Source organism: Nocardioides currus, from assembly GCF_003057875.1.
Taxonomy (GTDB): Bacteria; Actinomycetota; Actinomycetes; order Propionibacteriales; family Nocardioidaceae; genus Nocardioides; species Nocardioides currus.
Map to the genome: position 1 here is coordinate 678,929 of NZ_PYXZ01000001.1, position 56,379 is coordinate 735,307.

Consider the following 56,379-nt stretch of genomic DNA (forward strand, 5'->3'; position numbering starts at 1 on the left):
CTGCAGCACGTCCTCGGCGTCGGCGGCCGAGCCGAGCATCTCGTAGGAGACGGTGAAGAGGAGGTTGCGGTGGGCCACGAAGGCGTCGGTGCGTGTCACGTGGCGATCGTCCCAGCCTGCGCGAGGGGCAGCTCGCAGACGTCGCTGAAGCCCTGGCTCGCCAGGCCCATGGCCGAGTTGAACCGCGACCGCTCGTTCTCGATCGCCACCATCATCGTCAGCTCGACCACCGCCGCGTGCCCGAGCCGCTCGTCGAGGCCGGCGACCATCTCGTCGGTGACCGTCGGCGGCGTCACGGTCATCGCCTCGGCGTAGGCCATCACGTCGCGCTCCAGGTCGCTGAACACCTCCGACTCGCGCCACCGCGGCACCTCGCGCACCTTGGCCAGGTCGAGGCCGTCCTCGCGCGCCATGAAGTAGCCGAAGTCCAGGCACCACGAGCAGCCGATCGCGCCGGCGCTCGCCATCACGGCGTAGGTCTTGAGATGGGCGTCGAGGCCGTCCCACTTCGCGACCTTGCGCTCGAAGCCGAAGACGGCGTTCATCACCGGCTTGTTGTGCCACAGGACGTAGGCGTTGTCGGGCACCCGGCCCCACATGCGCTGGGCGACGCGGCGCATCACCGCGCCGTACGCACCGTCGAGGGTGGCCTTCGGGATCCGGAAGCTGCTGGGCATGTCATCTCTCCTTGGTCGGTGTCGACATCAAGACACCGGCCGCGGCGGATCTGTGACAGCTAGCGCTTGGTCGCGTGGAAGTAGCCGACGGCGCCACTCATCTCGAGGCGTACGTCGCTCGCGCCGGCCTCCGCCAGCCACGCCCGCGCCTCGGCGGCGGTGCACATCGGGCCGAGCACCTGCGCGCGCCGTCCCGCGCGGTGGACCAGCTCGAAGCGGCGGTCGAGCCCACGGAAGTGCTCGAGGAACAGGGCGCTGCCGGTGATCGCGGCGCTGGGGCGCAGGACGCGGACCATCTCGCGGATCGCCTGGTGGGGGTCGGGGAAGACGTGCAACCCGGTGAAGGAGACGACGAGGTCGAAGGTGTCGTCGTCGAAGGGCAGGTCGCCGACGTCGGCGACCGTGGTGCTCACCTGGGCGAGCACCCCGCGCCTGCGGGCCGCGTCGAGGGCCCGCTCGAGCATGGTCGGCGAGATGTCGGCGGCCATGTACTCCAGCCGGCCGCCGGGCCGCAGGCCGCGCAGGGCGACGCCGCCGCCGACCGGGACGTCGAGCACGCGGGAGCCGTCGGGCAGGTCGGAGATCTCCCGCGTGGCGGCGTACAACCGGGTCAGGTCGCTGCCCATGCCGATCCGCCACAGGGGGACGCCGACGAGGGGGTGCTCGACCATCAGCGGGTAGAACCGCGCCCAGAGCGGGTCCTCGTCCCAGCTCCCGACGAGCGGCACCCTCATCGGTCGCGGTCCAGGGACCGGACGAAGGCGTCGGTCGCGCGGGCGACCTCGACCAGGATCTCGGCCGTGCGGACGGCGTCCGAGGTCGCCATGCCGTGGTCGGCGTCGGCCACCTCGAGGACGTCGCAGCCGGTTTCGGCGAGCTCGGCGGCGACCCGGGCGTCCCACAGCTCGTCGGCCAGTCCGCCCACCAGCAGCTGCCGGCCCTCGTTGGCGGCGATCGCCCCGGCCTGCTCCGGCACGACCAGCAAGGGGGTGAGCCAGATGCTGTCGATGCCGCGCTCGGCGGCGTACGACGCGGCGTGCGTGCCGAGCGACTTCGCGACCAGCAGCACCGGGTCGGACGACTCCGACGCGAGGGCGGACTCGACCTGCCGGCGCACCCACGGCTCGGGCTCGGCCAGCTCGGCGTCGGTGCGCGCCGCCGCGTCCCACCACACCTGCTGGACCGTGAAGCCGTGCTGCAGCAGCACCTGGCGAGCGAGCTCGAGCAGCGGCGCCGAGGGCGAGTAGGCACGACCGGGCAGCACGAGCGCGAGGCCGCGCGACGGCCCGTCGGGCTCCCAGCGCGTCGGCAGTCCGCCGAACGTCATCGCGCCCTCACCGCAGGATCTCCTCCGAGCGCAGCATCGACTCCGGCACCCCGAACGCGTCGACGAGGTCGATCGCGAGCGGGCGGATCTTGCGGCACAGGCCGTTGACCTCGCGGCTGATCGACTTCGAGCGCGCGACGGTGAGCCGCCCGTGCTCCATGAACCAGGCACGGTCGGCCTCGATCGTGGTGAGCGCGTGCAGGTCGCACAACAGGTTGAGCGCGACCTTCTGGTCCCCGTCGGGCAGCTCGCGGGTCTTGAGGACGAAGGAGTCGAGGACCATCCGCTCGACGTGCGCCCGGGCCGCAGCGATCACGTGGTCCTGGACCTGGGAGAACACCTCGCCGGGGTTCACGCCGCTGTCGATGCCGCGCTTGAGCCGACGCGCCACGCCGCCCAGCATGTGCTCCTCGCGGAAGCGCAGCATGGCGCGCTGGTAGTTGGGGTCGAGGAGACCGGCCTCCTGGTCCCACTGGTCGCCTCCGGGCAGCGCGTCCTTGATGCGCGTGAAGAGCTTGTGGGCGCTGGTCCGCTCGATCACGGTCTCGACGGCGAGGCCGGCGACGAAGCGGACCATCCCGAACTGGTCCATGTCCTCGAACTCGCTGGCGTAGTCGGTGAGCAGGCCCTTGGCGACGAGCTGCAGCAGGACGTGGTTGTCGCCCTCGAAGGTGGTGAAGACGTCGGTGTCGGCCTTGAGCGCGGCGAACCGGTTCTCACTGAGGTAGCCGGCACCGCCGCACGCCTCGCGGCACTCCTGGATGGCGCGGGTCGCGTGCCAGGTGCCGAGCGCCTTGAGGCCGGCCGCCCGCGACTCGAGCTTGCGCCGGGCCGTCTCGTCGGTGCCATCCTCCGTCGGTCCAGGGCCCATGAAGACGTCGTGCAGCGCGCCGGCGACGTACTCCTGGGCGAAGTGCAGCGCGTAGGTGCGCGCGATCAGCGGGAACAGCCGGCGCTGGTGCATGCCGTAGTCGAGAAGCAGCTGCTCGCGGTCGGGGTCGGTCGCCTCGAACTGCCGGCGCACGCCGGCGTAGCGGGTGGCGACGGTGAGCGCGACCTTGGCCGCGTTGATGCCGGCGCCGCCGACGCAGACCCGCCCCTGGACCAGGGTGCCGAGCATCGTGAAGAAGCGCTTGTTGGGGTTCTCGATCGCGCTCTCGTAGACGCCGGCCCCGGTGACGTCGGCGAACTGGTTGAGCAGGTTGGTGCGCGGGATCCGCACACCGTCGAACCACAGGCGCCCGTTGTCGACCCCGTTGAGCCCCATCTTCGGTCCGCAGTCCTCGATCCGCACGCCGGGAAGCACGGCACCGTTGCTGCGGATCGGCACCACGAACGCGTGCACGCCCTCGCTGGCGCCGTCGATCTCGAGCTGGGCGAAGACGACCGCGACCTCCCCGTGGGCGGCGGCGTTGCCGATGTAGTCCTTGCGGCTCGCGTCGTCGGGGGTGGTGACGACGAACTCGTCGGTCTCCGGGTCGTACGTCGCGGTGGTGCCGAGTGCCTGGACGTTGGACCCGTGACCGCTCTCGGTCATCGCGAAGCAGCCCATCAGCCGGCCGCTGACGAGGTCGGCGAGGTAGGCGTCGTGGTGCGGCTCCGTGCCGAGCTGGAGGATGGCCCCACCGAACAGGCCGAACTGCACGCCGACCTTGACCAGCACGCTCAGGTCGCCGAAGGCCAGCGTCTCGAACGCGGCCACCGAGGCCCCGATGTCGCCGCCACCGCCGTACGCCTCGGGGAAGCCCATGCCCGTCTGGCCGGTCGCGGCGATCTCCACGACCACGTCGCGCACCCGCTCGCGGAAGTCGGCGCTGGTCATCGACTCGGCGTCGAGCAGGACCTGACGGTGCTCGGCCAGGTTGTCGCGCACGAGCTGGCGCACCTCGGCGTACCTCCCGTCGAGCAGCGTGGTCATGGCCGCGACGTCGACGACGGGCTGGACGTAGCCACCCTCCACGGCCCGATCGGTCACGTCCTCGACAGCCTCGCTGGTGGTCATGGGCAAAAGGTAGCGTTCTGCGCGTGACCCGTCCCGAGCCCGACGCCGACCTCGGACGCATGCGCTACAACTTCTCGATCGTCGGCGTCCAGAAGAGCGGCACCTCGACCCTCTCGGGCACGATCAGCCAGCACCGCCTCGTGTGCCGCCCGCCCCGCAAGGAGGCGCACTTCTTCAACAACGAGGACTACGACTGGGCCCACCCCGACTACGAGCGTGACTACACCGCTCCGCGCCGGGCCAAGGTCCACACGATGGTCGGCGACTCGACGCCGGTCTACCTGTTCTGGCCGAACGCCCTCGAGCGGATGCGCGCCTACGACCCGGACCTGCCGCTGATCGCCGTCTTCCGCGACCCGATCGAGCGGCTCTTCTCGCACTGGACGATGCTGCGCACGCGCCACCCAGACTGGCCGGACTGGCCGGGGTTCCTCACCGAGTTCCGCCCGACGTCGCTGCCCACCTCGGTGCCGACCGACGTGAAGCCGATGCGCTACAAGCACATGTCGGGCATCGCGCGCGGCTACTACGGCGCCCAGCTGGAGCACGGGTTCTCCGTCTTCCCCCGCGAGCAGTGGCTGCTGCTCGAGTTCCGGCAGATGCTCGCCGACTTCGACCCGTCGGTCGACCGCGCGACCGACCACCTCGGGCTCCCCCGCTTCCGCGAGCACCCGCCGCTGCGCAACCGGTACGCCGGCGCCGAGCTCGTCACCGGCACGGCTCCGACCGGCGAGGACCTCGCGTCGCTCGCCTCGTTGTACGCCGCCGACCTGGCCGTCTTCGACCGGCTCTCGGGCCTCGACACCTCCCAGTGGCCGACCACCCGGATCCTGGCCGGCAGCCTCGACCCCGAGGAGCTGGCGCGGAAGCTCGCGACGAAGGTCGCCCCGCTCAGCTGACGTCGAACTCCAGCTCGCCGACGGGGTTGGCGAACTCGCTGACGCGCAACGAGACCTGCATCCGCCACGTGCCCGCGGACGGGAGCACGACCTCCGCCGTGTAGAGCCCCGCCGACACGGGCTGCAGGGGGACGTTGCCCAGCACCACCCGGTCGGAGGCGAGCCGGACGACCGGCGGGGCGACCCCCTCGGTGGGCGCCCCCGCGGCGTCGCGGAGCCGGAGGGTCAGTGTGGTGGGACCGCGGGTCAGCGGGGTCAGGCTCGCCTCCACCTCGATCTCGCCCAGCGTCGTCGAGCGGGTGCCCGGGTCGCTGTCGGCCGTCGCGGCCGCGGAGGCCGGCTTCGGCTCGCCCTCCGGGCTGCGGTCGACCAGCACACCCGTGACCGCGAGCACCGCCACCAGCACGACGGCCTCGACGGCGGTCGCCCGCGCCACCGGGCGCGTGACGGCAGCCGCCTCATCGCGCCCGCCCGCACGCTGCAGGCGCGGCAGCAGCGACCAGCGGTTCCACGCGGCGATGGCCACGGCCACCAGCACGATCCCGATCTTGACCAGCAGGAGCCGGCCGTACGTCGTGTCCACCAGCCCGCTCCACGAGCCGAGGATCCGCCAGGCCAGCACGGAGCCGGCCGCGACGAGCGCGGCGAGCACGCCGGCGGCGGCGGTGGAGAACCGGGCCAGGACCTCGGCGGCGGAGGCACCGCGGCCGCCCATGCTGGACAGGCCGGGCAGCACCAGCGCGAGGCCGACGAGACCACCGAGCCACACCGCGCCGGCCACGAGGTGCAGGACGTCGGTCGCGACGACCAGGAGCTCGGGACTGGCGGCGCGCGTGTGCCCGGTCAGGGCCGGGGCCGCGACGGCCACCGCGGCGGCAAGTAGGGCGACCGACCGTCGCCCCCCGACGGTTTCCCCGCGTCCGAGCAGGGTGAGTGCGAGCGTGAGCCCGGCGACGACGGCCACGGGCACGGCGTACTCGCTCGTCGGCAGCGACCCCCAGGTGCTCCCGCGGGCGAGCGACCCGGCGCCGGCATCGAGGAGGTACATCGCGGACAGCGGCAGCGCGACGAGCCAGGCGACGGCGGCAGCAACCGCCGCGACCCGGACCACGCGGAGCGGGCGACGACGGACGTCGGCGTCCCGACCGGCCGGCAGGAACAGCATGAGGAACGCGACCAGGCCGCCGGCCAGGAGGAGCCCGACGTATCCCACCCAGCGCGCGAGCGTGAGCGACCACGGCACGTCGGGGGTGTCGGTCTCCTCGGCGGGGGGCGGGGTGAAGTCGGTCGTCGGCGCGCCCACCGAGAAGGTGAGGGACCCACTGATCGGGTGGCCGTCCTCCGACACGACCCGCCACACCACCACGGTGGTGCCCTCCCCCAGCGGCTCGTCGAGCTCGACCCGCAGCTCGGCGCCCGACACGGACGCCGCGACGTCCACCGGCCCGCCCTGCGAGTCGAAGACCTGCACGCCGTCCGGGACGCCGCGCACCCCCTCGTCGAAGGTGAACAGCAGGCGCTCGGGGGCCGACTCCAGCACCGCTCCCTGCGCCGGGTCGGTGCTGATCAGCGTGGCGTGGGCGCTGGCGGGTGCCGCCAGCGCGAGCACCCACGCCGCCGCGAGGACGGCGAGGAGGAGCGGGAGGGTCCGGGGTCGGGCGACGGTCATGTACGGCGACGCTGCCGCACGAGGGCGGCGCCCCCGAGAACGGTGCCGAGCAGTCCGGCGACCAGCGCCGCGACGGTCAGGGGTTCGGCGCCGTCGTGGTCCGCGCCGGTCTCCCCCTCGTCCTCGTCCTCGTGGCTGGTCGCGGCGATCGCTGCGTCGTGGTGCCCGCCCTCGCCCGCCTCGGTGATGACGAAGGAGGGCGCGGGCAGCTCGAGCTCGTCGACGTCCTGGCCGTCCTGCGGGACCTCGATCCACGCCGACTCGCCGTCCTCGCAGGTCTGGATGGTCGGGAAGACCAGCGTGTCGCCCTCGGCCTCGGGCAGCTGGAGCGAGAGCTGGAAGGTGTCGCGGTAGCCGTCGGGCAGCGGCGTGTCCGTCCGGTAGGTGACCGAGGCGACGCGCTCGACGACCTCGTTGCCGTGGGCGTCGGCCACGGGCGGGTCGAGCTGCTCGGTCTCCTTCTCGACTTCCCACAGCGCGGTGCGGGTCGGGCTGACCGCGTTGACGCCCTCGGGGATCGAGATGGTGATCTCCGTGGTCGGCGAGTCCTCGCAGCCGTGCGCGACGCTGAACTCGAGCACGGCGTACGCCCCGGCCGCCGTGGTCGACGGGGTGACGGTGACGTGCGCGCTCGCGGGGGCGGCCAGGGCGACGGCGCCGATCACGAGGCTGGCCGCCCCGAGCCGCAGCACGGTCCGGGTCGGGCGGGGGTGGCGCGTCATCGCCGGGTCCATCGCCGGGTCCATCGCTGGGTCATCGCAGGGTCCTCGTCCGGGTGGCGTTCTCAGTCGACGTCGGCCAGGGCCGCGACGACCCCCGCGCGCGAGTCGTCCTCGCTCGCCAGCACGCCGCCGTTGGCGACGGTGTCGGCGGTGATCTCGGTGAAGACCATGCGGACGTCCTGCTCGCGGGCGCCGAGGATCTCGACGGCGCTGTCGGCCACGGCCCGGGCGAACCTGCGGCGCTGCTCGACGGTGCGCCCGGCCAGGAGCTCGACGGTGATGTTGGGCATGGTGGCCCTCTCTGCTCGGCGGTCGATCCACAAGAGCGACCTTGATTCACTGATGTGAACACGCTACGTGCTCGGCGACGCGCTCCGCAATGGCTGGCGAGCGATGGATTCACATTCACGACTGTGGTTCGACCCGCTGAGGTCTTCGCGGGCCGACCCGGGAGGCTCCGTCGATCCCAGTCATCCGATGACGGCGATCGACCACGACCCTCGGGGAGGGGCGGGGCGGCGTACACGCACGTCCACGCGGACCCGGAGGGGGGCACCTCCGGGTCCGCGTGCGTCTGGTGAGGTCGGCTACCTCCGGACCTTGACGACCACCTTGTCCGTGACGGCGGTGGCCAGGGCACTGCCGGCGTAGCTGAGGGCGACCTTCAGCCTGCCCGGCTTCATGGCCTTCGGGAGCCTGAAGACCACCCGGCCGCCCGAGAGGGTGCCGGTGAGGGTCTTCCCCTTGACCTTCGCGGTCACGGTGCCGGTCACGGGCACCCCGTCGGGGGCCGAGAGCCGGACCACGACCTTGGCCCGCTTGCCGACGCCGACCTTCGCCGGCGCCTTGGCCCGCAGGGTCGGCTCGACCTTCTCGACCACGACCTGCACGGTCGAGGACGTCGCCGCGTGGCCGGCGTCCCCGGCGTAGCGCAGGGTGAGCTCATGCGTCCCGGGCAGCAGTCCCTTGGCGGGCAGGGCGAGGGTCGCCCGACCCGCCGCCACGGGCCCGCCGGCGAGCACGGTGCCGCCCTGGACGACCTCGACCCTGCCGGTCGCCCCGGCGGGCGTGACCGTGACGGACACCGAGCCGGCCTTGCCGTACGTGAACGCGGCCGCCGCTCCGGCGATCGCCGTGGTCGCCGGCTGGTCGGGCTGGGTCTCCGCCGCCTTGACGGTGATCGTGACCGACGTGGGTGCCGAGGCGTCCTCGCCGTCGTCGGCGCGGTAGGTGAACACGTCCTTGCCCGCGAATCCGGCCTCGGGCTTGTAGGTGAAGGAGCCGTTGGCCGCGAGGGTCACCGTGCCGTTGATGGGCTGGGTGGCGTTCGTCGCCGTCAGCGTGCCACCGTCGGCGTCCGTGTCGTTGGCCAGGACGCCCGGCGCCGCGATCGTCAGGGCCGCACCCTGGACGGTGCTGTAGGCGTCAGGCACCCCGACCGGGGCGACGTTGGCCGGCGGCGGGGGCCCCTCGGTGACCGTGATCGTGACGGTCGTGGCCGCGGAGCTGGCCGTCCCGTCGCTCGCGCGGTAGGTGAAGGTGTCAGCACCGGTGAACCCGGTGTCGGGCGTGTAGACGAACGAGCCGTCGGCGGCGACGGTCACCGACCCGTTGCCGGGCTGGGTGGCACCGGTCGCCGTGAGGGGGTCCTCGTCGGCGTCGGTGTCGTTGGCCAGGACGCCGGGGGCCGCCACCGTGAGGACCTGGTCCTCGGCGGTGGTGAAGGAGTCGGCGACGCCCGCCGGAGCGGCGTTGACCGGCGGTCCCTGGAAGAGCTCGCCCACCTGGCTGGCGGACAGCTCGTAGCCGTACATCTGGAACTCGTCGACCGCGCCGTCGAACCTCGGGTCGGGCCAGCTGGTGCCACCGATGAAGTTGGCCGTGGTGGTGCCACCGACGCCGACGTCGCCGATCCCGAGGGTGAAGTCGTTGCGGGTGCCGACGAGCTCGCCGTCGAAGTAGAGCTTGCCCGTCGACCCGCTCATCGTGAACACGACGTGCGTCCACTGGTTGAGCGGCAGGTCGTTGCCCGCGCCGAGGGTGAGGCGTTCCTGGTTGGCATTGCCGGGCGCCTTGAACGTCGCGGCGAAACCGGTGGCGCCGGCCGCCTGGGTCGAGGACTGCAGCAGGAAGAACGTGTCCGTGCTGCTGCCGATCTGGACGAGGGGCACCCAGTTGGGCAGGGCGTCCGGGCGGGCCCACACGGAGACCGAGAACTCCTCGTCCATGCCGTCTGCGATGTTGTTGGGGAGCCGGACCTGGTTGTTGGTGCCCGCGGCGCCGCCCGGGAGGTTGACCCCGCTGCCGAAGCGACCTGGGGTCCACGACGTCGAGCCCTCGAGGGTGGCGGCTCCGACGGAGGGGTCGTTGCCCGAGTTGGCCGCGGTGGTGCCACTGTTCTCGTCGAACGAGTAGCGGACCGGCACCCCCTCGCCCGGCGGCGGACGCTCGACCGTGTGGGTCACCGTCGCCGCCGAGTCGCGGAAGCCGTCGGCCGCGACGAAGCGGACCTCGATCTCGTGCGCACCCGGGGCGAGGGTGAGCGCCGGGAACGAGGCCGCCTCGTCGGCGACCGTCACCGCGGAACCGACGCTGGAGCCGTCGACCCACAGCTGGGCACTGCCCTGGGCCGGTGCGTCGGTCTCGCCGGCGATCACCGCCGAGACGGTCAGCGGTGCCCCGAACGGCGACGGCGAGGCGGGCGTGACCGAGACGGTCGTGGTCGTCCGCAGGGCGGCACCCTCGTCGTACATCGCCTCGACGTCGGCGCCCGAGAGCGCCGAGGTGTAGACGCGCACGTCGTCCATGAGGCCGTCGAACGCCGGGTCGGGGAAGCCGTTGCGACCCAGCCAGTTGTTGGCCGTCGGGCCGACCTCGGTCATGTCGATCGTCAGGTCGGTCTCCTGCGCGACCTGCTCACCGTCGAGGTAGAGCGTGCCGGTCGTGCCGGTCCGCGTGAACACCACGTGGTTCCACCGGTTCTCCGTCACGTCCCGCGTCGGGGTGGCGTAGACCCGCTCCTGGAGCGGCGCCCCCTTGGCCTTGAAGGTCGCGGCGAGGCCGGTGTTGCCGGCCGCCTGGGTCTGCATCTGGATCTGGAAGAAGCTGGCGTCGTCGCCGCCCCCGAGCCCGTCACCGATGTGGAACAGGTTGATCCAGTTGCCCTTCGTGTCCGGGCGGACCCAGAACGAGGTCGTGAAGTCGGTCGCGCCCTGGAGCAGGTTGTCGGGCAGGTCGACCGCGTTGGCGTTGGAGCCGCCGGGCAGGGCGAGCGCCTTGCCGAAGACACCGTTGGCAGACCAGCCGGTCGTGCCGGTCAGGGTCGCGGCGCCGACGGCGCCGGACTGGCCGGTGTTGGCCGCCGTCGTGCCGGAGCCCTCCTCGAACTCGTAGCGCACGGGAACGTCGGAGGCGCCCGGGTCGGCGCCCACGACCACGAGGTCGTCGATCATCATCCCGGCCCCGGAGCCCGGAGCCCGGAGGCGGAGCGCCTGCTGGCGGGCGCCGGCGGTGAAGCTCCCGACGTACGTCCCGAAGGCGTTCTGCGAGGACTGGGCGGTGGTGCGGGTGAGCGTCGTCGTGAGGTCACCGACCGACAGCGCGGTGGTGGCGTCGCCGAGACCGGCCGCCGAGCGCCCGTCGCGGGCGTAGCGCAGCGAGATGCGGTACTCCCGGCCCGGGTCGAGGCCCTTGAGGACCCGCTCGATGTTGCCGGCGTTGCCGAGACCGAGGTGGTAGCCCTGCAGCCCCATCCCGCCCTGGCCGGCGGCGTTGGCGCGCACGAGCTGCACACCGCTGTCCACGGTCCACGGCGACATCCGTCCGTTGCCGGCCGCCACGTCGACGATCGGCGTGGGGTTGCCGCCGCGCCAGTCGGCGGGCAGGCGGGGGTACTCGAACTGGTCCACGACCTGCGGGGTCCGCGAGTCCATCGCGACCTCGGGGTCGATGTCGAGGATCTTCGCGACCGAGGGCGTGCCGTCCGCGTCGAAGGCGAACAGCATGTAGGCGCCGGGGGGCGCGTACGTGCCGTCCTGCGGCGAGGTGACCGTCAGCGTGCCGCCGGCCTGCGTGAACTCGAGGTCCTGGAAGTTCTGGTCGTTGTTGAAGCCGTGGGTGACCGAGCCGTTGCGGACCAGCGTGACCCGCGAGATGTCACCGCTGGCCGCGACGGAGAACGTGCCGTCGTAGCCGATCTTCTTCGGGGCGCTGGTGATGACCGGCCGGACCGCCGGCTGGTTGCCGTCGAAGAGGTAGGACGGCGAGTAGTACTCGACGTCGGTGTAGTTCCACGGGCCGGGGGCGCCGCCACCGCCCATCATCACGCGACCGTCGGGCAGGAGCAGGGCCGTGGAGTGGTAGAGGCGACCGTGCTCGTAGGGGACCGCCACCTCGGTCCAGGCACCCGAGTCGGGGTTCCAGATCTCGGCGTTGGTGACGTAGCCGCGCGAGCCGTTGTTCTCGCGTCCGCCACCGGTGACCAGGACGTCGCCGTCGGGCAGGATCGTCGAGGTCGCCCAGTGGCGCTTGTACTTCATCGGCTGGGTCGCGGTGACGACCGGGTTGGCCGTGCCACCCGTGATGTCGACCGTGAAGCCGGCGTTGGCGCCGTCCGGGCCGCCGCCGTTGCCCCACCAGCCGCCGCCGACCTGCAGGATCTTGCCGGGGCGGTACATCGCGGCCGTGGACGTCGCGCCGACCGGGTTGCCGAGCGAGCCCTGGTTGGCGATCGCGGTCGGCAGCGTGCCGCGCGAGGTGATCGCGCCGGTGCCGCCGTTGCCGGCCGGGTCGAGCTCGAACATCTGGGTGCCGGTGATGTTGAAGAGGGTTCCGCTGCCCGGCGCCACGAAGGCGCGGGGGTACCACCAGCGGTTCTCGTCCGGGCCGTTGCCGTTGCCGCCGTCGCCGTACGCCAGGGCGCTGGTCGCGCCCTCGAGCTTCTTCCAGCCCGAGCCCGCGTCCGGGGTGTAGATCTCCGGGGTCAGGACGCCCTGGCCGCCGGGGCCGCCGCTGAGGCTGCCGCCCTGGACGACGATGTCGCCGTTGGGCATCGTCGTGCCGGTCGGGTACCACCGCGGGTAGTTCATGGGCGCCTCGTTCTGGAGGCCGTTGTTCGTGGTGTAGCTCGTGACGCCGATCGCGGCGTCGTTGGGCGCGTTGCCGCCGAGACCGTCGTCACCGCCGACGGTCATCGTGGAGTGGGCGTGCGGGTTCTGCACCTGCATCGAGCAGAACAGGTCGGTGTAGGTCGTGTTGGGGATGATCCCGTCGCGCAGGTTGGTCAGGTTGCGCACCTCGTCGGGGTCCCAGATGTCGACCTCCATCTGGCCGCCCTGGGTGATGGAGCTGTTGCCGGTCCAGTCGTACGGCGTGGTGTCGGTGCCCCAGCCGCCGACGCTGCCGAAGGACTGGACGGTGCCGTCGGAGGTCAGCGCCATGTTGATCGGCATCAGCGGCCACGGGGTGACGCCGCTCCAGGCGCCGGCGTCCTCCTTGACGGGCGGCGAGCAGTCGGCGTCCATCAGCCCGGAGGTGTAGGCGATGCCGTTCTTGAGCTGCGTGCGCATGACGCCCTCGGAGTAGGCGGTGCCCTCGTGGCCCATCCCGGTGTACCAGGAGCGGCCGGAGTCGATCGTCTGGCACCAGGTGATCGGGTGCGAGGTGCCCTGACGGCCGCCGGTCATGTCGGTGACGTACGACGACTCGTCGGCCTCGAGCAGGGTGTGCACGTTGGGCGCGGGGTTGACGACCCAGTCGTACCACTCGTCTCCGCGGGTGAAGCTGGCCGGCAGGCCGGCCGTCAGCGGGCTGCCGGCGTCCTTGACGACCACGCGGCCCTGGCGGATCGCCGGGTTCTCCGGGTGGCCCTCGGACACGGCTCCGACGAGGCGGGCGTAGAACGGGTTGACGTCGTGCTCGCTCTCGCCCACCGACCAGCCGGCGTAGTGCATGCCGAGGTAGCCGCCGCCGCCGCGGACGTAGGCCTCGAGAGCGGCGCGCTGGTCGGCGTTGAAGAGCACGCCGCCGGTCTGCGCGAAGACGAGGGTGTCGACCGTGGCCAGGTTGGCGGTGGTGAACGCGCTCGCCTGGTCGGTCTCCTGGATCTCGACCGTCTCGCCGTACTCCGTGCCGAGGCTCTGGACCAGCTCCTTGACGGCGACCCGGGCCTGCGCCTGCGAGGCGTGGAAGTTCTCCTTGTAGAACAGCAGCACGCGGAGCTTGCCGTCGTCGACCGCCGACACCGGGGCCGGCGCGTTGGCCGCCAGGACGGCGGCCGAGCTGGCCGCGAGCGGCAGCCCGACCAGCAGTGCGACGACGAGCGCGAGCAGCGTGGCCGCCGAGCGACGGAGTCGTACGGCGGGGTGCGTGCGGACTGGCCTGCGGGACACGTTCATGGGCTCACCTTGGGTCGGGCTGGCATGAGGACGAGGGCACGGCGAGGTCGGAGCGCTCTCGGGGGTGGAGTGAACGTATGACCGGCGTCACACCACAGTCAAGAACTCTGTCCAGATTTGTGAACACTTCTTGCCAAACGTCCACATATGCGAATCGCCCACGAAATGCCGAGCACGCACCGGCCCGCCGCCGGGAGCGCAGAAGGGCTCGGCAGGGATCGGTGCGTGTCGGGTCGTCAGGGGTGCGGGTGCGTCAGCGACGTACGCGCGCGCTGCCACCTCCGGCCAGCGCTCGCACCTCCGTCGCCGTCGCCATCGAGGTGTCGCCGGGCGTGGTCATGGCGAGGGCGCCGTGGGCGGCGCCGAGCTCGAGGCAGGTCTGGAGGTCCTCCCCCTCGAGCAGGCCGTAGACGAGGCCCGAGGCGAAGCCGTCACCACCGCCGACCCGGTCGAAGATGCCGAGGTGGTCGCGCGGGGTGGACGAGAGCACGCCCGTCCCGGGCGACCAGGCGATCGCCTGCCAGTCGTTGTCGCTGGCGGTGTGGACCGTGCGCAGGGTGGTGGCGATGACCTTGAACCAGGGCATCTTCTCCGCAACGGTGCCGACCATGGCCTCGAAGCTGTCCATGGGGAGGGAGCTGAGGTGCTCGTCGACGTGGGCGACCTCGAAGCCGAGCGCGGCCGTGAAGTCCTCCTCGTTGCCGATCATCACGTCCACGTGGCCCGCCAGGCGCGTGTTGACGTCACGCGCACGCTCGGTGCCGCCGATCCCGGCCCACAGGCTGGGGCGGTAGTTGAGGTCGAACGAGACGACCGTGCCGTGCTTCTGCGCGGCCGCCATGGCCTCCTCGGCGACGGCCGCGGCCTGCTCGGAGAGCGCGGCGTAGATGCCGCCCGTGTGCAGCCAGCGGACGCCACGGCGGCCGAAGAGGTCGTCCCAGTCGACGTTGCCGGGCGCCAGGTGCGCGATGGCCGTGTTGGCGCGGTCGGAGACGCCGACGGCCCCGCGGACGCCGTACCCGCGCTCGGTGAAGTTGAGGCCGTTGCGGACGGTGCGTCCGATGCCGTCGTACGTCTCCCACCGGATCAGCGAGGTGTCGACGCCGCCCTGCATGACCAGGTTCTCGACGAGGTGGCCGATCTCGTTGTCGGCCAGCGCGGTGACGACGCTCGCGCGTTTGCCGAACACCTTGCGCATGCCGCGGGCGACGTTGTACTCCCCGCCGCCCTCCCACGCCTCGAAGCGGCGGGCGGTGCGGATGCGGCCCTCGCCGGGGTCGAGGCGCAGCATGACCTCGCCCAGCGCGACGATGTCGAACTCGCACTCGGCGGCCGGTCTGGTCTCGATCATGCGGGGGCTCCTTGCAGTGCGTCGTAGAGGGCGGTGGAGGCGGAGCAGCGGGCCGCGACCTCGTCCCAGCGGTCGGCCGCGAGCAGGTCGCCGGCGACCATCCAGCTGCCGCCGACTGCGGCGACGGACGGGTGGGCGAGGTAGGCCGGTGCGCTGTCGAGCGTGATGCCGCCGGTGGGCATGAAGCGCACCTGCGGGAACGCCGCGGCGAGTGCCTTGATCGTGGCCAGTCCGCCGTTGGCCTCCGCCGGGAAGAACTTGACGGTGTCGAGGCCGAGGTCGAGGGCCGCCATGATCTCGCTGGGCGTGCTGATCCCCGGGACGACCGGCACGCCCGCCTCCTGGCAGCGGCGGACGACCGCTGCGCTGAGGCCCGGCGAGACCACGAACTTCGCGCCCGCCTCGATCGCCTCGTCGACCTGGCGGTCGGTGAGGACGGTGCCGGCTCCGACGACGAGGTCGTCGCGCTCGGCGAGGCGGCGCAGCACGGCGGCCGCCCCGGGCGTGCGGAAGGTCGCCTCGGCGACGGGCAGGCCGCCCTGCACGAGGGCCGCGCCGAGGGCGTCGGCCTTGGCCGGGTCGTCCAGGACGACCACCGGCACGATCCGGTGGCCACCCAGGACGTCAGTCGCGTTCACGGTGGGAGTCGACCTTCCTTGGTCGGGGAGGCTCAACGGAGCTCGGCGATGACGGTCTTGAGCTCGGTGTAGTCGTCGAGGCCGAACGAGCCGAGCTCGCGACCCCAGCCCGACTGCTTGAAGCCGCCGCGCGGGAGCGTGACGTCGTCGGCGTGCCACGTGTTGAGCCAGACCGTGCCGGCGCGCAGCTTGGATCCGACACGGTGGGCGGTGCCGAGGTCCTTGGACCAGACGCCGGCGGCGAGGCCGTAGACGGTGTTGTTGGCGGCGGCGACGACCTCGTCCTCGGTGTCGAACGGGATGGCGGTGATGACCGGGCCGAAGATCTCGTCGGTCTGCACGGCCATGTCCTCGGTGACGTCGGTGATGAGCGTCGGGGAGAAGAAGTAGCCGCGGTCGGCGGCCGCGTCCGGGCTCCCGGCCACGAGGGTCGCACCGTCCTCCACCGCGCCCCGGACGTAGCCCATGACCTTCTCGTGCTGTTCCTGGGAGACCAGCGGGCCCATGGTGGTGTCGGCGTCGAAGCCGTTGCCGACCTTGATCGCCTTCGCGGCGGCGGCGACGCCCTCGATGACCTGGTCGTAGACGCCGCGCTGGACGTAGAGGCGCGAGCCGTTGACGCAGCACTGGCCCTCGTTGAAGTAGCCGGCGAGGGCCGCGCCCGCGATGGCCGCCTCGAGGTCGGCGTCGTCGAAGATGATGTTGGGAGCCTTGCCGCCGAGCTCGAGCGAGACCTTCTTGAGGTTCTTCGAGGCGCCGGCCGCGATCTTCTTGCCGACCTCGGTGGAGCCGGTGAAGGCGACCTTGTCGACGTCGGCGTGGTCGACGAGGGCCGCACCCGCGTCGCCGAAGCCGGGCAGCACGTTGACGACACCGGCGGGCACGCCGGCCTCGAGCAGCAGCTGGCCGAGGTAGAGGGCGGTGAGCGGGGTCTGCTCGGCGGGCTTGAGGACGACCGTGTTGCCGGCGGTGATCGAGGGGATCACCTTGAAGGCGGCCATCGTCAGCGGGAAGTTCCAGGGCACGATGCCGGCGACGACGCCGATCGCCTCGCGGCGGGTGTAGGCGTGGAACTCACGACCCGGCACCGACATCGGGATGGTGGTGCCCTCCATCTTGGTGGCCCAGCCGGCGAAGTAGCGGAACAGCTCGGCGGCCACCCCGGCGTCGCCGCGGGCGGACGCCAGGCTCTTGCCGTTGTCGAGCGACTCGAGCTGCGCGAACTCCTCGATGCGCTCGTCGATCATGTCGCCGATGCGCCACAGCAGGTGCGAGCGGTCGCGGGGGGTCATCCTGGACCACGGCGAGCCGGACTCGAAGGCGTTGCGGGCGGCCACGACGGCCCGGTCGGCGTCGACGGCCGAGGCCTGGGCGACCTTGACCAGGACCTCCTCGGTGGCGGGGTCGATGGTGTCGAACGTCTGGCCGTCCTTGGCGTCGACCCACTCGCCGTCGATCAGGAGCTGGCGGGGCGAGGAGAGGAACGAGGAGACGGCGGGCAGGAGCTGGGAGTTCTCGGACATGAGAGGCCTTCCGGGTGCGGTGTGTCTGGTGAGGGGGTGCGTGGGATCGGTGCTCGCTACTTGATGATCAGCACCTTCGAGCGGTCGAGGGTCAGGGCGACGGCGGCGACGATGATCGCGCCGTACAGGATCTGCTCCCACGCCGACGGGACGCCGACGATCGGCAGGCCGACGCGCAGCAGGGTGATGACGAGCGCACCGACGAGCGAACGCCAGATGCTGCCGTGGCCGCCGGTGATGGCCGTGCCGCCGACGACGATCGCGGCGACCGCCGGGAGCAGCAGGTTGTCGGCCATCGTCGGGCTGCCGCTGAAGTTGCGGGAGACGAGCATGACGGCCGCCAGCCCGGCGCAGGCGCCGGAGACGGTGAAGGCCGCGACCTTGACCCGGTCGACCGGCGTGCCGGCCAGGCGGGCCGCCGACTCGGAGAAGCCGGTCGCAGTGATCCAGCTCTGGACCGGGGTGAGCCTCAGGACCAGCGCGATCGCGGCCACCACGAGCACGGCCACGAAGAAGGCCATCGGCACGACCCCGCCGACGTAGAGCGTGAGCCACTTGGTGGCGTCCCGGTCGACGACGCGGATCGGGCCGGCGTCGGAGATCACCAGGGCGACCGAGGAGAAGATGCTCAGCCCGCCCAGCGTGACGATGAACGACGGGATGCGGAGCAGCACGTGGGCCAGGCCCTGCACCGCGCCGATGGCGCCGGCCGCGACGACGACGGCCAGGGCGGTGAGTCCGCCGAGGTCGGGCAGCCACATCGCGAAGAACACCGTCGAGAGCGAGCACAGCGCGGCGATCGACAGGTCGATGCCGCCGCACAGGACGACCAGGGTCGCTCCTGCAGCCAGCACGACCAGCGGCGCCGAGGTGCGGACGGCGGCGGTGAGGCTGCGCTGGGTCAGGAAGTCGGGGTCGGCGATCGTCAGCGCGGCGAGCAGGGCGACGAGCGCGATCAGTGGCATGAAGGACGTCAGCCGCTGGCCCACGGTCGGACCGCCGCTGACGACCGCGGGGTCGGCGGCCGGGGTGGCGAGGACGGGGGTGGACATCTCAGACCATCTCCTTGACGAGGTCGAGGGGGGTCGGCTTGCCGCCTGCCGGGCAGGCGACCTCCTTGGTCGCGCGGCCGTCGCTCATCACCAGGATCCGGTCGGACATGCCGATCGCCTCCTCGAGGCTGTCGGCGAGCAGGACCGTGGCGACGCCGCTGTTGGCGAGCTCGCGCATCAGGCGGTAGACCTCCGACCTGGCCCCGATGTCGAGGCCGCGGGTGGGGTGGTCGAGCAGCAGCAGCCGGATGTCGCCGGCCACGAGCCAGCGCGCCAGCACGACCTTCTGCTGGTTGCCACCGGAGAGTCGCTGGATGGCGGTGCCACGGTGGGGCGTGCGGATGGAGAGCCTCTCGATCCAGCCGTCGACGAGCGTGGCCTGCTTCTTCGGCGCGATCAGCGGGCCGTTGCAGCGCGACTTCTGTTTGGTCAGCGTCATGTTGTCGGCGACCGACATCGGCCCGACCATGCCCTCGATCTTGCGCTCGGCCGGGACGTAGCCGATGCCGGCGGCGCACGCGGCCCGGGTGCCCGACAGCTCGAGCACGGTGCCGTCGAGGCTTACCTCGCCGGCGGTCGTGGGCTCGGCCCCGAACAGCGCGCGGCACACGTCCTCGCGACCCGAACCGTGGACGCCGACGATCCCGACGATCTCCCCGGCGTGCACGTCGAGGTCGACGTCGCGGAAGGTCTTGCCCGACAGCCCGCGGACCTCGAGCATCGGGCGCAGCGGCTCCCCGGAGCGCTGCGACGCGTTGCCGTGGTAGTGGTCGTCGGAGCCCGTCGAGCCGATCATCATCCGGTGCAGGTCACCCGGCACGGCGCCGGCCGCCGCGACCTCGCCGACGGACTCGCCGCCACGGAGCACGGTGACGCGGTCGCACACGTCGAGGACCTCGTCGAGCCGGTGGGAGACGAACACGACGGAGGCGAACTCGCGCAGGCGGCGTACCTGCGTGAAGAGGGTCTCGATCTCCTTCGACTCCAGCACCGAGGTGGGCTCGTCGAGGATGATCACCGGGGCGAACTGCGTGCGCTGCTCGATCCGCAGCACCTTCGCGATCTCGACCATCTGGCGCTCGGCGAAGGTGAGCGTGTCGGTGCGGGCCAGCGGGTCGATGTCGGACCCGATCTTGTCCAGCTGCTGCTGGGCGAGGTTGCGCATCGTCTTCCAGCGGTACATGCCGCGGCGCACGCCGGGCCCCTCGCTGCCGAGGACGATGTTCTCGGCGGCGGTGAGGTTGGGCACCAGCGACTGCTCCTGGAAGACCATGCCGATGCCGTGGTCGGCGGCGTCGACGACGCTCTTCAGCCGGACCTTCTTGCCGCGCACCCAGATCTCACCGGCGTCGGGCCGCACGAGCCCGACCAAGGCCTTGAGGAGGGTGGACTTGCCGGCCCCGTTCTCGCCGGCGAGGCCGAGGACCTCGTTCTGGCGGACCACGAGGTCGACCCCGTCGAGGGCCTTGACCCCGGGGTAGTGCTTGACGAGGCCGCGCACCTCGAGGGCGGGGACCTCGGCCGACAGCGGCGTCACCGTCGGCTCCAGCTCGGCGTCGATCACTTGGTCACCTGGTTCCTTCGACGTTGCGGGACGACCGCGGCGGCGACCGCCGCGACCACGATGAGGCCCTGGACACCGCCCTGCCAGTAGGGGCTGACGCCGACCTGGACGAGGCCGTTGGTGAGCGCGGTGATGAGCAGGACACCGACGGCCGAGTGCAGGATGCCGCCGCGGCCACCGGTCAGCAGGGTGCCGCCGACCACGGCGGCGGTGATGGCGGCGAAGTCGTAGCCCTTCCCGGCCTGGACGAGGCCGGCGCTCAGCTGGCTGGTCACCATGACGCCGGCGAGGCCGTAGAAGGCGCCCGCCAGGGTGAAGACTGCGACCTTGTACGGCGCCACCTTCACACCGGACAGGGCCAGCACCTCCTCGGCGCCGCCGATGGCGAACGCGTAGCGACCCAGGCGGGAGTAGCGCTGGACGAGGTAGCCGAGGAGCACGCAGCCGACGGCGATCCACGTGAGGTAGGCGAACCCGAGGAACCGCTCGACGGCCCAGCCCTTCAGCATGGCGTCGCTGATGTTGGGCTGCACGCCGGCGAACATCAGCGTCGCCACGCCCAGACCGACGGCGGAGACGCCCAGCGTGGTCATGAAGGACGGCACCTTGAGCAGGACCAGCGCGAGTCCGCTGAGGCAGCCGAGGGCCGCAGCGAGTAGGACGGCGACGAGGATCCCGATGAGCCCGAGGTCGTTGTCGTTGCGGTTGTTGGCGACCAGGAGGGCGACCGCGATCGCGGACGCCCCCATGATCCCGGGAGCGGAGAGGTCGATCGACCCCATCATCAGCACGAAGGTGATGCCGCAGGTCACGACGGCGAGGACCGCCGCCGTGTCCATGATGTTCTGCACGTTGCCGATCGTGCGGAAGTCGGAGCTCAGGGCCGAGAAGACCAAGAAGATCACGACCAGGGCGATCGGCGGACCCGCGTCTCGCAGCGACACCCCCCGCCGAGGCTGGGGGCGGCGCGCCGCGACGACCTCGACGTCCTCGACGGGGGATGTCATGGTCACGAAATCGCGCCCTGCGAGCGGCTGAACACGTTGTCGCACTCGAAGTCGGCCTCGTCGGTCTCCGGCGCGCTGAAGTCGGCGACGTTGTCGGAGTTGATGAGGAACTGCTCGGCGAACCAGGCACGGTCCTCGTCGCCGATGTCGTCGACCGACAGCTCGCCGGTGGCCACGCAGTAGCCGATGGCCAGGCCGATGCCGCCCTGCCACGGACCGTCGCTGGAGACGGTGGCGGTCATGGTGCCGTCCTGGATCGCGGTGAGCGCGTCCGGCACGGCGTCGATGCCGACGACCGCGACGTCGTCGCGACCCGCCTGCTCGAGGGCGGCGAGCGCACCGAGGGCCATGTCGTCGTTGGCGGCCCAGATGCCCTTGACGTCGTCACCGTGCTTGGTGAGCAGCGTCTTGGTCACGGCCAGGGCCTCGTCGCGGGAGAAGTTGGCCGTCTGGTCGTCGAGCAGCTCGACGTCCGGGTTGGCGGCCAGCGACTCCTCGAGGCCGGCGAAGCGGTCCTTGGCGGCACCGGTGTCGAGGATGCCCTGCAGGGCGATGATGCCGCCCGAGCCGCCGATCGCCTCGGCCAGCGCGTCGCCGATCTGCTTGCCCGACTCGACGCCGTTGTAGGTGATGTGGCTGACCCAGTGGTCGTAGTCGGTGACGTTGAGGTCGGCCGGCTTGTTCCACTGCGTGACGAGGTAGGCGCCGGCGTCCTGCGCACCCTCGACGATCGGCGGGGTGTCGGAGTCACCGTTGGGCAGGATGTTCATGACGAGGCAGTCGGTGTCGCCGGCGAGGAGCTGGCTGACCTGCTCCTGCTGCTTGGTCGAGTCGGCGTCGTAGGTGAGCCGCTCCTGGGTCAGGCCGACCTGCTCGGCGAACGCGTCGCCACCGTCGAGCCAGGAGGCCTCGTAGGGGTTGGACTCGTTGCGCACCTGGCCGACCAGCTTGACGTCGGCGGGGTCGCAGGCACCGGACGCGGAGGCGTCGCCGCCACCGCCTCCACCGGCCTCCTCGCTGCAGCCCGCAAGGGCCATGGCCGCCAGCGACAGACCGACAAGGGCTGCGGCGGGGCGTGAGGTGAGCTTCATGGTCGATCCTCATTCTCTTCGGTGCCGGGGACCGGCGGGTGGGACTGACGGGATGGGTGGTGCCGCCCGAGTGCGGGTGCTGCTGGTGGTGCTGGTGCTACCTGGTGCGGGGGGGGCTTGGGGTCGGAGGAGGAACAGGTCTCAGCGGGCCATCCAGCCGCCGTCGACCACGAGGACGTGGCCGTTGACGTAGTCGGCGGCGGGCGAGCTGAGGAAGACGGCCGCACCGGCGATGTCCGAGGCGGTGCCCCAGCGTCCGGCCGGGATGCGCTCGAGGATGGAGCGCGAGCGCTCCGGGTCCTCGCGCAGCGCCGTCGTGTTGTCGGTGGCGATGTAGCCGGGCGCGATCGCGTTGACCTGGACGCCCAGCGGGCCCCACTCGTTGGCCAGGGCCTTGGTGATGCCGGCGACGCCGTGCTTGCTGGCGGCGTACGACGCGACGCGGATCCCGCCCTGGAAGGAGAGCAGGCTGGCAATGCTGACGATCTTGCCGTGGCCGCGCTCGGTCATCGGGCGCCCGAGCTGCTGGCACAGGAAGAACAGTCCGGTGAGGTTGACGTCGAGGACCTTGTGCCAGGCGTCGCGGTCGACGGCAACCGAGTCCTCGCGGTCGATGATGCCGGCGTTGTTGACCAGCACGTCGACCTGACGGTCGGCGACCAGTCGCGCGCCGACGCGCTCGACGGCGTCGTGGTCGCTGACGTCGAGGTCGACGACCTCGACGTCGCGACCGAGGTCGGCGACCTGGTCCCGGGTGGTGTCCTGGCTGCCGGGGCGGCCCAGCAGGACCAGGTCGGCACCGGCCTGCGCGAGTCCGATCGCCACCGCCTGGCCGAGGCCGCGGCCGGCCCCGGTCACGACGGCGCAGCGGCCGTGCAGGTCGAACGGCGAGCGCAGCTCGGCCGCCGTCGGTGCGGTCACAGGTCCTCCAGCGCCACCGGCGAGAGATCGGTGTAGGCGTTGTTCTCCCCGCCCATGGCCCAGATGAAGGCGTAGGAGCCGGTGCCGGCGCCCGAGTGGATCGACCACGGCGGGGAGATGACGGCCTCCCGGTTGCGCATGACCAGGTGGCGGGTCGCACCGGGCTGGCCCATGAAGTGGAAGACGCGGTCGTCCTCGTCGAGGTCGACGTACAGGTAGACCTCGGTGCGCCGGTCGTGCAGGTGCGGCGGGAAGGTGTTCCACACCGAGCCGTCGGCGATCACGGTGACGCCGAACTGCAGCACCGACGTCTCGAGCTCCTGGCCCCAGGCGTAGCGGTAGAGGCTGCGCTCGTTGGCGCCCGACGGCGTGCCGAGCGCGACGGGCTCGACCTCGGGGTGGCTCAGGTGCGTCGTGGGGTACGTCGCGTGCGCCGGCGCGGAGACGAAGTAGAACGCCGCGTCGGCGCCCTCGAAGGCGACCTCGCAGCCGCGCCCGACGAAGAGGCCGTCGAGGTGGTGCAGCTCGAACTTCTCGCCGTCGACCAGCACGTGGCCGGCGCCGCCGACGTTGATGACGCCGAGCTCGCGACGCTCCAGGTGGGTGTCGGTGCCGATGACGTCCCAGGCCGGCAGCTCGAGCTGACCCTCGGCCGGGACGGCGCCACCGATGACCAGGCGGTCATCATGCGTGTAGACGCCGTGCACCTGGCCGGGGCGGAACAGCCCGGGCACCAGGAAGTTGTCGCGCAGCTCCGCGCTCGTCGCCGTCTCCACGCTGGAGGGTGAGGCGGAATATCTGACGTCGATCAACGGATCTCCTCGGTATCTGAATCATGTTCCGCTATGTGAACTGCCAGAACCGTACCTGTGACACCTATCACGGTCAAGGGGTCGAAGACAGTCCATATATGTGGACAGTGGCGTACAGTCCACTTCGCGCGCGAAGATGGTCGTGCCACAGCGATCAGGAGGTCTCTCGGATGAGCACGGACAACATGGTGAACGGAACCGCGGCCCTCACCGGCCAGGTCAAGTCCGCCGCACGCGCCCTCGACCTCCTCGACGACATCGCGCAGCACGGGCCCGGCACCCAGCTCCAGCTGGCCCAGCGCCTCGAGATCCCCAAGAGCAGCCTGCACGCGCTGCTGCGCACGATGTGCGCCCGCGGCTGGCTCGACACCGACCAGACCGGCAGCGTCTACCGCCTCGGGATCCACACGCTCACCGTCAGCTCCGCCTACCTCGACGGCGACCCGGTGCTCGCGCAGGCGGCGGCCGTCATGGACGAGATCGCCGCGGCGACCGAGGAGACCGTGCACCTCGGGCGCCTCGAGGGTCCCGACGTCATCTACACCGCCAAGCGCGAGTCGAAGCACCCGCTGCGGATGCACTCGGCCGTCGGCCGTCGGCTGCCGGCGTACGCCACCTCGCTCGGCCGGGCGATGCTCGCCGAGCAGCCGCTCGAGGTGCGCAGCGAGCTGGTCCCCCACCACATCGAGCCGCTCACCACGCAGGCCACCACCGACCGCGATGCCGTGCTCGCCATCATCGACCGGGCGCAGCAGGTCGGCTACGCGATGGAGAGCGAGGAGTCGTGCCTGGGCGTGCGCTGCTTCGGCGTGGCCCTCCCCTTCTCCCGCTCGACCACCGACGCGCTGAGCGTCGCGGTGCCGATCAGCCGCCTCGACCAGGCCCGGGAGGACTTCATCATCGAGACGCTCCTCAGCGTCAAGGCCCGACTGGCCTCGCTGCACGGCAACAGCATGGTGCGCTGAGACCGGTCACGCCTCGTCGCGCGCTCAGGGGCGGGCGAAGAAGTTGGGTGCCGTCCAGGAGTACATCGACTCCTTGACGACCGGACGGCCCGTGCGGGGCGCGTGGATCATCTGGCCGTCACCGACGTAGAGCGCGACGTGGTAGATCGATGACGACTTCGAGCTCGATCCCCAGAAGAGCAGGTCGCCGGGCACCAGCGACGCGGCGCTGATCGGCGTGGACCCGGTGTACTGCGCCACCGAGTAGTGCGGCAGCTTCTTGCCGCCGGCAGCCCAGGCGCCGGCGGTCAGGCCGGAGCAGTCCCAGCTGTCGGGCCCCGCGGCACCCCACCGGTAGGGGTCGCCGATCTGCGCGGTGGCGAAGGCGATCGCGGCCGCCGGGTCGCCGGTCGGTGCCGGCGGCACGGTCGGGACGGGGGTCGGGACCGGCGTCGGGGTCGGCGTGGGTGTCGGGGTCGGCGTGGGGGTCGGCGTGGGCGTGGGGGTCGGCGTGGGTGTCAGGGTCGGCGTGGGCGTCGGGGTCGGCGTCGGCGTCGACGTGGGGGTCGGCGTCGACGTGGGGGTCGGCTTCGGCGTCGCCTTCTGCTTCTCCTTCTCCGCAGCCTCCTGCGCGGCCTTCTCGGCGGCAGCCTTCTCGGCGGCCTCCTGGGCGGCCTTCTCCTGCGCCGCCTTCTCGGCAGCGGCCTTCGCCGCTGCCTCGGCCTCGGCCTTCGCTGCCTCCTCGGCAGCCTTCTGCGCCGCCTTCGCCGCGGCCTCCGCGGCCTTCTTCTCGAGCGCGGACTGGCGCTTCTCGGCCAGCGCGTAGCTGATGCCCTGGAGCTCGGCGAGCTCCTCGATCAGGTCGGTCTTGTCGCGGGCGATCGACTCGGCCTCCGCGCCCGCCTGCTCCTCGGCGGCCGCGGCGGCGTCGCGAGCGGTCGAGGCGTCCGCCTCCAGCGACTCCGCCTTCGCCAGCGCGTCCTGCGCGGCCTGCTCGGCGACCACGGCGATGGTCGAGGTCGCCTCGTAGGAGTCGTACTTGCTGTCGAGGACCTGCTCGGTGGCCCGCATCGTCGCGGTCGTGTCGAGGACGTTCTCGATGCCGTCGGCCTCGACGAGGGCGGCGAAGCCCTGGAGCTCGGGGTTGTACTGGTAGCTGTCGACCAGCGCGTCGGCGTACGCCGCCTTGCTCTGCGCGACGTCGGCGCGCGCGACGGCGGCCGCATCCTCGGCGCCGGCGGCGGCGGCGCGCGCCTCGTCGGCCGCCCACCGGGCCCCGTTGTAGGCCTCCGCGGCCTGCGAGGCCGAGACCGCTGAGGAGCGCAGGCGCTCGTTGGCCACGGCCAGGTCGGCGCGCACGGCCGCGACGTCACGCGCCGCGTCGCTGGCGTCCTCCCGGGCGGCCGCGACGTCCGACTCGGACGGCACGTCCTCGTCGGCAGCGGTGGCGGCGCCACCGACGAACAGGGTCAGGCTCAGCGTCGCCGCCATGATCCAGCGGATCGGCGTTCGACGGAATCTGGGCGCAGGCAGGGCTCGCACGGTGTTTCCCCTTGGCGGTAGACGGCCATGGGTGACTTCCCTTTCACCCATGACACTCGCGGCACGTTAGTGCTCACCCGCCCCAAAGGGAACAACTTTCACAAAATTCACGGGACCCCTCGGCGTGTCGACTTGCGAACTACACCAATGTAGTTCTCGCGGATCGGCGGGTAACGCCACGAAGCACGCACTCCCGCCCTCATCAGTGGGGGCGGGAGTGCGTGTTTGGTGGCGTTACCTGCGGGGCTGCTGAACGTCAGTCGGCGTCGACGGGGACCTGCGAGGTCGTCGAGGTCGGGTGCGACGCCAGTCCCCCACGGTCGAACTTCTGCCCGCTCGCCAACCCACCGAGCCAGAAGGAGACGAGGGCGATGGCGACGCCGGCGACGTCGTCGGCGACGTAGTGCCAGCCGAAGTAGAGGGTGGCCACGACGGTGATCGCGAAGTTGACCCAGAAGACGATGTGGAGCACCCGGCTGCGCAGGGTGTACTGCACCATCAGCGCGACGAGCAGGGTGATCGCGACGTGCAGGCTCGCGAACCCGGCCACCGACTGCACCGCTCCCTCGATGCCGTCCCTGAGCACGCCCTTGCGGGCGTAGAACAAGGAGTCCATCAGCGCTCCCGACCCGGTGTCGGGGAGGTCCTTGTAGAGCCAGGGGTAGCGGAAGCCGGGGCCGAGCGTCGGCAGCGCGTAGTAGGACGCGGTGCCGAGGGTCCAGGCGAGGCACTGCGAGGTGGCGAACCAGTAGCCGAAGGTGATGTTGCGCGACCACACCAGCCAGGCGGCCAGGGCCAGCGGGACCAGGGGCAGGAACCACAGGTAGACCGACGACAGCACGTGCGCGGTCCAGCCGGCGCCGAAGATCGTGTGCAGCACGTTGGCGGGCTCGTGGCCGAAGAACAGCACCCGGTCGATCAGGTGGAGCTCGCGGTCGTACTTCGTGTCGCCCGTGATGAAGGGCAGGAAGGACTTGAGGTTCCGGTAGCTGACGTAGGTGATGTAGAAGCACACCAGGCCCATCACGACCAGCGTCATCCGCTCGCGCGTCCAGTGGGTCTTGACGCGGTCCTTGACGATGTCGGGCATCAGCTTGGGGTTCAGTCGCGAGACCCACAGCGTGCGCGGCAGCATGTCGAGCAGGAAGGCGCCCAGGACCAGCAGCGGCAGTCGCAGCCACGACGGACCGAGGAAGCCCTCGGGGTCGACCAGACGCCGGTCGAGGGTGAACGCGGCGACGACCGCGAGCAGACCGGTGACGAACGCGACTCCAACGAGCAGGGCATAGGCCGGGCGATACACGCGGGTCAGTCTAGGCAGCGCCGTCCAGCCGGTCAGATTCCCCGGATGGGGGCCGTCCGGGTCGGGTCCACCCGCAGGCGCACGTCCTCGCCCGGACCCCAGTGGGTGTCGCGGTCGGCGACGGCGTCGACGAGACCGACGTCACGGACGTCGACGACCAGCCGCAGCAGCTCCGGCGTGGCCCGGGCGGACCGGACGGTCCCCAGCAGCGGACCGTGCTCGTCGGCGACCAGGGCCGAGCGGCGTACGGCGAGGGCCTCGACGCGCCCCGCCCGCGCATCGCCCGCAGCCGCGCGAACGGTGTCGGCCGCGACGCCGGTCAGCACCCGCGCGTAGCCCAGGAACAGCGCGGTCTCGGCGTCGACCGGGGCGGCCCACACGTCGGCGATCGGACCGGCCTGCACCACGCGCCCGGCGCGCATGACCGCCAGCCGGTCGGCGACCTGGAAGGCCTCCTCGTGGTCGTGGGTGACCATCAGCGCCGTGGTGCCGGCGGCGTGCAGGATCTCGCGCAGGTCGACCGCGAGCCGTTCGCGCAGGCCGGCGTCGAGCGCGGAGAGCGGTTCGTCGAGCAGCAGCAGGCGCGGCTCGACGGCGAGCGCGCGGGCGAGCGCGACCCGCTGGCGCTCGCCCCCGCTCAAGGTGGCGGGGAGGCGGTCGGCGTACCCCTCGAGGCCGACCAGCGCCAGCAGCTCGGCGACCCGGGCGTTGCTGGGCCGGCGCCGCAGGCGCAGGGCGTAGCCGACGTTGCGCGCGACCGTCATGTGCCCGAACAGCTGGCCGTCCTGGAACATCAGCGCGAAGCCGCGCTTGTGGGTCGGCAGCCGGCCGACGTCGTCGCCGTCGAAGGTGATGCGGCCCGACCGGACCGGCTCGAGCCCGGCGATCGCGCGCAGCAGCGTGGACTTGCCGCAGCCCGACGGGCCGAGGACCGCGAGCACGGAGCCGTCGGGCACCTCGAGGCTCACGCCGTCGACGGCGACGACACCGTCGTAGGCGACCGAGACGCCCGTCAGCGACAACACGTCAGAACGCTCCCACGCTCGGCACGCGGAGCCGCTCCACCGCGAGCATCACCACGGCCGTGGCCGTCGCCAGCACGACGGAGGCCGCGAGCGCCATGCCGTAGTTGAGCTCGCCGGGGTGGCCGATCAGCCGGAAGATCACGACCGGCACGGTCGGGTGCTCGTCACGGGCGAGGAAGGAGGTCGCACCGAACTCCCCCAGCGACGCCGCGAACGCGAAGCCGCTGGCCGCGAGCAGCGGCTTCCACGCGGCGGGCAGGTCGACGGTGAGCATGGCCCGGAACGGCGAGGCACCGAGCGAGGCGGCCGCCTGCCGCTGGCGGTCGTCGACGCCGGCGAGGACCGGGACGAGGGTGCGTACGACGAGGGGCAGCGCCACGAGGGCCTGCGCGATCGGCACCAGCAGGGGCGAGCTGCGCAGGTCGACCGGCGGCTGGTCGAGGGTGATGAGGAACCCGAACCCGAGCGTGACCGCGCTGACCCCGAGCGGCAGCATGAAGAAGCCGTCGAGCAGGCCGCGCGCACGACGCTCCGTGCGGGTCTGCGAGCGGCGGGTCACGAGGACGGCGACGGACAGGCCCATCAGCAGAGCCATCCACGTCGCGTCGACGGCCGTGCGCAGCGACGTCACCAGGGCGTCCGTGACCGGGGCCAGCAGCGCCTGGTTGCTGCCGACGCCGGTCAGGGCGCGGTAGTTGGCGAGCGACCAGGCGTCGTCGGCGCGGAACGACCCGACCACGAGCGTGGCGATCGGGGCCGCGACCGCGACCAGCACGAGCACGGTCACCGCGATCGCCGGCAGGTCGCCGGAGCGGACGCGCCGCGGGCGGGCGGTCGTGCGTCCTGCCGTCGCGTCCGGCGTGGACCGGAGGCGGGCGGCGAGCCCGAGGAGCACCACCACGACCACGATCTGGAGCACGGACAGCGCGGCCGCGGCCTGGAGGTCGAAGAGCGTCGTGGTGAGGAGGTAGATCTCGGTCTCGATCGTCGCGTAGTGCACCCCGCCGAGGGTGAGCACGATCCCGAACGCCGTCGCGCAGAAGAGGAAGACCACGCTCGCCGCGCCGACGATCGCCGGTCGCAGCGCGGGCAGCGTCACCGTCCACCAGACCTGCGCGGGCGCAGCGCCGAGGGCGGCCGCCGCCTCGGCCGGCCGGGTGTCGAGCGACTCCCACGCGGCGCCGACCGCGCGCACGACGACCGCAACGTTGAAGAAGACCAGCCCGGCGACGATCGCGACCGGGGTGCCGTCGAGGCCGAGGAAGCCGAGTGGTCCGCCCTCGCCGAGCAGCAGGCGGAACGCCACGCCGACGACCACGGTGGGCAGCACGAACGGCACCAGCAGCGCCGCCCGCACGATGCGTCGTCCCGGCAGCGCGAGCCGGTGCAGCACGAACGCGGCCGGCAGGCCGAGCACGACGGCCACCGCGGTGGCCACGGCCGCCGACCACACCGTGAACCACGCGACCCGGGCCACCCGCGGACGCGTCAGGACCTCGAGCACGCCTCCGGGGTCGAACGCACCGTCGGCGAAGAAGCCGCGCGAGACCATGCCGCTCACCGGCAGCACGAAGAAGACCCCGACCACCAGGACCGGGCCGGCGGCGAGGAGCGCGAGGGTCAGCCAGCGGCGCATCGGCTCACCGGGTCACGAGGTCGGTCCACTCCGAGAGCCACTGCTCGCGGTTGGCCGCGATGTCGGCCGGCGACACCGACAGCGGCTCCGTCGGCTGCACGGCGAACTCGGCCCAGTCGGCCGGCACCTCGACGGCGGCGCTGACCGGGAAGACGTACATCGCGGTCGGGAGGGCGGCCTGGACCTCGTCGGAGAGCAGCCAGTCGATCACCTTCTCCGCGCCGGCCGGGTTGGCCGCACCGGAGAGGACCCCGGCGTACTCGACCTGCCGGAAGCAGGTGTCGAGGAGCGCGGCCGTGCTCGACGCACCGTCCTTCACGGTGAAGGCTGGCGAGGAGTCGTAGGACACGACGATCGGGCGCGTCCCCTTGCCGCCGCCCTGGGTGAAGTCGCCGTAGTAGGCGTCCTCCCAGCCGTCGACGACCTTGGTGCCGTTGGCGAGCAGGTCCTGCCAGTAGGAGGGCCACTCGTCGCCGTACTCCGCGATCGTGGCCAGCAGGAAGGCCATGCCGGGGCTGCTGGTGGACGCGCCGGGCGTGACGAAGAGGTCGCGGTAGGTCGGGTCGGCGAGGTCGTCGAGGGTCTGCGGAGGCGTGATGCCCTCGTCGTCGAACCAGGTCGTGTCGACGTTGACGCACACGTTGCCGACGTCGATCGGGGTGAGCTCGCCCGCTCCCTCGTCGAGGGCGTACTGCTCGGCGCCCGTGGGGAGCGTCGGTGCGTACGCCGCGAACACCCCCTCGTCGAGCGGCCGGGAGGCGAAGGTGTTGTCGACGCCGAAGGCGAGGTCGCCGGTCGGGTCGTCCTTGGTCAGCGACAGCTTGGCCGTGAGGGTGCCGGCGTCGCCCGCGGCGCGGGTGACGAGGTCGATGCCGGACTCCTGCTCGAACGAGCGGACGAGCTTCTTGGGCAGGTTGAACGAGTCGTGGGTGACGAGCACGACCTGGCCGCCGACCTCCCGCCCGGAGTCGGACGCCGTGGGCTCGGGGTCGTCGCCCCCGATCGTGCTGCAGCCGGTGAGGGCCAGGAGGAGGGCGGTGGACAACGCGGAAATGCGCAACATGGTGCTGTGACTCCCTATCGCCGGTGCTAACCGGATCAGGTTCGGAGGGTCTGCGGACGGACCGCACTCTCAGCACTGGCGTGCTCCCCTGTCTTCACCGACCAGACTACGCCGCCGTGTAGTGCTCCACGCCGTCGGTCTCGCCCCTGACCAGCACGCCGCGGGCGACCAGCAGCTCGAGGTGGGCCCGGGTCTCGAGGATGGCCAGGGCGGTGTTGAAGACGTCGAGGTCGGCGAGCCGGTGCTCGTGCCGTGTCCACGGCAGCGATCCCGCCACGTCGTACGCCGCGTGCGACCCGTCGCCGATCGCCGCGACGCACAGGTCGAGCCGCACCTCGTGGTGCGCGAGGAGGGCGTCGACCCGGGCGTGCGAGGACGGGGCGACCGGCCCGTGCGCCGGCAGCAGGGTGAGGTCGGGCAGGCCGCGGACCTTGGTCAGCGAGGCCATGAAGTCGCCGAGCGGCAGCTCGGCGAGGGCCGGCTCGAAGCCGATCGACGGCGTGATCGTCGGCAGCACGTGGTCGCCGGCGAACAGCAGCCCACCCGGCCGGTCGGCGAAGACGTAGTGGCCCTGGGTGTGGCCGGGGGTGTGCACCGCGTCGATCGTGCGCGCGCCGACCGCGAGCTCGAGGTCGCCGTCGAGCCAGGTGTCGGGGTCGTCCCACAGCGACAGGTCGGGCGTGTTGGTGCGGGTGAAGTCGGCCCACGCACGCGCGATGTCCGGCGCGCCCACGGCGCGCAGCAGCGCGACGTGGGGATCGTCCTCGAGCCGGTCGCGGCGCCGGATGAGGTCGAGGGTCGCCTTGTCGCCGAGGCCGAGGGAGACGTGCGAGCCGACCTCGCGGCGCACGGTCACCGCCTGCGTGTAGTGGTCGCGGTGCACGTGCGTGACGAGGAACCGGTCGATGTCGCGGACCTCGCGACCGATCTCGCGCAGCGACGACTCGAGCAGGGCGCGGGACACCTCGATCGCCCACCCGCCGTCGATCAGCGTCAGCCCGTCGTCGGTCTCGATCGCGTAGACGTTGACGGCGCGCAGCCCGTCCATGGGCAGCGGCAGCGGGATCCGGTGCACGCCGGGCGCCGCCGGCCACGCGCCGGGCTCCGTCCAGTGGGTGCCGGAGTCGGGCGAGATCGCGTGCGCCGTACCGACCTCCGTCATGCGACGCCGGGGACGACCCGCATGTCGCGGACGGCTCCACCGTCGAGGGCGGCCAGCGCCTCCTGGTAGGCCGCGCTGTCGTGCGCGGCGCGGGCGGCGTCGACGGAGTCGAAGACGATCACGACCGTCCGCGTCACCTCGCCGGCCTCGTAGGTCTGCTCGGGCAGCCCGCGGGCGACGAACGTGCCCCCGGCCGCGCGAAGGGCCGGGCCGGCGAGCTCGGCGTACGCCGCGACCTTCGCCTCATCGGTGATCTCGCGGTAGGTGCTGATCCAGTAGGCGCTCATGTCGCCCATTGTGTCGGTGACAGGCTGGGCGGATGGAGGACCCCCGGACGTTGCTCGAGGCCGAGCGCTCGCGGGTGCTGGCGCGCCTGGCCGCGCTGACCGGCGACTACGACGCCGTGGTCGCCGCGTCGCTCGACACCAACGCCGACGACGAGCACGATCCCGAGGGCGCCACCATCGCCTTCGAGCGGTCTCAGATCGGGTCGCTGGTCCGCCAGGCCCGCGACCACCTGGCCGAGATCGAGGCCGCGCTCGCGCGGCTCGAGGACGGGTCGTACGGCGCGTGCGAGACCTGCGGGCTCCCCATCCCGCCCGGCCGCCTCGAGGCCCGACCGACCGCGCGCCGCTGCGTCACGTGCGCCTCCCGCCCGTGAGCGGCTCAGACCGTCCCGGCCCCGTCGACGGCGCGGGCAAAGGCGGCGTCGGTCTTCTCGGTCAGTGGCACGACCGACGACCAGGTGACGCGCACGCCGTCGGCCTGCGCCATCCGGGTGATGAGGTCCTGGCCGTCGCAGTAGCACCTCCAGGAGAGCCGGTCGCCGAGGGTCGGCCCGAGCGCGGGGACGCCCTGGTCGAGCAGGAGGTCGAGGATGGAGTCGTCACCCTCGGGGCTGTCGCCCTCGACGAGGAACGGCTCCTCGCGGGCGTGGACGTCGTCGAGCGAGCCGTCGGCGGTCGCGACGCTGACCACGACGTCGATCGAGTAGGGGATGTCGCTGTCGTGCATCCGGACGCGGTCGCGCCAGGTGCACCCGCGGTCTCGGTGGCGGCCCGCCCTGAACCCGGACGGAAGGTCCAGCGCCAGCCGCACCGGCCCGTCCGCCGCCTCGACGGCGCACGTCACGCGGGTGGTGCCGCTCGGCACCTTTCCTTCGGCGGGCTGGAGGGTCGTCGGCCCGGAGGGTACGGCGGGAGGCTCGCCGTCGACGGGGGAGTCGGACGAGCACCCGGCCAGCGTGAGGACGAGGAGCCCGGTCGCGGCGAGGCGCAGGCGCACGCTCAGCGCGCCCACTCGCTGTAGGCGCGCACGGACGGGACCACGACGCCGTCCACCCCGAGGCGGGCCAGCCGCCGCCACTGCGCCGGCGAGTCGGCGTATCCCCCGACGACCACGATGCCCTTGCGCCGCAGCCGCTTGACCCGCGACGTCGTGAGCGCGGACGCCGGCACGTTGTAGCCCTCGACCTGGCCGATCGAGGCGCGCACCTTGCGCCAGCCGCTGACGATCAGCTGGGTGTCGAGGTTGGGCGCGAGGCGGTGCACGCGCTGGAGCACGGTGAGGCGCAGCGACGAGATGGCGACCTGGTCGAAGACCGCCGAGCCCTTGAGCAGGTTGACGACCTCGCGCACCTGCGGGATCGACCAGTTGCTGCCCTTGAGCTCGATCATCAGCGAGGCGCCGGTCTGCTCGGCCCAGCCCAGGAGCTCGGCCGCCGTGAGAACCGGCTGGTGCGAGGTGTCCTCGCGACACTTCCTCATCAGGTCGCGCAGCGTCCACGCACCGATCGGGCCGGCGCAGTTGGTGGTGCGCCCGACGCCGCTGTCGTGGAGGACGACGAGCTTGTCGTCCTTGGTGCGCCGCAGGTCGGTCTCGATCGCCGTCGCCCCGTCGGAGAGCGCGCGCCCGAAGGCCGGCAGCGTGTTCTCCCCGAGCGTGCGGCTCGGGGCGCCGCGGTGGGCGGTGACGGTGAAGTCGGGGTCGGCCACCGCCGGCGCGGCCACCAGGGAGGCGGTCAGGACGAGGGCGAGGGCCAGCAGGCGACGTACGAGCACGGACACATGATGCCCCTGCTGCGGCTCATGATGCCTGCCGCGCCGCCTCCGCCGCCTTCGCGACCCACTTCGGCTCGTCGCCGTACCTCTGCGGCTTGATCAGCACTCCCGCCGCACAGTCGGCGATCAGCTGCACCAGCCGGCTCTCGCGGGTCTCCTCGCGCTTCGCGCTGACGACCCAGTTCTCGGCGATCCGGCGGTAGGTCTTGGTCGCGAGCTCCCAGAACGCGGCCGCTGCGGGGTCGGCGAGCAGGCGCGCCCGCTGCTCGTCGGACAGCGGGCGATCGGCCTCGTAGGCGTAGATGCCGCTGCGCTCGGGCCTCCTCTTCTCGTACGCCGCCAGGCCGGCCGGTCGCATCCGGCCCTCGGCGACCAGCCGCTCGACGTGGGCGATGTTGACCGCGCTCCAGATGCTGGTCGGCTTGCGTGGCGTCCAGCGCTGGCGGACGGCGTCCGCGTCGATGCGCTGGGCGACGCTGTCGATCCAGCCGAAGCGCAGCGCCTCGGGGACGGCCTCGTCCCACGTCAGGCCCCGGTCGGCGACGTGCTTCTTGTTCAGGCCCATCCAGAGCTCGGTCGCGGTCTCGTGGTTGGCCTCGAGCCACTCACGGAACTCCTGCGCCGAGGCGAAGAAGGTCGCCGGCCTCTCTGGTGTGCCACCCGGGGTCCCGACCATGTCGGCAACCTAGCGCGGCTTCAGGCGCGGCTGTAGGCCGTGACGCTGGGCGCGTGCCGCAGCTCGACGGCGGCGAGGATGTTGCGGACCGCATCGACGGTGCGGGTGACGTCGGTCGGCTCGAAGCGGTCGGCGTGGCTGAAGAGCGCGTGCTCGCCGAGCGCGGCGACGAGCACCGAGCCGCGCACGAAGTCGAAGCGCACGCCGGACTCGCGCCGTGGCTCGTCCAGCGAGGCGAGGACGGCGAGCGCGCGGAGCCCGACGTCGGGCAGGCCGGCGGGCGCGGCGTGGCCGGCGGACTCGTCGTGCACCGCACCGATCACCCGGGCGTCGTCGGTCATGACCGCGGCCCAGTCGCTGGCGAGGTCGACGGTGACCCGGCGCAGGGACCGGTTGATGGCCTCGGAGACCGTCAGGCCGGGGACGGGGACGGGCGAGGGACGTCGCACGAGCGCGTGGCTCTGCACGTCGACCTCCGCCGCGATGCTCAGGTCGGGCGCGATGCCGTCGACCCGGGCCATCACGGAGACGGTGCTGATCGTGCTGACCCGCTCCAGCGGGCCGACGTCGAGCAGCGCCCCCATCTGGGCACCCATCCGGCAGACGTAGCGCAGGGCCGCGGCGAAGATGCCGGCCGAGCCGTCGTCACCCTCGAGCGTGCCGTCGGCCTGCACGTTGAAGCGCACGCGTCCGAGGACACGTTCCAGCTCTGGAACTTCGGTCACCATGCACTCCGGGGGGAAAGCCTCGACGTCGAGAGGGCGAATGTAGCCGCTCTGTCACCATCTTGTGGCGGTTTCGCGCGGAATCGCCGCGACCGGGGTGGACGAGCCGTCGACGCCGGGCAGTCCCAGGACTTCCGCGTCTGATCGCATGCACGGGTGCGAGCATGAGCGCATGGGAGAGAGCGGTCGCGGCGAGTCGTCGCGGCCCACCGACCTCCGCTTCGGGATCCGCGACCTGGTGCGGCTCAACCCGGTGCCGCCGGGCCAGCACCGCGTCGCGCTGCGGGCCGGGCTCAGCGTCGCCGTACCCCTCCTGGCGGTCGTGCTGCTGGACCGCACCTCGTGGACGATCTACGCCGCCTTCGGTGCGTTCGCGTCGCTCTACGGCCGCAACCACGTCCACCTGCCGCGGGCCGTCATGCAGGCCTCGGCGGGAGTCGCCCTGGTGTCGGCGGTGGGGCTGGGCGCAGTGTTCGCCGCCGTGGACGGGGGTCCCTGGGCGCTCGTCGCGGTCAGCGCGGCGGTGGCGTTCGCCGGCTCGGTGGTCTCGACGGTGCTCGACTGGCACCCGTCCGGGCCGCTCTTCATGATCTTCGCCTTCGGCACCGTCGCGGCCGCCCCCGGTGCGTGGTCCGACGTGCCGACGGCACTCGCCGTGTCGACCGCGAGCGCGGTCTTCGCCCTGGTCGTGGGCAACGTCGGCGCGGTCGCGCGGCGCACCCCGCGGCCGGCGCTCGCCCAGCTCCGCTCCCCCCGCTCCACGGCTCCGGTCCGCTACCTCCTGGCCGTCGGCGTGGCCGGTGTCGTCGCGACGGTGGTCGGCATCGGCCACCCGTGGTGGGCGACGGTCGCGGCGGCGGCGCCGCTGAGTGTCGTGGGCCGCGACCACCAGGCCCTGCGGGCCGGGCACCGCATCGCCGGCACGACGCTGGGCCTGCTCACGGCCGCGCCCCTGCTCCTGCTCGAGCTCGAGCCGGTGCCGCTGGTGCTGGTCGTGGTGGTCCTGCAGGTCGTCACCGAGCTCCTCGTGGCTCGCAACTACGCGTTGGCCCTGCTCTTCATCACGCCGATGGCGCTGCTCATGGGCCAGCTCGGTGCCGCGCAGTCCGCAGGATCCCTGCTGTTCGACCGAGGCGTCGAGACCGCGATCGGCGCGGCCGTGGCGATCGGCCTGCTCGCGATCGAGCACCGCCGGGCCACGCGCTAGACGATCGGGCGTGGGGGCCGCACCCCGACGAGCCAGGCCGCGAGCCCGCCTCCGAGCGCACCGAAGAAGTGGCCCTCCCAGGAGATGCCGGGTTGCCCCGGGAGCACGCCCCAGAGCACGCCGCCGTAGACGAACAGGACGGCGAGCCCGATCAGCACCTGCCCCCAGCTCCGGTTGACCACTCCCCGCGCGGCGAGGTAGACGATCCAGCCGAAGATCAGCGACGACGCCCCGGCGTGGCTCGAGCCCGTGTCGCCCACCAGCCACACGCCCAGCCCGGCGACGACCCAGATCACCGCTGTGGCCGCCACGCCTCGCGCCACCCCCGAGGCGAGCGTCAGGAAGCCGAGGACGAGGACCGGGACGGTGTTGCTGCTCAGGTGCTCGAAACCGAAGTGGAGCATCGGCGCGAGCACCACGCCGAGGAGTCCCTCGTCGCTGCGGGGCCGGACGCCGTACGCGTCGAGCGCGTGACCCGACGCCGTGTCGAGGACCTCGAGCAACCAGAGCACGACCACGAAGCCGCCCGCGACGAGACCTGCGGTCTGCCAGCTCGGCCGCGTCCGGGTGTCCACGGGCACATCGTGCCCGGCTCCCGGTTGCGACGGGCGGCGGAGCTCAGCCCTCGGAGCCCTCCGCGACCCGCCGTTCCGGGTCGAGCCGGGCCAGGATCGCCTCGCCGATCTCCGCGAGCTGGTCGACCTGCGCGGGCGACAGGGCGTCGATCACGTGCTCGCGCACCGTCGCGACGTGCCCCGGCGCGGTGGCCTGCACCTTGGCCCAGCCCGCGGCGGTGAGTCGCGCGTTGGTCGCGCGTGCGTCCTCGGGGCAGGGGAAGCGCTCGATCAGGCCGCGCTCCTCGAGCCGGCGCACGACGTGGGAGAGCCGCGGCAGCGTGGCGTTGGTCTGCGCCGCGAGGTGCGTCATCCGGCGGGTGCGCTCCGGCGCCTCCGAGAGCATCGCCAGCACGAAGTAGTCGAAGTGCGTGAGCTCGGCGTCGCGTCGCAGCTGCGAGTCGAGCACACCCGGCAGCAGCTCCATGACGGCCGCCAGCCGCACCCACGCGACCCGCTCCCGGTCGTCCAGCCACCTCGTGGTCATGTCGCTCCTCAGAAATAGTTGTCTCTACAAGTTTATCGGTGTAGGGTTTTGATTGTAGCAACAACCAAACCATCCAGGAGGAACTCATGGCACACGTCAGCATCGTCGGCACCGGCACCATGGGCCAGGCCATCTCGTCCGTCGTCGCCAAGGGCGGCAACACCGTCGAGCTGATCGGCCACAACGACACGGACAAGGCTCTCACCGGCGACGTCGTCGTGCTCGCCGTCCCCTTCCCCGCGATCGCCGACGTCGTCGCCACCCGCGGTGACGAGCTGGCCGGCAAGGTCGTCGTCGACATCACCAACCCGCTGAACTTCGAGACCTTCGACTCCCTCGTCACCCCCGCCGACAGCTCGGCCACCGCCGGCCTCGCCGCGTCGCTGCCGCAGTCGCGCGTGCTCAAGGCGTTCAACACCACGTTCGCCGCGACCCTCGCGTCCGGCGCCGTGGGCGAGGTCCCCACGACGGTCCTCATCGCCGGTGACGACGCCGACGCCAAGTCGCTGCTCGGCGGCATCGTGACCGCCGGCGGCCTGCGCGCCGTCGACGCGGGCGCCCTGAGCCGGGCGCGCGAGCTCGAGGCGCTCGGCTTCCTGCAGCTCACGCTCGCTGTGGGCGAGAAGGTCTCGTGGACCGGCGGCTTCGCGGTCGTCTCCTGACCGGACGGTCTCCGCGGCGACCGTGTGGTCCGGGTGTCACCGGCTAACACCTGGACCACACGCTCGGGTTCGCACACTCACGCGTTGACCGCGGCCGGGGCGGTCGCGTCGTCGACCGCCCCGGGCCGGGCACCCGACCGCTCGGCGCCGATGCCGGCCGCGACCACGCACCCGATCCCGACCACGGCGACGACGCCCACCTCCTGGTGGAGCACCACGAACCCGATCAGCATGGCGATCGCCGGCTCCAGGCTCATCAACGTCCCGAAGGCCGCGGTGGTGAGCCGTCGCAGCGCGAGCAGCTCGAAGGCGAACGGGACGACGGGCAGCAGGATCGCCAGGCCGAGCCCGAGCAGCAGCAGGCGGGGCGTGAGGTCGGTGAAGACGCCGGTCGGGGCGGCGACCATCGTCGCGACGAGGGCGGCGACCGGCATCGAGATCGCCAGTCCGGCCAGGCCCTCCACCTCGTCGCCCACGCGCTGCGTGAGGAGGATGTACGCCGCCCAGCACACCGCCGCGCCGAGCGCGAAGGCCACGCCGACGCCGTCGGCGCCACCCGCCCAGGGCTGCGTCAGCAGCAGCACCCCGACGGCGGCGAGCACCGCCCACAGCCGCGCCGGCCCGCGGCCTCGCCACGCGGCCACCCCCAGCGGGCCGAGGAACTCCAGCGCGCTCGCCGTACCCAGGGGCAGGCGGTCGATCGCCGACATGAAGAGGATCGTCACGCCGGCGGTCGCGACGCCGAGGGCGACACCGGTGCGGAGCGCGAGGCCGCTGAACTGCGAGGGCCGTGGGCGCACGATGACCAGCAGCAGCACGCCGGCCCAGGCGAGGCGCAGCCACGCCGTGCCCTGCGCGCCGAGGTCGTCGATCAGCCCGACCGACGCGGCGAGGCCGAGCTGGACGCAGAGCATGGAGGCCGTGGCCAGGCCCGCGCCGGTGCGCGCGGAGGTGCGGCAGGTGCTCATGCACTCAGTGAAGACCCGACCGACCGTTTGCGTCCACGCGACTTTGCTGGACGTACCGTCCACATCTGCTTGACAATTGATCGGTGAACACCCACCGCCTACGCGTCCTCCTCGAGCTCTCGCGACAGGGGTCGATGCGGGCCGTGGCCGACGAGCTGGGCATGACGACGTCGAGCGTGTCGCAGCACGTCGCTGCGCTGGCCGCCGAGGTCGGCTCGCCACTGGTCGAGCCGGTCGGACGTCGAGTCCGCCTCACCCCGGCCGGTCGCCGGCTGGCCGAGCACTCGGTCACGATCCTCGCCGCCGTGGACGCGGCCCGGCGTGATCTCGACCCGCACGAGGAGCCGCACGGCGTCGTCCGCGTCGGCGGGTTCGCGACCGCGATCCGCCGATCGCTGCTGCCGGCGGTGGCCGATCTCGCGGGCGAGCACCCCGGCATCGAGGTGCGGCTCAGCGAGTTCGAGCCGCTCGAGGCGCTCGACCTCCTCGGTCGCGACGAGATCGACCTCGCGCTGGTCTACGACTACGACCTGGCGCCGCTCGCGCTGCGCAGCGACATGACCGCCGCTCAGCTCTGGGGCGTCCCGTGGGGGCTCGGGGTCCGCGCGCCGGCGAGACGCGAGCCGTTCGCGGCGTACGCCGATCGCGACTGGATCGTGAACTCGCGCAACACCGCCGACGAGGACGCCGTGCGCACGCTGGCGTCGATGGCCGGCTTCACCCCGCGCATCGTGCACCGCATCGACAGCCTGGACCTGGTCGAGGACCTGGTCCTCGCGGGGCGGGGCATCGGCCTGCTGCCGCGTGACCGGGTCGTACGTCGCGGGGTGCGCGTCCTCCCGATCACGGAACCGGGCGTCGTGCTGCGTGCGCTCGCCGTCACCCGCCGCGGACGCGAGCAGTGGGCGCCGCTCCGGGTGCTGCTGGAGCAGCTCGGAGCGGCGCGTCCCGTCACAGGTTGATCGTGATGTCCGCGTCCTTGCGGAGGTCCTCGACCATCCCCTGGGCGACCTCGTTGACCTTGTCGGACTTCGCCTGCTCCTCGAGCTGCGAGCGGACCTTGGCGAACGGGGGGATCTTCTGCGCCTGCTCGCCCTGCTGGGCCTGCTGCTGCTTCGCCTGCGCGTAGAGCGTGCGGAGGTCCTTCTCGCTCGGCTCGGTCGAGCCGGCCTCGTCGTCGACGAGCTGCTCGATCATCAGCTGCGACTCGACCTGCTGCCGTGCCTCGTCCTCGCTGGTGCCCTGCTGCTCGAGGGCCGCGAGGATCTCGTCGGAGGACTTCATCTGGTTCTGCTTCGCCAGCGAGGTGAGCTCGTCGTCGACGTCGGTGTCGGTGATCTCGATGCCGCGCGCCTCGGCCTCCTGGGCCATCAGCTCGGTGTTGACGAGGTTGTCGGCCGTCTGCTTCTTCAGCGTCTCCTCGTCCGGCTGCTCGCCTCCCATCTGGGCCTGCATGGCCGCCTGCTGGAACTGCGCCTCGTAGACCACGACGAACTCGTCCTTGGTCACCTCCTCGCCGTTCACCTCGGCGACCACGTCCGGGATGTCCGAGAGGTCGGGCTCGGCGGCCTGGTCGGTCTCGTCGGTTTCGTCGCCGGCGGCGTCGGACTCGCTGCTCTGCGAGGTCGGCTCCTTGGCCGCCCCGGCGTTGTCGGCCCCGTCGTCGCCGCCCCCGCAGGCGCCGAGCGCGATCGTGGCGGCGGCCAGCGACAGGCCGAGGACAGTGCGGTTGCGCTTCAAGTGAGTCATCCCGTCCGACCGTACGGGCCGAGCCTGAGCATGGACTGAAGGGAGCCTGAACGCGCTGTTCCGTCCGGTGGGCGACGCGGTCCGTCCGGTGGGCGAGCCCTTCCAGCGCGAAGTAGGTGAATAAGTGAGAACCTTTGCGCGACTCTCGCCGCCCTGCCTACCATTGACTCGCTCGGGCTTCCCTGCCCCGGAAGTTCGAGGCACAGGGCGTGGGGGCGAAGTGTCGGCTCCCCGGTGACGCTTCGCCACCACGGTCCCCTTCCGGACCCCCGGTCGCCCGGGCGTACGTTGGCTCGATGAGCGAGAAGACGATGCGCGACCGGATGCTGGCCGGCGAGCTCTACATCGCCGACGACCCCGTCCTCGGCGAGGAGTCGCGACGCGCGCAGGGCTTGGCGCACCGGATCAACACCATGGACCCCAACGACGGAGCGGGCCGCCGAGCTCTGCTCGAGGAGCTGCTCGGGGCGTACGGCGAGGACAGCGAGATCCGCCCGCCCCTGCAGTGCGACTACGGCTACCAGACCACGATCGGTGCGCGCACGTTCATCAACTGGGGCGTGATCCTCCTCGACGTCGCGACGATCACGATCGGCGACGACGTCCAGATGGGCCCGAACGTCCAGCTCCTGACCGCCACCCACCCGCTCGAGCCCGGTCCCCGACGGGACAAGTGGGAGGCCGCGGAGCCGATCGTGATCGGCGACAACGTGTGGCTCGGCGGCGGCGTGATCGTGTGCCCCGGTGTCACCATCGGCGCCGACACCGTCGTCGGTGCGGGCTCCGTCGTGACGAAGGACCTGCCCCCCGGTGTCGTGGCCGTCGGGTCGCCGGCGCGGGTGATCCGCACGCTCTGACCACTCACGGACGCTGAACGAGGTCACTGCTCGCGGTACGAGGACGTCAGGACGAGCGAGGCGATGCGCCAGCCACGCTCGTCCCGCACCAGGACGTCGCGGTACTCACCGGCCGTCCGCACACGGCGGCCGTCGGCGAGCCACCTGACGGACGTCATGTCGAAGGTCGCCTCGGCGGTGTCCGGCGCGTGCAGGGTGATCGACGTGCACCTGCCCTCATGGGTCGTCCGGCTCGCGCCGATGCGGTGTCGTACGGCATCGATCGCGCAGGCGATGTCGTCGAACGCACCGAGCACCGGGTGTCGCAAGCTCGATCCGGGGGCGAACATCGCTTCCAGGGCCGGCCAGTCCTTGGCGTCGAGGTGTCGGAAGTAGGCGCGCTTCACTGACGCGATCGCGCGGGCGACCTCGCGGTGCCGCAGGGACGCCACGGAGTCGAGGTCGACGTCATCCGGCCACACGCCGGGCGCCCACCATGACGAACACCACCAGCGCCGACTGGTCCGAGCTGTTGTGCCACGCGTGGCGCGTCCCGCGCTGCACCACGCACGACCCCGGCACCAGCTGTTCGGTGATCCCGTTGTCGAGCTCGAGGGTGAGCTCGCCCTCGACGACGAAGGCGTAGTCGACCGTGTCGGTGGCGTGGAACGCACCCTTGGCCGGGTCGGTGGCGTGGGCGTCGAACAAGCCCGGGAACTTGTCCTCGGCATCTCGTCGCATCTCGGCGAACTCCTCCTCCGAGGGGGTGCCGGCCCCGCTGCCGGCCGCCATGTTGGGAGCGAACCGGACGACGATGAACCTCGTGCCGCCCGGGCCGGGAAAGAACGGCTTCTGCACGGGCGCCGAGTCCTGACCCACCGGCGCGACGCCGTCCTGCGTCCCCCAGACCAGCCAGTACTGCGCGCCCGGATAGAGCAGCGCCTCCGTCACGGGCACCTCCCCGGTAGCGGCGTACTCGGACTTCTGGTCCGGTCCCACCCGGGTGATCGCCTGTCGGATCGTGTCGATCATGTCGGTGCCTCTTCTCTCCGTTGCGACCCTCTCGATGGGGTCGAGGTCTGCCCCCGCGCGCGGAATCGGGGCTGGATTCCGCCCACCGGTGTGCGCTAGATGGCCACCACGGTCTTGCCCACGTTGCGGCCCTGGAGCATCCCGATGAACGCCTCGGGCGTGCTCTCGAAGCCGGGCACCACGTGCTCGGTCGGCAGGACGGAGCCGTCCTGCAGCCACTGCGCGGCGCGGGCCCGGAAGTCGTCGTAGCGATGCTGGTAGCGACTGGCCAGGAAGCCCCGGACCACCAGCGACCGGGTGAGCAGTGGGTACCAGTCCGGTCCGCTGCCCACCGCGTCGGCGCGGTTGTACTCCGCGATCTGGCCGCACACCACGATGCGCCCGTACTGGCGCATGAGCGGCCACACGGCATCGCGCACCATGCCGCCCACGTTGTCGAAGTAGACGTCGACGCCGTCGGGGCAGGCGGCGGCCAGCTGCCGTGGCAGGTCCGGCGCCTTGTAGTCCACGCACGCGTCCGCGCCCAGGACCTCCAGGACGTGCCGAGCCTTGTCCGGGCCACCGGCCACCCCCACCACCCGGCACCCCATCGCCCGGGCGAACTGCACGGCCGTCGAACCGACGGCGCCCGCCGCCGCCGACACCACCACGGTGTCGCCCGCGCTGACCTGCCCGATGTCGGTGAGCCCGACGTACGCGGTGAGGCCGCTGACCCCCATCACCCCGAGCCAGGTCGGTGCCGGCGCCAGGTCGAGGTCGACCGGCCGCAGGTTGGAGCCGTCGCTGACGTCGTGCGTCTGCCAACCACCGTTGATCGAGACGACGACGTCGCCGACGGTGAAGTCGTCGTGGCGCGAGTCCACCACCAGACCGACCGCAGCGCCGTAGATGGTGTCGCCGATGGCGAAGGGTGGCAGGTAGCCCTGCACGTCCTCCGACATCCGGATGCGCGCTGCGGGCGCGAGGCCCAGATGGGTGTGCCGCACCACCACGTCGCCGGTACGTGCGGCGGGGACGCCCGACTCGACGACCTCGAAGTCAGCGGCGACCGGCAGACCCTGGGGCCGACGCGCCAGCACGAACCGGCGATGGGTCGTGCTGGACGAGGACACGCTCACTCGATCACCCCCGACTCGCGGAAACGTCCGATGTCGGTCGACGCCAGGCCCAGCACGTCGCCGAGCACCCGGTCGGTGTCGGCGCCGAGCAGGGGCGCGGGAGCGGTCACCGAGTAGCCCGCGCCGTTGCACTTCCACGGGACCGCGAACATGAGCTGGTCGCCCAGGAACGGATGCTCCACCCGTGAGACCAGACCTCGAGACCTCGCCCAATCACTGCTCGTCATGGCCTCGAAGGACAGGACCGGGTGCGCGGCGATGCCCGCCGTCGTGAGCTCCGTCGCGGCGGCACTCGCCGGGCGGGCGGCCAGCCAGGCCTGCAGCGCGGCCTCGAGCTCGGGTCCTGATGCGTCGGCGTGGGCCCCGACGACCTTCGCCAGGCTCTCGCGCTCGTCGTCGGTACGAGCCACCACCGTGACCCAGTCGTCGTCGCCCAGTGAGCGCCAGGTGCCGTGCGGCTCGAAGACCGCGTGGCGGTTGGCACGCACGGCGGGGGTGGCTCCCCTGCCGCGCTCGGCCACGGCGATCCGCTGGATGCTCATGAGTGCCTCGACCTGCGAGAGGTCGATCCACGCGCCGACACCGGTCTGCTGCCGACCGGCGAGGGCGGCGAGGAGCACGGCGAGTGCGTGCCCCGCGCCGTTGGGATCGCCCAGTGCCGGGTTGAACAGTCCGATCAGGTCGTCCTCGTCGTAGCCCACCACCGAGTCGAGCCCGGCCAGGCCGGACATGACCGGCGCATACCCGCCGACGCTGCGCATGGGGCCGGTCTGACCCATCAGCGACATCGACAGCATCACGATCCCGGGGTTGCGCGCGGAGAGTCGCTCGTAGTGCAGGCCCCGTCGCTCCAGGGCGCCCGGTCGCATGTTCTCGACGACCACGTCGCACTCTGCGGCCAGGTCCAGGACCAACGCCGCACCTTCATCCGTCGCGATGTCGAGCGCGATGCTCCTCTTGCCGTGGTTCATCTGGTTGAAGTACGGCGTGACCTCGAGCTCCGGTCCGTCCACCGGGACGCCGTCCCGGTAGGCGCGACCGCGCAACCGCGCGGGATCCGCCCGCTTGCGGTTCTCGATCTTGAGGATCTCGGCCCCGAGGTCGTGGAGGGCGGCAGTCACCATCGGTCCGGACCACACCCATGACAGATCGAGGACGCGCAGCCCGGCCAGGGGCTTGTCCGGTGTCGCGCGGGACCCGTCCCACGGGGCCCGGCGCGACACGACGGCGGTCGACGACGCGACCGGCGGGGACAGCTTCCACGGGCGCCCGACGACGACGCTCTCGCTGTCGCGGGCGATGAAGTCGCGCATCGAGAACTGCTCCTGGGCGAGGGCCTCCTGGATGGACAGGACCGGGGCGACCGGGAAGGCGAACTCCTTGCCGAGCGCGAAGATCTCGTCACGCGTGCGATCCCGGGTCCACGCGACGAGGTGTGGATCTGCCTCGTCCGCGTGGAGGCGGGCCACGACCCGCGAGTCCTCGAACTTCGGGTCCTGCGACCAGTCCGGGTCACCCATCGCCCGGAGCAGCCCGTTCCACTCACGGTTCGTGCGGCACATGATCGACACGTGGCCGTCCCGGCAGGCGAACATCGCCGCTGGGTAGGACCCGCCCGACATGCTCGCCCGTGCGCCGTCGCGTCGCCACGGGCGTTCGTAGGGCAGGAAGTTCGAGCAGATCTGGCCGACGTACATCGCGAGCACGTCCGAGGACGCGACGTCCCAGACCTGCCGCGACTGGCTCGCACGCCGCAGGACGAGGGACAGGGCGGCAGCGCTCGCCGCCTCCGTCCCGGCCATGAAGTCGGGGAGGTCGTAGGGGAGCGCGAGCGGCTCGAGTCCGGGGTGCCCGAGCGACCACGACATCCCCGCGGTCGCAGCCGCGCCGAGTGCCGAGGACGGTGCGCGAGCGCCGTCGGCAACGCGATGGCTCGACACGTCGATGACCGGGCACGCAGGCGCGAGGTCCGCGAGGACGGCGAGCGACGCGCGGGTCGCCGCGCCGTCGAGCGCGTCGTCGTGGAGGGAGTCGGCCACGACGACGTCCGCAGACGCGGTCGCGGCGGCCATCGCGGCCGGGTCGCCCGAGGCGACCTGGACCTTGTCGCCGTGCAGGGACCTCTCGAGCTCGGCCTGCGCGATGGGGTCGCAGTCGACGACCGTGGGGAGGTCGAGCCGGGTGACGCTCGCCCCGAGCTGGGCCAGGAGCCAGCCGGCGTAGGCACCGGACGCCCGGGACGAGAGCTCGAGGACCCGCACTCCGGCCAAGGGTGCGTCGTGCGCGTTGAGGTTCATGTCGGCCTAGTAGCTGCGCGGCAGGTGCAGGGCACGTTCCGCGATGTAGTTGAGGACCATCTGGTTGTTGACGGGGGCCAATCGCTGGAGCCGGGACTCGATCCAGTGCCGCCCGATGTGGTACTCCCGCGCGTAGGCGTAGCCACCGAAGGTCTGCATGGCGTTGTCGGTGCAGAAGAACGCCGCCTCGGTCGAGAGGAACTTGGCGGCGTTGGCGATGACGCCGATGGCCGCCCCGCCGTGCTGCTCGTAGTCCGCCAGGGCTCGTGCCACCACCTCGGAGGCGGCGAGGAGTCGCATGTAGCCCTCGGCGAGCGGGTGCTGGACGGCCTGGTTCTTGCCGATCGGGCGGTCGAAGACCACCCGATCGTTGGCGTACTGGACGGCGGCGTCGATGGCCCAGCGACCCATGCCCAGCGCCTCGGCCGACAGGAGGAGGCGCTCCCCGTTCAGGCTGTGGAGGAGGTGGTAGAAGCCCTGGTCGACCTCGCCGATGACGTCGGCGGCGGCCACGGGGTGGTCGCGGAAGAAGAGCTCGCACGACGGGAGCGCGTTGCGACCGATCTTCGGGATGGGCTTGATGTCGACCGAGTCGCCGGCCAGGTCGGCCATGAACAGGGTCAGGCCCTCGCCGCTGCGTCGTCCCGGCGACTGTGCGCTCGTCCTCGCCAGGAGCAGAACCTTGTCGCCGCGCAGCGCTCCGGTGTTCCACACCTTCGCCCCGTTGACGAGGTAGCTGCCGTCGGCCTGGCGCCGGGCCGTGGTCTCGATCTTGGTCGTGTCGGTGCCGGCGTTGGGCTCGGTGACCCCGAAGGTCACGAAGAGCTGGCCCTCGGCGATCGGCCGGAGGTACTCCTCCTTCTGCTCGGGCGTCCCGAACTCCAGGATCGTCGGGATGCAGAGCAGCGGGACGTGCACGCTGCTGCAGGCGTTCAGCCCGCCGCCCGACGCGGCGACCTCCTCGAGGACGGCGGCCATGTCGGACATCGACCCACCGCCACCGCCGTACTCCTCCGGGACCATGATCCCCAGGAAGCCGGCCTTGGCGAACTCGTCGAAGAACTCCTGCGCGAACTCCTTGTCCAGGTCGTGCTGGTCCCAGTAGTCGAGCGGGTACGCCGAGCACATGGTGCGCGCCGACTCCCTGAGGTCCCGCCGGTCAGCGTGGTAGGGAAAGGCGACTCGGGACATGGACTTCCTCGTTCCTCGGTGCGGGGCTTATCGACCGTCTAGTCGGTTGGGTATTTGAATCGTAGGTGCGCGGCGCACCGTCGTCAACGAGCCTCAGCGCCCCTGCCACACCGGCGGGCGCTTCTCCCGGAACGCTCGCGGACCCTCCTGCGCGTCCTCGCTGGTGTAGGCGCGCAGGTAGAGCCAGTCGGCAGGCTCGGCCGCCGCAAGAGGACCGAGATCGGCCGCCAGCCGGACCAGCCGCTTGCCGGCGGCGACGCTGAGGGGAGCGTTGGCGGCGATGGAGTGGGCGAGGCGCAGGGCCTCCGCCACGATCTCGCCGTCCGCGACCACACGGTTGACCAGTCCGACCTCGTGGGCGCGCTGGGCGGAGATCGGCTCGCCGGTGAGGAGGAGCTCCATCATGATGCGCGCCGGGACCATCGCCGTCAGCGGCGCCGCCCACGGGGCTCCGCGCCCGCGCTTCGCCTCGGTGATGCCGAAGGTGGTGCCCTCCCCCGCGACGCACAGGTCGCAGTCCTGGGCGAGGCGGAACCCGCCGGCGAGGGCCGGCCCGTTGACGGCGGCCACGACGGGCTTGGTCAGCGGCGCACCGCTGCCGAGGAGCTGGTTCCACTCGGCCGGCACGACGTCCATCTTCGTGTTCGCCATCTCGACCAGGTCGCCTCCGGCGCTGAAGCAGGCGCCTTCGCCCGTGAGCACGGCGCACCTCAGGTCGGGGTCGCCCTCGAACTCGTCGAAGGCGTCGCGCAGTCCTTGGCGCATCGGGAAGTTGAGTGCGTTGCGCTTGGCCGGCCGGCGCATGGTGATCAGCGCGACGTGACCGTCGCGCTCCAGCTCGACGTGACCGTCCTGCTCGTGCGTGCTCATGCTGTTCCTTCTTCCGTGATCGGCCTGCTCGGTGTCGGTGCGGGTGCGAAGTCGGCCCGGATCCGCTCGAGCACGCTCGCGTCCTCGATGGTCGGTGGGACCGCCACCGCCTTGCCGTCGACAATGTCCCTCATCGAGCGGCGCAGGATCTTGCCCGACCGCGTCTTCGGCAGCGCGTCGACGACGTCGACCACCCGGAAGGCGGCGACGGCACCGATCTCGTCGCGCACCTTCTGCACCAGCTCGTCGACGATCTCGCCGTGCGGCCGGTCGACGCCCGACTTGAGCACGACGAAGCCGCGCGGGAGCTGCCCCTTGAGGTCGTCGGCGGCTCCCACCACCGCACACTCGGCGACGTCTGGGTGCCGGGCGATCACGGCCTCCATGGCGCCGGTCGAGAGTCGGTGGCCGGCGACGTTGATGACGTCGTCGGTCCGGCCCATCACGAACACGTAGCCGTCCTCGTCGCGGTAGCCGCTGTCGCCGGACATGTAGTAGCCGGGGTGCTCGCTGAGGTAGGAGGCGACGTAGCGGTCGTCGTCGCCCCACAGCGTCGTCAGGGTGCCCGGCGGGAGCGGGAGCCTCACACAGATCGCCCCCTCCTGGCCCGACGCCACCGGACGCCCGCCGGGATCGAGCACCTGGACGTCGAAGCCCGGCACCGGGACGGAGGGCGATCCCGACTTCAGCGGCATCGGCTCGAGGCCGCGCAGGTTGGCGACGATCGGCCACCCCGTCTCCGTCTGCCACCAGTTGTCCACCACGGGGACGCCCAGCACCTCGCCAGCCCACTCGAAGGTCCCGGGGTCGAGGCGCTCACCCGCCTGGAAGAGGGTGCGCAGGCTGGAGAGGTCGTGCTCGCGCACGAGCACGGACTCCGGGTCCGCGCGGCGGATGGCCCGCAGCGCCGTCGGCGCGGTGAAGAGCGCATTGACCCGGTGCTCGGCCACGACGCGGAAGAAGGCACCCGCATCCGGGGTGCCCACCGGCTTGCCCTCGTAGAGCACCGTGGTCAGCCCGGCGATCAGGGGCCCGTAGACGATGTAGGAGTGGCCGACGACCCAGCCGACGTCGGAGGCCGCCCACCACACGTCACCGGGCGACATGCCGTAGACGTGACGCATCGACCAGGCCATGGCCACGGCGTGACCGCCGTTGTCACGGACGATGCCCTTGGGCTTGCCGGTCGTCCCCGAGGTGTAGAGGACGTAGAGCGGGTCCGTGGCCTCCACCTCGACGCAGGAGACGTCGGCGCCGCGGCCGGCCTCGACGGCCTCCTCCCAGAGAACGTCGCGCCCCGCGACCAGGGTGGCCTCGGCCTGGGGCCGCTGGACGACGATCACCGTGTCCGGCGGGTACGACGCCAGGTCGAGAGCGGCGTCGACGATCGGCTTGTACTCGACCACCCGACCCGGCTCGATGCCGCACGACGCGGTGACGAGCACGGCGGGACGCATGTCGTCGACGCGCATGGCCAGCTCCTGGGCTGCGAACCCGCCGAACACGACGCTGTGGATCGCGCCGATCCGGGCACAGGCCAGCATGGCGACGACGACCTCGGGGATCATCGGCAGGTACACGACCACGCGGTCGCCGCGGCGTACCCCCTGGGCGCGCAGGGCTCCGGCGAACTGCTCGACCCGGTCGAGGAGATCGGCATAGCTGATCTCGAGCTTGGCGCCGGTGACCGGCGAGTCGTGGATCAGTGCCGTGACATCACCCCTGCCGCCGGCGACGTGGCGGTCCAGCGCGTTGTGGCAGGTGTTGAGACGTCCTCCCTCGAACCACCGGTAGAACGGCGGACGCGAGTCGTCCAGCACCCGATCGGGCGGGACGGACCACTCGACCAGGTCCGCCTGGTCGGACCAGAACCCGACCGGGTCCTCGATGCTGCGGTCGAACTGGGAGCGGTAGGCGGTCATGGATCCCTCTCGATGACAGCGGCCGAAATAGACGACCGACCGGACGGTTGACATGATCGAGCGACATCCTTACGTTGTCAACGTCCGCACCGGATCGTCGGCGCCCGTCCCCTCGTTCCCGGCGGCACCACCGTCTCCAGGAAGGCACCGTCGTGACCCAGGCCGACACCCACCCGCTGCGCATCGGACAGTTCTCCGCCTACTACGGCGACCGACCCGACGCGATGGCCGAGCTCATCGCGGACGGGGTGGACGTCCTCACGGGTGACTACCTGGCCGAGCTCACGATGCTGGTGCTGAAGAAGAACCAGATGCGCGGTGGCGTGGGCTACGCCTCGGGCTTCGTGGACCAGCTGGTCGGCAACCTCGACGACATCGCGCGCCTCGGCATCAAGGTGGTGACCAACGCGGGCGGCCTCGACTCGCTCGCCTGTGCCGCGGAGGTCGAGCGGGCCTGCCGGGAGCGAGGCCTCGACCTGACGGTGGCGGCGATCACCGGCGACGACATCATCGGCGACGTCGACCGCCTGCTGGAAGAAGGTCAGACGTTCGGTCACCTCACGACCGGCAAGCCGCTCGAGCTGGACGACCGCACGGTGCTGACGGCCAACGCCTACCTCGGCGCGTGGCCCATCGTCGAGGCCCTGGAGTCGGGCGCGGACATCGTCATCTGCCCGCGCGTCACCGACGCATCGCTCGTGATCGCCCCGGCCGCCTGGCACCACGGATGGTCGCCGTCCGACTACGACCAGATCGCGGGCGCGCTGTGGGCCGGCCACGCGATCGAGTGCGGCGGCCAGGTAACCGGCGGCAACTTCTCGCTGTTCCACCGCCACGGCGACCTCGGGCTCCCCGGCGTGCCGATCGCCGAGGTCGCCTCCAACGGGGACAGCGTGATCACCAAGACGGCCGGCAGCGGAGGCCTGGTGGACGTGGACACCGTCACTGCACAGCTGCTGTACGAGGTCGGCGGACCGCGCTACGACAACCCGGACGTGGTGGGCGACCTGTCGAGCGTCCTGGTCAGCCAGGACGGACCGGACCGCGTCCTCCTCAGCGGCGCCAGGGGCTACGCCCCGACCGCGGCCACCAAGCTGTCCCTGTGCTTCGAGGGTGGCTACCGCAACTCGGCCACCGTCGGCATCACGGGCGGCCACGTCGAGGCCAAGGTCGCGTGGCTGCAGCGCGAGGTGGCCAAGGCCGTGGGCAGTCCCGAGTCGTTCGACCAGTTCCGCTGGTCAATCATCGGTCCCGCCGACTCCTCGACCGGATCGTTCGAGGACGCCACGGCCTGGGTCATCGCCACTGCCCGCGACCGGCGCCGGGAGAGGGTCAGCCGGGCGGCGTTCTCCGACCGCATCACCCAGCTGGGCGTCTCGAGCATCCCGGGCTTCTACACCGCGACCCCGCCTCAGCGCGAGCGTCTCGTCGGGATCCAGTGGCCGTGTCTCGTGGACAAGGAGTCCGTCACCGCGCGCGTGCACGTCGCCGGCGCGGAGCACATGGTCGAGTGGGGACCGGTCGCGACGAACGACAGCTTCACGCCGGCCCACGACAGCCAGGCACCCCACGTCGAGGTGGAGGACGCAGACGTGGTCGAGTCGGAGCTCGGGGCCGTGATCGGCACCCGGTCGGGCGACAAGGGCGGCATGGCCAACGTCGGGGCCTGGGTGCACACCGACGAGCAGTACCGCTGGCTGGCGGGCTTCCTGACGGTGGAACGCATCAAGGAGCTCCTGCCCGAGACGGCGGGACTCGACGTGGAGCGCCACCTCCTGCCCAACCTGCGCGGCATGAACTTCCTCCTCCACGACTACCTGGAGATGGGTGTCGCCTCCTGCACCCGCGTCGACGCCCAGGCCAAGGGCGTGGGCGAGTACCTGGGCTCACGGGTGGTGTCGATGCCCCGGGGCGTGCTCGCCGGCCGCTGACCTGGCCCGCCCCGGACCGGGCCAGGTCAGCGCCGGCTCCGGTCAGGCCCGGGCCAGACGCCCGCCGTCGATCGTGACCAGCTCGCCCGTGGTGAACGACGACCGGTCCGAGCAGAGCCAGACGACGGTCTCGGCGATCTCCTCGGCGCGGCCGAAGCGGCGCACGGGGTTGCGGGGGCTGAGCTCGCCGCCGCGACGTGCAAGGGCCTGCTCGAGGAGCGGGGTCTCAATGTGGCCGGGCGCGACCGCGTTTACGCGGACGCCGTCCTCGGCGTACTCGATCGCGGCGCTCTTCGTGAGGCCGGCGACACCGTGCTTGCTCGCCACGTAGGCCGCCGAGCCCGCCAGTGCGCCGCGGGCGGCGATCGAGGCGGTGTTGACGATGGCGCCGCCCCTCTCGACCATGTGGGGGATCTCCGCCCTCATGCAGTGCCAGACGCTCGTCAGGTTCACCGCGAGCGTGCGGTCCCAGGCCTCCTGCCTCATGTCGACGATCCTGGTGTTCGTCGACTCCGTCGCGGCGGTCCCGATGCCTGCGTTGTTGAAGGCACAGTCGAGCTGCCCGAGCTCGGCGACGGCGAGGTCGACCATGGCGCGCACGTCGTCCTCGCGCGAGACGTCCGTCCGCACGGCCAGGGCAACGCCTCCGGCCTCGCGGATCAGCTCGGCCGTCTCGGAGGCGCGCTCGAGGTAGAGGTCCGCCACGAGCACCCGGCCCCCCTCACGAGCGAAGACCAGGCTCGCGGCGCGACCGATCCCCGACCCTCCTCCGGTGACCAGGATCGACTTGTCGCTCATCAGTGCTTCCACGTGCATTCCTTCCGTCGTGTTCGTCGAGGTCGCGTCAGCCCACGTAGGGGCGACTCCTCCGCAGCTCGTGCCGGGCGATCCCGCGGCGGTGCACCGCGTCCGGACCGTCGACGATGCGCAGGACCCGGGCCCAGGCGTAGAAGTAGGCGAGCGGGGTGTCGTCGCTGACCCCCGCGGCACCGAAGACCTCGATCGCCCGGTCGATGACCCGGGTCGCGACCTCCGGCGCCGCCACCTTGATGCCCGAGATCTCCGTCTTCGCTCCCTTGGCGCCGTACTGGTCGATCAGCCAGGCCGTCTGGAGGACGTACAGGCGGGCCTGGTCGATCTCGACGCGCGACCGGGCGATGTGCTCCTGCACCACTCCCTGCTCGGCCAGCGGACGACCGAAGGCGACCCGCGACTGCGCGCGGTCCACCATGAGGGCGAGGGCCCGCTCGGCCATCCCGAGCGCGCGCATCGCGTGGTGGATCCGGCCGGGACCGAGCCGCGCCTGGGCGATCGTGAACCCGTCGCCCTCCTCGCCCAGGAGGTTCTCCGCCGGCACCCGGACGTCGACGAAGCGGAGCTCGGAGTGCCCGTGCTGGTCCTGGTAGCCGAAGATCGGCAGGTGTCGCACGATCTCGAGCCCAGGAGTGTCCCGCGGCACGAGGATCATCGACTGCTGCCGGTGCGTGTCCGCGTCAGGGTCGGTCTTGCCCATCACGATGAAGATCTGGCATCGCTCGTCCGCCACACCGGAGATCCACCACTTCGAGCCGTTGATGACGTAGTCGGTCCCGTCGCGCACGATCGACAGCTCGATGTTGGTCGCGTCGGACGAGGCGACGCCCGGCTCGGTCATGGCGAACGCGGAACGGATGCGGCCGTCGAGGAGCGGCTCGAGCCAACGCTCCTTCTGCGCCTCGGTGGCGAAGAGGTCGAGCGTCTCCATGTTCCCGGTGTCAGGCGCCTGACAGTTGATCGCCTCGGGCGCGATGACCGGCGACCAACCCGAGATCTCCGCGACGGCGGCGTACTCGACGTTGCTCATGCCCGACAGGCGGGGCAGGAAGAGGTTCCACAGCCCCCGGCGCCTGGCCGACTCCTTGAGGTCGTCGAGCACCGCCGGCGTGCTGTGCTCCCCGTTCTCCCTCAGCTGGGAAGCCCACGTCGGCTCGGCCGGGAAGACCTCCTCGCGCATGAAGTCCCACATCGCCTCGCACGTCTCCCGTGCGCGATCGCTCTGGGCGAAGTCCATCGTCACATCCCTTTCCGAAGGTGGTGGAGTCCTGCACGGGCGCACCTGAGCACCTCGCCGCGCAGGTCGCCGAAGTCCTGGCCCGCCATGGCGCCGCCCGCGACGCGTGCGGCGATGCCCTGCGCGATGACCGCGAACTTGAAGTGCGCGAACGCGAGGTAGAGGTCGAGGTCCTCGAGGTCCGTCCCCGACAGGGACGCGTAGTGCTCGGCCACCTCGGAACGGCCCATGAACCCGCCCAGGTCGGTGACGGCGGGGACGAAGGTCGGCTCCTCGCCCGGCTCACGCCAGTAGAAGAGGAGCATCGCCAGGTCGGTGAGCGGATCACCGAGCGTGGCCATCTCCCAGTCGAGCACCGCCACGACACGACCCGGGTCGGACGCAGCCATGACGCAGTTGTCCAGGCGGAAGTCGCCGTGCACCACCCCGACCCCCGGCCTGCGCGGCTCGCGAGCCGCCAGCCCGCGGGCGAGCTCGTCGACCTCGGCGACGACCGAGGTCCGCGATGCCTCCCACTGGCGCGTCCATCGAGCGACCTGTCGGGCCAGGAAGCCCTCGGGCCGTCCGAACGACCCGAGCCCCACCCCACCGGCGTCGACCGAGTGGAGGGTCGCCAGGGTCTCGACGAGCGCGACCGACGCACGCCGACGCTCGTCGGCGTTCTCTGCCCAGCCTGCCGGAAGCGTGTCGCGCACCACCACGCCCTCGGCCTTGGTCATGACGTAGCTCGGCACGCCCAGGAGGTCGCCGTCGAGGTCGGCCAGCACCACGCGTGGCACGGGCACCAGCGTGTCCGCCAGGGCCTGCTGCACGGTCACCTCGCGACGCATGTCGTGCGCGCTCGGCAGCAGGTCGCCCGTCGGGGGGCGCCTCAGCACGAGCTCCCCTGCACCACTGCGCAGCGCGAAGGTCAGGTTCGACTTGCCGCCGGCGATCAGGACGGCCTCGAGGTCGTTCCACCGCGCGTCGCCGGTGGCCTCGACCAGGCGCGGGCCCATCAGGTCGGGTCTCGTCAGGGCCGGGTCGGCCAGGTGCTCAGCCTCCGCCGTCTCAGTCATCGAGGTCGACGTGGTTGAAGTAGCCGGACGTCAGCCCCCCGTCCACGGGCAGGACCGCGCCCGTGACGTACGAGGCGGCCTCCGACAACAAGAACATGGCCACCCTCGCCTGCTCGTCCGGCAGCGACGGCCGGGCCATCGGGATGCGGACGAAGAACGTGTCACGCAGCATCTGTTCGCTGTTGGTGTTGCGCAGCAGCGGGGTGTCGACCACCCCGGGCGCAATCGCGTTCACCCGGACCCCGCGTCGGCCCCAGTCGATCGCGATCGACCGGACCAGCCCCAGGATCGCGTGCTTGGAGGCGGTGTAGTTGGCGCGGTGGGCGTGACCGCCCAGCGAGTTGGTGGAGCCGACCGTGACGATCGAGCCCGACCCCCGCTCGAGCATGCGCGCGCCCACGGCCCGGACGACGTTGAAGGTGCCGGTGACGTTGACGTCCATGACGGACGACCACTGGTCGTCCGTCATGTCCTCGGGCGGCGCCGGTCGGGAGATGCCCGCGCACGTGACCGCCCCGTGGACCGGCCCGAGCAACGACTCGACCTCGGCGACGACCGAGACCACGGCGTCGCGGTCACGGACGTCCACGGCGCGGGCGAG

52 protein-coding genes and 1 riboswitch (2 of these 53 only partly in view) are annotated in these 56,379 nt (G+C 71.9%); of the genes, 8 read left to right on the forward strand and 44 right to left on the reverse strand.

What is annotated here, in order from left to right; genetic code table 11:
• The 5 genes in view from C7S10_RS03280 to C7S10_RS03300 are tightly spaced (at most 59 nt apart) and all read right to left on the reverse strand, a layout consistent with a single transcriptional unit that may run on beyond the window.
• A protein-coding gene (locus C7S10_RS03280; RefSeq protein ID WP_108342938.1) for an RNA polymerase sigma-70 factor crosses the window boundary here: on the reverse strand, positions 1-99 show its 5' end (the start). 765 nt of this gene lie to the left of the window's left edge; the window shows 99 of its 864 coding nt (coding positions 1-99); the start codon lies at positions 97-99; the stop codon falls past the left edge of the window.
• Positions 96-677, reverse strand: coding sequence for a carboxymuconolactone decarboxylase family protein (locus C7S10_RS03285; protein WP_108342939.1), 582 nt, complete (start codon positions 675-677; stop codon positions 96-98). Before C7S10_RS03285 ends, C7S10_RS03280 begins: the two co-directional genes overlap by 4 nt.
• Before the next feature lie 59 nt (positions 678-736).
• Positions 737-1,411 (reverse strand): class I SAM-dependent methyltransferase, encoded by a 675-nt coding sequence (locus tag C7S10_RS03290; protein ID WP_108342940.1) that lies wholly within the window; start codon positions 1,409-1,411, stop codon positions 737-739.
• A complete protein-coding gene (locus C7S10_RS21905) occupies positions 1,408-2,004 on the reverse strand; it encodes an alpha/beta fold hydrolase (RefSeq protein WP_114327777.1) in 597 nt (198 codons plus the stop codon). The genes C7S10_RS03290 and C7S10_RS21905 overlap by 4 nt, the downstream gene beginning before the upstream one ends.
• Positions 2,005-2,011: 7 nt before the next feature.
• The gene (locus C7S10_RS03300) at positions 2,012-4,006 is read right to left on the reverse strand and encodes an acyl-CoA dehydrogenase family protein (RefSeq protein ID WP_108342941.1); all 1,995 of its coding nucleotides are present in this window, start codon (positions 4,004-4,006) and stop codon (positions 2,012-2,014) included.
• Between the two features lie 23 nt (positions 4,007-4,029).
• Here C7S10_RS03300 and C7S10_RS03305 point away from each other — a divergent pair, with 23 nt between their 5' ends.
• Positions 4,030-4,905: a sulfotransferase domain-containing protein gene (locus tag C7S10_RS03305; protein WP_108342942.1), complete on the forward strand. Its 876-nt coding sequence runs from the start codon at positions 4,030-4,032 to the stop codon at positions 4,903-4,905.
• Here C7S10_RS03305 and C7S10_RS03310 read toward each other — a convergent pair.
• The 13 genes from C7S10_RS03310 to kduI form a co-directional block, all read right to left on the reverse strand.
• On the reverse strand, positions 4,898-6,574 hold the full coding sequence (locus tag C7S10_RS03310) for a copper resistance CopC/CopD family protein (protein WP_108342943.1): 1,677 nt from the start codon (positions 6,572-6,574) through the stop codon (positions 4,898-4,900). The two genes, C7S10_RS03305 and C7S10_RS03310, sit on opposite strands and share 8 nt — an antisense overlap.
• Positions 6,571-7,320 (reverse strand): YcnI family copper-binding membrane protein, encoded by a 750-nt coding sequence (locus C7S10_RS03315; RefSeq protein ID WP_108342944.1) that lies wholly within the window; start codon positions 7,318-7,320, stop codon positions 6,571-6,573. The genes C7S10_RS03310 and C7S10_RS03315 overlap by 4 nt, the downstream gene beginning before the upstream one ends.
• A 38-nt stretch (positions 7,321-7,358) precedes the next feature.
• Complete coding sequence (locus C7S10_RS03320; protein WP_108342945.1) at positions 7,359-7,586, reverse strand: tautomerase family protein; 228 nt, start codon at positions 7,584-7,586, stop codon at positions 7,359-7,361.
• Positions 7,587-7,883: 297 nt separating this feature from the next.
• Positions 7,884-13,691, reverse strand: a complete 5,808-nt coding sequence (locus C7S10_RS03325) for a LamG-like jellyroll fold domain-containing protein (protein WP_108342946.1) — start codon at positions 13,689-13,691, stop codon at positions 7,884-7,886.
• Between the two features lie 253 nt (positions 13,692-13,944).
• Positions 13,945-15,042 carry a sugar kinase gene (locus C7S10_RS03330; protein WP_108342947.1) on the reverse strand — a complete coding sequence of 366 codons (1,098 nt, stop codon included), beginning with the start codon at positions 15,040-15,042 and terminating at the stop codon, positions 13,945-13,947.
• A complete protein-coding gene (gene eda / locus C7S10_RS03335; RefSeq protein ID WP_108342948.1) occupies positions 15,039-15,680 on the reverse strand; it encodes a bifunctional 4-hydroxy-2-oxoglutarate aldolase/2-dehydro-3-deoxy-phosphogluconate aldolase in 642 nt (213 codons plus the stop codon). Before eda ends, C7S10_RS03330 begins: the two co-directional genes overlap by 4 nt.
• A gap of 32 nt (positions 15,681-15,712) precedes the next feature.
• The gene (locus C7S10_RS03340; protein WP_108342949.1) at positions 15,713-17,203 is read right to left on the reverse strand and encodes an aldehyde dehydrogenase family protein; all 1,491 of its coding nucleotides are present in this window, start codon (positions 17,201-17,203) and stop codon (positions 15,713-15,715) included.
• 56 nt (positions 17,204-17,259) lie between these two features.
• Positions 17,260-18,255, reverse strand: coding sequence for an ABC transporter permease (locus C7S10_RS03345; protein ID WP_108342950.1), 996 nt, complete (start codon positions 18,253-18,255; stop codon positions 17,260-17,262).
• 1 nt (position 18,256) lies between these two features.
• Positions 18,257-19,819, reverse strand: coding sequence for a sugar ABC transporter ATP-binding protein (locus C7S10_RS03350; RefSeq protein WP_108342951.1), 1,563 nt, complete (start codon positions 19,817-19,819; stop codon positions 18,257-18,259).
• Positions 19,816-20,826: an ABC transporter permease gene (locus tag C7S10_RS03355; protein ID WP_243395219.1), complete on the reverse strand. Its 1,011-nt coding sequence runs from the start codon at positions 20,824-20,826 to the stop codon at positions 19,816-19,818. The genes C7S10_RS03350 and C7S10_RS03355 overlap by 4 nt, the downstream gene beginning before the upstream one ends.
• A gap of 2 nt (positions 20,827-20,828) precedes the next feature.
• The gene (locus C7S10_RS03360) at positions 20,829-21,917 is read right to left on the reverse strand and encodes a sugar ABC transporter substrate-binding protein (RefSeq protein ID WP_108342952.1); all 1,089 of its coding nucleotides are present in this window, start codon (positions 21,915-21,917) and stop codon (positions 20,829-20,831) included.
• A 141-nt stretch (positions 21,918-22,058) separates the two neighbouring features.
• Positions 22,059-22,838 (reverse strand): 2-dehydro-3-deoxy-D-gluconate 5-dehydrogenase KduD, encoded by a 780-nt coding sequence (gene kduD / locus C7S10_RS03365; protein ID WP_108342953.1) that lies wholly within the window; start codon positions 22,836-22,838, stop codon positions 22,059-22,061.
• Positions 22,835-23,614 (reverse strand): 5-dehydro-4-deoxy-D-glucuronate isomerase, encoded by a 780-nt coding sequence (gene kduI, locus C7S10_RS03370; RefSeq protein WP_243395172.1) that lies wholly within the window; start codon positions 23,612-23,614, stop codon positions 22,835-22,837. The genes kduD and kduI overlap by 4 nt, the downstream gene beginning before the upstream one ends.
• 206 nt (positions 23,615-23,820) lie before the next feature.
• On the opposite strand from kduI, the gene C7S10_RS03375 reads away from it, so the two are divergent.
• Complete coding sequence (locus tag C7S10_RS03375) at positions 23,821-24,615, forward strand: IclR family transcriptional regulator (RefSeq protein WP_243395173.1); 795 nt, start codon at positions 23,821-23,823, stop codon at positions 24,613-24,615.
• A 24-nt stretch (positions 24,616-24,639) separates the two neighbouring features.
• On the opposite strand, the gene C7S10_RS03380 is transcribed toward C7S10_RS03375, so the two are convergent.
• The 7 genes from C7S10_RS03380 to C7S10_RS03410 all read right to left on the reverse strand — a co-directional run bounded on the left by C7S10_RS03380 (position 24,640) and on the right by C7S10_RS03410 (position 32,612).
• Positions 24,640-26,085: a C40 family peptidase gene (locus tag C7S10_RS03380; RefSeq protein WP_108342955.1), complete on the reverse strand. Its 1,446-nt coding sequence runs from the start codon at positions 26,083-26,085 to the stop codon at positions 24,640-24,642.
• Between the two features lie 307 nt (positions 26,086-26,392).
• Positions 26,393-27,439 carry a phosphatase PAP2 family protein gene (locus C7S10_RS03385; protein ID WP_243395174.1) on the reverse strand — a complete coding sequence of 349 codons (1,047 nt, stop codon included), beginning with the start codon at positions 27,437-27,439 and terminating at the stop codon, positions 26,393-26,395.
• Positions 27,440-27,471: 32 nt separating this feature from the next.
• Positions 27,472-28,464, reverse strand: a complete 993-nt coding sequence (locus tag C7S10_RS03390; RefSeq protein ID WP_108342957.1) for an ABC transporter ATP-binding protein — start codon at positions 28,462-28,464, stop codon at positions 27,472-27,474.
• A gap of 1 nt (position 28,465) precedes the next feature.
• The gene (locus C7S10_RS03395; RefSeq protein ID WP_108342958.1) at positions 28,466-30,100 is read right to left on the reverse strand and encodes an ABC transporter permease; all 1,635 of its coding nucleotides are present in this window, start codon (positions 30,098-30,100) and stop codon (positions 28,466-28,468) included.
• A 4-nt stretch (positions 30,101-30,104) separates the two neighbouring features.
• The gene (locus C7S10_RS03400; protein ID WP_108343303.1) at positions 30,105-31,163 is read right to left on the reverse strand and encodes a thiamine ABC transporter substrate-binding protein; all 1,059 of its coding nucleotides are present in this window, start codon (positions 31,161-31,163) and stop codon (positions 30,105-30,107) included.
• A riboswitch (TPP riboswitch) is annotated at positions 31,158-31,263 on the reverse strand. It overlaps the preceding gene by 6 nt.
• A 6-nt stretch (positions 31,264-31,269) precedes the next feature.
• Positions 31,270-32,325: an MBL fold metallo-hydrolase gene (locus C7S10_RS03405; RefSeq protein WP_108342959.1), complete on the reverse strand. Its 1,056-nt coding sequence runs from the start codon at positions 32,323-32,325 to the stop codon at positions 31,270-31,272.
• A complete protein-coding gene (locus C7S10_RS03410) occupies positions 32,322-32,612 on the reverse strand; it encodes a DUF1330 domain-containing protein (protein WP_108343304.1) in 291 nt (96 codons plus the stop codon). The genes C7S10_RS03405 and C7S10_RS03410 overlap by 4 nt, the downstream gene beginning before the upstream one ends.
• A 32-nt stretch (positions 32,613-32,644) precedes the next feature.
• Between C7S10_RS03410 and C7S10_RS03415 the strand changes: the two genes are divergently transcribed.
• Positions 32,645-32,986 (forward strand): TraR/DksA family transcriptional regulator, encoded by a 342-nt coding sequence (locus C7S10_RS03415; protein ID WP_108342960.1) that lies wholly within the window; start codon positions 32,645-32,647, stop codon positions 32,984-32,986.
• Between the two features lie 5 nt (positions 32,987-32,991).
• Here C7S10_RS03415 and C7S10_RS03420 read toward each other — a convergent pair whose 3' ends face one another.
• From C7S10_RS03420 to C7S10_RS03435, 4 genes are read right to left on the reverse strand one after another with little or no spacing between them, the layout of a single operon-like run.
• Positions 32,992-33,624: a hypothetical protein gene (locus tag C7S10_RS03420; protein WP_108342961.1), complete on the reverse strand. Its 633-nt coding sequence runs from the start codon at positions 33,622-33,624 to the stop codon at positions 32,992-32,994.
• A complete protein-coding gene (locus tag C7S10_RS03425; RefSeq protein WP_165807031.1) occupies positions 33,612-34,385 on the reverse strand; it encodes a glycerophosphodiester phosphodiesterase in 774 nt (257 codons plus the stop codon). Before C7S10_RS03425 ends, C7S10_RS03420 begins: the two co-directional genes overlap by 13 nt.
• A 25-nt stretch (positions 34,386-34,410) precedes the next feature.
• Complete coding sequence (locus C7S10_RS03430) at positions 34,411-35,061, reverse strand: YdeI/OmpD-associated family protein (RefSeq protein WP_108342963.1); 651 nt, start codon at positions 35,059-35,061, stop codon at positions 34,411-34,413.
• A gap of 20 nt (positions 35,062-35,081) precedes the next feature.
• The gene (locus C7S10_RS03435; RefSeq protein WP_133176416.1) at positions 35,082-35,786 is read right to left on the reverse strand and encodes a hypothetical protein; all 705 of its coding nucleotides are present in this window, start codon (positions 35,784-35,786) and stop codon (positions 35,082-35,084) included.
• Between the two features lie 172 nt (positions 35,787-35,958).
• Between C7S10_RS03435 and C7S10_RS03440 the strand changes: the two genes are divergently transcribed.
• On the forward strand, positions 35,959-36,993 hold the full coding sequence (locus C7S10_RS03440; protein WP_108342965.1) for an FUSC family protein: 1,035 nt from the start codon (positions 35,959-35,961) through the stop codon (positions 36,991-36,993).
• Here the strand turns inward: C7S10_RS03440 and C7S10_RS03445 are convergent.
• On the reverse strand, positions 36,990-37,568 hold the full coding sequence (locus C7S10_RS03445) for a rhomboid family intramembrane serine protease (RefSeq protein ID WP_243395175.1): 579 nt from the start codon (positions 37,566-37,568) through the stop codon (positions 36,990-36,992). The genes C7S10_RS03440 and C7S10_RS03445 overlap by 4 nt on opposite strands.
• Before the next feature lie 43 nt (positions 37,569-37,611).
• Complete coding sequence (locus C7S10_RS03450) at positions 37,612-38,094, reverse strand: MarR family winged helix-turn-helix transcriptional regulator (RefSeq protein ID WP_108342967.1); 483 nt, start codon at positions 38,092-38,094, stop codon at positions 37,612-37,614.
• Between the two features lie 86 nt (positions 38,095-38,180).
• Here C7S10_RS03450 and C7S10_RS03455 point away from each other — a divergent pair, with 86 nt between their 5' ends.
• Positions 38,181-38,756 carry an NADPH-dependent F420 reductase gene (locus C7S10_RS03455; RefSeq protein WP_108342968.1) on the forward strand — a complete coding sequence of 192 codons (576 nt, stop codon included), beginning with the start codon at positions 38,181-38,183 and terminating at the stop codon, positions 38,754-38,756.
• Between the two features lie 77 nt (positions 38,757-38,833).
• Here C7S10_RS03455 and C7S10_RS03460 read toward each other — a convergent pair whose 3' ends face one another.
• Positions 38,834-39,724 carry an EamA family transporter gene (locus tag C7S10_RS03460; protein ID WP_108342969.1) on the reverse strand — a complete coding sequence of 297 codons (891 nt, stop codon included), beginning with the start codon at positions 39,722-39,724 and terminating at the stop codon, positions 38,834-38,836.
• Between the two features lie 83 nt (positions 39,725-39,807).
• On the opposite strand from C7S10_RS03460, the gene C7S10_RS03465 reads away from it, so the two are divergent.
• Entirely contained in the window at positions 39,808-40,686 is an 879-nt protein-coding gene (locus C7S10_RS03465) for a LysR family transcriptional regulator (protein ID WP_108342970.1), read from the forward strand.
• On the opposite strand, the gene C7S10_RS03470 is transcribed toward C7S10_RS03465, so the two are convergent.
• Complete coding sequence (locus C7S10_RS03470) at positions 40,676-41,473, reverse strand: SurA N-terminal domain-containing protein (RefSeq protein ID WP_133176417.1); 798 nt, start codon at positions 41,471-41,473, stop codon at positions 40,676-40,678. The two genes, C7S10_RS03465 and C7S10_RS03470, sit on opposite strands and share 11 nt — an antisense overlap.
• A 296-nt stretch (positions 41,474-41,769) precedes the next feature.
• On the opposite strand from C7S10_RS03470, the gene C7S10_RS03475 reads away from it, so the two are divergent.
• On the forward strand, positions 41,770-42,330 hold the full coding sequence (locus C7S10_RS03475; protein WP_108342972.1) for a sugar O-acetyltransferase: 561 nt from the start codon (positions 41,770-41,772) through the stop codon (positions 42,328-42,330).
• 23 nt (positions 42,331-42,353) lie between these two features.
• Here C7S10_RS03475 and C7S10_RS22100 read toward each other — a convergent pair whose 3' ends face one another.
• The 7 genes from C7S10_RS22100 to C7S10_RS03505 all read right to left on the reverse strand — a co-directional run bounded on the left by C7S10_RS22100 (position 42,354) and on the right by C7S10_RS03505 (position 50,739).
• Positions 42,354-42,791, reverse strand: coding sequence for a nuclear transport factor 2 family protein (locus C7S10_RS22100; protein WP_165807032.1), 438 nt, complete (start codon positions 42,789-42,791; stop codon positions 42,354-42,356).
• Positions 42,778-43,341 (reverse strand): cupin domain-containing protein, encoded by a 564-nt coding sequence (locus C7S10_RS22105; protein ID WP_165807033.1) that lies wholly within the window; start codon positions 43,339-43,341, stop codon positions 42,778-42,780. Before C7S10_RS22105 ends, C7S10_RS22100 begins: the two co-directional genes overlap by 14 nt.
• Before the next feature lie 95 nt (positions 43,342-43,436).
• A complete protein-coding gene (locus C7S10_RS03485; protein ID WP_108342974.1) occupies positions 43,437-44,459 on the reverse strand; it encodes an NADP-dependent oxidoreductase in 1,023 nt (340 codons plus the stop codon).
• On the reverse strand, positions 44,456-46,756 hold the full coding sequence (locus C7S10_RS03490; protein WP_108342975.1) for a CaiB/BaiF CoA-transferase family protein: 2,301 nt from the start codon (positions 46,754-46,756) through the stop codon (positions 44,456-44,458). The genes C7S10_RS03485 and C7S10_RS03490 overlap by 4 nt, the downstream gene beginning before the upstream one ends.
• Positions 46,757-46,762: 6 nt before the next feature.
• Positions 46,763-47,947, reverse strand: a complete 1,185-nt coding sequence (locus C7S10_RS03495) for an acyl-CoA dehydrogenase family protein (RefSeq protein ID WP_108342976.1) — start codon at positions 47,945-47,947, stop codon at positions 46,763-46,765.
• Positions 47,948-48,040: 93 nt separating this feature from the next.
• Positions 48,041-48,817: an enoyl-CoA hydratase/isomerase family protein gene (locus C7S10_RS03500; protein ID WP_108342977.1), complete on the reverse strand. Its 777-nt coding sequence runs from the start codon at positions 48,815-48,817 to the stop codon at positions 48,041-48,043.
• A complete protein-coding gene (locus C7S10_RS03505) occupies positions 48,814-50,739 on the reverse strand; it encodes a propionyl-CoA synthetase (protein ID WP_108342978.1) in 1,926 nt (641 codons plus the stop codon). Before C7S10_RS03505 ends, C7S10_RS03500 begins: the two co-directional genes overlap by 4 nt.
• A 152-nt stretch (positions 50,740-50,891) precedes the next feature.
• Here C7S10_RS03505 and C7S10_RS03510 point away from each other — a divergent pair, with 152 nt between their 5' ends.
• Entirely contained in the window at positions 50,892-52,670 is a 1,779-nt protein-coding gene (locus C7S10_RS03510; RefSeq protein WP_207769208.1) for an acyclic terpene utilization AtuA family protein, read from the forward strand.
• A 42-nt stretch (positions 52,671-52,712) separates the two neighbouring features.
• Here C7S10_RS03510 and C7S10_RS03515 read toward each other — a convergent pair whose 3' ends face one another.
• The 4 genes in view from C7S10_RS03515 to C7S10_RS03530 are tightly spaced (at most 34 nt apart) and all read right to left on the reverse strand, a layout consistent with a single transcriptional unit that may run on beyond the window.
• Positions 52,713-53,480, reverse strand: coding sequence for an SDR family NAD(P)-dependent oxidoreductase (locus tag C7S10_RS03515; RefSeq protein ID WP_243395176.1), 768 nt, complete (start codon positions 53,478-53,480; stop codon positions 52,713-52,715).
• Between the two features lie 34 nt (positions 53,481-53,514).
• Complete coding sequence (locus C7S10_RS03520; protein ID WP_108342979.1) at positions 53,515-54,720, reverse strand: acyl-CoA dehydrogenase family protein; 1,206 nt, start codon at positions 54,718-54,720, stop codon at positions 53,515-53,517.
• A gap of 2 nt (positions 54,721-54,722) precedes the next feature.
• Entirely contained in the window at positions 54,723-55,778 is a 1,056-nt protein-coding gene (locus C7S10_RS03525) for a phosphotransferase family protein (protein WP_108342980.1), read from the reverse strand.
• Positions 55,771-56,379, reverse strand: the 3' portion of a protein-coding gene (locus tag C7S10_RS03530; protein ID WP_108342981.1) for an SDR family NAD(P)-dependent oxidoreductase. The gene runs 177 nt beyond the window's last position; the window shows 609 of its 786 coding nt (coding positions 178-786); its start codon lies off the right edge, out of view; its stop codon occupies positions 55,771-55,773. Before C7S10_RS03530 ends, C7S10_RS03525 begins: the two co-directional genes overlap by 8 nt.

Bases quoted from the DNA above. Each gene is read 5' to 3' on its own strand.
- C7S10_RS03285 (WP_108342939.1), bottom strand. From the start codon at position 677: ATGCCCAGCAGCTTCCGGATCCCGAAGGCCACCCTCGACGGTGCGTAC.
- C7S10_RS03290 (WP_108342940.1), bottom strand. From the start codon at position 1,411: ATGAGGGTGCCGCTCGTCGGGAGCTGGGACGAGGACCCGCTCTGGGCG.
- C7S10_RS21905 (WP_114327777.1), bottom strand. From the start codon at position 2,004: ATGACGTTCGGCGGACTGCCGACGCGCTGGGAGCCCGACGGGCCGTCG.
- C7S10_RS03300 (WP_108342941.1), bottom strand. From the start codon at position 4,006: ATGACCACCAGCGAGGCTGTCGAGGACGTGACCGATCGGGCCGTGGAG.
- C7S10_RS03310 (WP_108342943.1), bottom strand. From the start codon at position 6,574: ATGACCGTCGCCCGACCCCGGACCCTCCCGCTCCTCCTCGCCGTCCTC.
- C7S10_RS03315 (WP_108342944.1), bottom strand. From the start codon at position 7,320: ATGGACCCGGCGATGGACCCGGCGATGACGCGCCACCCCCGCCCGACC.
- C7S10_RS03320 (WP_108342945.1), bottom strand. From the start codon at position 7,586: ATGCCCAACATCACCGTCGAGCTCCTGGCCGGGCGCACCGTCGAGCAG.
- C7S10_RS03325 (WP_108342946.1), bottom strand. From the start codon at position 13,691: ATGAACGTGTCCCGCAGGCCAGTCCGCACGCACCCCGCCGTACGACTC.
- C7S10_RS03330 (WP_108342947.1), bottom strand. From the start codon at position 15,042: ATGATCGAGACCAGACCGGCCGCCGAGTGCGAGTTCGACATCGTCGCG.
- C7S10_RS03340 (WP_108342949.1), bottom strand. From the start codon at position 17,203: ATGTCCGAGAACTCCCAGCTCCTGCCCGCCGTCTCCTCGTTCCTCTCC.
- C7S10_RS03345 (WP_108342950.1), bottom strand. From the start codon at position 18,255: ATGTCCACCCCCGTCCTCGCCACCCCGGCCGCCGACCCCGCGGTCGTC.
- C7S10_RS03355 (WP_243395219.1), bottom strand. From the start codon at position 20,826: ATGACATCCCCCGTCGAGGACGTCGAGGTCGTCGCGGCGCGCCGCCCC.
- C7S10_RS03360 (WP_108342952.1), bottom strand. From the start codon at position 21,917: ATGAAGCTCACCTCACGCCCCGCCGCAGCCCTTGTCGGTCTGTCGCTG.
- C7S10_RS03375 (WP_243395173.1), top strand. From the start codon at position 23,821: ATGAGCACGGACAACATGGTGAACGGAACCGCGGCCCTCACCGGCCAG.
- C7S10_RS03380 (WP_108342955.1), bottom strand. From the start codon at position 26,085: ATGGCGGCGACGCTGAGCCTGACCCTGTTCGTCGGTGGCGCCGCCACC.
- C7S10_RS03395 (WP_108342958.1), bottom strand. From the start codon at position 30,100: ATGCGCCGCTGGCTGACCCTCGCGCTCCTCGCCGCCGGCCCGGTCCTG.
- C7S10_RS03400 (WP_108343303.1), bottom strand. From the start codon at position 31,163: ATGTTGCGCATTTCCGCGTTGTCCACCGCCCTCCTCCTGGCCCTCACC.
- C7S10_RS03405 (WP_108342959.1), bottom strand. From the start codon at position 32,325: ATGACGGAGGTCGGTACGGCGCACGCGATCTCGCCCGACTCCGGCACC.
- C7S10_RS03410 (WP_108343304.1), bottom strand. From the start codon at position 32,612: ATGAGCGCCTACTGGATCAGCACCTACCGCGAGATCACCGATGAGGCG.
- C7S10_RS03415 (WP_108342960.1), top strand. From the start codon at position 32,645: ATGGAGGACCCCCGGACGTTGCTCGAGGCCGAGCGCTCGCGGGTGCTG.
- C7S10_RS03430 (WP_108342963.1), bottom strand. From the start codon at position 35,061: ATGGTCGGGACCCCGGGTGGCACACCAGAGAGGCCGGCGACCTTCTTC.
- C7S10_RS03440 (WP_108342965.1), top strand. From the start codon at position 35,959: ATGGGAGAGAGCGGTCGCGGCGAGTCGTCGCGGCCCACCGACCTCCGC.
- C7S10_RS03450 (WP_108342967.1), bottom strand. From the start codon at position 38,094: ATGACCACGAGGTGGCTGGACGACCGGGAGCGGGTCGCGTGGGTGCGG.
- C7S10_RS03455 (WP_108342968.1), top strand. From the start codon at position 38,181: ATGGCACACGTCAGCATCGTCGGCACCGGCACCATGGGCCAGGCCATC.
- C7S10_RS03460 (WP_108342969.1), bottom strand. From the start codon at position 39,724: ATGAGCACCTGCCGCACCTCCGCGCGCACCGGCGCGGGCCTGGCCACG.
- C7S10_RS03470 (WP_133176417.1), bottom strand. From the start codon at position 41,473: ATGACTCACTTGAAGCGCAACCGCACTGTCCTCGGCCTGTCGCTGGCC.
- C7S10_RS03475 (WP_108342972.1), top strand. From the start codon at position 41,770: ATGAGCGAGAAGACGATGCGCGACCGGATGCTGGCCGGCGAGCTCTAC.
- C7S10_RS22105 (WP_165807033.1), bottom strand. From the start codon at position 43,341: ATGATCGACACGATCCGACAGGCGATCACCCGGGTGGGACCGGACCAG.
- C7S10_RS03490 (WP_108342975.1), bottom strand. From the start codon at position 46,756: ATGAACCTCAACGCGCACGACGCACCCTTGGCCGGAGTGCGGGTCCTC.
- C7S10_RS03495 (WP_108342976.1), bottom strand. From the start codon at position 47,947: ATGTCCCGAGTCGCCTTTCCCTACCACGCTGACCGGCGGGACCTCAGG.
- C7S10_RS03500 (WP_108342977.1), bottom strand. From the start codon at position 48,817: ATGAGCACGCACGAGCAGGACGGTCACGTCGAGCTGGAGCGCGACGGT.
- C7S10_RS03505 (WP_108342978.1), bottom strand. From the start codon at position 50,739: ATGACCGCCTACCGCTCCCAGTTCGACCGCAGCATCGAGGACCCGGTC.
- C7S10_RS03520 (WP_108342979.1), bottom strand. From the start codon at position 54,720: ATGGACTTCGCCCAGAGCGATCGCGCACGGGAGACGTGCGAGGCGATG.
- C7S10_RS03525 (WP_108342980.1), bottom strand. From the start codon at position 55,778: ATGACTGAGACGGCGGAGGCTGAGCACCTGGCCGACCCGGCCCTGACG.